The organism is Streptomyces sp. DSM 15324, assembly GCF_001514285.1.
Lineage (GTDB): Bacteria > Actinomycetota > Actinomycetes > Streptomycetales > Streptomycetaceae > Streptomyces.
Genome location: NZ_KQ949023.1, coordinates 627,986 through 685,066 on the forward strand (window position 1 = coordinate 627,986; position 57,081 = coordinate 685,066).

Annotated in this window: 51 protein-coding genes and 1 pseudogene (2 of these 52 only partly in view); 35 read left to right on the forward strand and 17 right to left on the reverse strand. The window is 71.7% G+C overall.

The genetic code is table 11. The features are described from left to right. From AQJ58_RS02675 to AQJ58_RS02690, 4 genes are all read left to right on the forward strand, one after another. Positions 1-2,419, forward strand: partial view of a S41 family peptidase gene (locus tag AQJ58_RS02675; RefSeq protein WP_067244372.1) — the 3' portion only. Its footprint begins 785 nt before the window's first position; only the last 2,419 of its 3,204 coding nucleotides appear in the window; its start codon lies beyond the left edge, outside the window; the stop codon is at positions 2,417-2,419. A gap of 113 nt (positions 2,420-2,532) precedes the next feature. Continuing rightward, positions 2,533-2,886 carry a histidine triad nucleotide-binding protein gene (locus AQJ58_RS02680; protein ID WP_067244374.1) on the forward strand — a complete coding sequence of 118 codons (354 nt, stop codon included), beginning with the start codon at positions 2,533-2,535 and terminating at the stop codon, positions 2,884-2,886. A gap of 6 nt (positions 2,887-2,892) precedes the next feature. Next, a complete protein-coding gene (locus AQJ58_RS02685) occupies positions 2,893-3,798 on the forward strand; it encodes a ribonuclease Z (protein ID WP_067244375.1) in 906 nt (301 codons plus the stop codon). 20 nt (positions 3,799-3,818) lie between these two features. Then, a complete protein-coding gene (locus tag AQJ58_RS02690; protein WP_067244377.1) occupies positions 3,819-4,808 on the forward strand; it encodes an adenosine deaminase in 990 nt (329 codons plus the stop codon). On the opposite strand, the gene AQJ58_RS02695 is transcribed toward AQJ58_RS02690, so the two are convergent. Together AQJ58_RS02695 and AQJ58_RS02700 are read right to left on the reverse strand one after the other, a co-directional pair. Beyond that, entirely contained in the window at positions 4,805-6,040 is a 1,236-nt protein-coding gene (locus AQJ58_RS02695; protein WP_234359937.1) for an MFS transporter, read from the reverse strand. The two genes, AQJ58_RS02690 and AQJ58_RS02695, sit on opposite strands and share 4 nt — an antisense overlap. Positions 6,041-6,223: 183 nt before the next feature. Next, positions 6,224-7,006 (reverse strand): IclR family transcriptional regulator, encoded by a 783-nt coding sequence (locus tag AQJ58_RS02700; protein WP_067244380.1) that lies wholly within the window; start codon positions 7,004-7,006, stop codon positions 6,224-6,226. 95 nt (positions 7,007-7,101) lie between these two features. Between AQJ58_RS02700 and AQJ58_RS02705 the strand changes: the two genes are divergently transcribed. From AQJ58_RS02705 to AQJ58_RS02755, 11 genes are all read left to right on the forward strand, one after another. Beyond that, positions 7,102-8,049, forward strand: coding sequence for a 5-dehydro-4-deoxyglucarate dehydratase (locus AQJ58_RS02705; protein ID WP_199844514.1), 948 nt, complete (start codon positions 7,102-7,104; stop codon positions 8,047-8,049). Then, positions 8,046-9,335 (forward strand): glucarate dehydratase family protein, encoded by a 1,290-nt coding sequence (locus AQJ58_RS02710; protein WP_067244382.1) that lies wholly within the window; start codon positions 8,046-8,048, stop codon positions 9,333-9,335. Before AQJ58_RS02705 ends, AQJ58_RS02710 begins: the two co-directional genes overlap by 4 nt. 161 nt (positions 9,336-9,496) lie before the next feature. Continuing rightward, complete coding sequence (locus AQJ58_RS02715) at positions 9,497-10,645, forward strand: carbohydrate kinase family protein (RefSeq protein WP_067244383.1); 1,149 nt, start codon at positions 9,497-9,499, stop codon at positions 10,643-10,645. A gap of 147 nt (positions 10,646-10,792) precedes the next feature. After that, positions 10,793-12,931 carry a PhoH family protein gene (locus AQJ58_RS02720; protein WP_067244385.1) on the forward strand — a complete coding sequence of 713 codons (2,139 nt, stop codon included), beginning with the start codon at positions 10,793-10,795 and terminating at the stop codon, positions 12,929-12,931. Positions 12,932-12,943: 12 nt separating this feature from the next. Further along, positions 12,944-13,441, forward strand: a complete 498-nt coding sequence (gene ybeY / locus AQJ58_RS02725; protein WP_067244387.1) for an rRNA maturation RNase YbeY — start codon at positions 12,944-12,946, stop codon at positions 13,439-13,441. Then, positions 13,438-14,745 carry a hemolysin family protein gene (locus AQJ58_RS02730; RefSeq protein WP_067244389.1) on the forward strand — a complete coding sequence of 436 codons (1,308 nt, stop codon included), beginning with the start codon at positions 13,438-13,440 and terminating at the stop codon, positions 14,743-14,745. The genes ybeY and AQJ58_RS02730 overlap by 4 nt, the downstream gene beginning before the upstream one ends. Then, complete coding sequence (locus AQJ58_RS02735) at positions 14,742-15,101, forward strand: MmcQ/YjbR family DNA-binding protein (RefSeq protein WP_067244391.1); 360 nt, start codon at positions 14,742-14,744, stop codon at positions 15,099-15,101. The genes AQJ58_RS02730 and AQJ58_RS02735 overlap by 4 nt, the downstream gene beginning before the upstream one ends. A gap of 65 nt (positions 15,102-15,166) precedes the next feature. Next, entirely contained in the window at positions 15,167-15,520 is a 354-nt protein-coding gene (locus AQJ58_RS02740; protein WP_067244393.1) for a cytidine/deoxycytidylate deaminase family protein, read from the forward strand. A gap of 172 nt (positions 15,521-15,692) precedes the next feature. Further along, positions 15,693-16,160, forward strand: a complete 468-nt coding sequence (locus AQJ58_RS02745; RefSeq protein ID WP_067244394.1) for a hypothetical protein — start codon at positions 15,693-15,695, stop codon at positions 16,158-16,160. Between the two features lie 176 nt (positions 16,161-16,336). Then, positions 16,337-17,668 carry a beta-xylosidase gene (locus AQJ58_RS02750; protein WP_079078662.1) on the forward strand — a complete coding sequence of 444 codons (1,332 nt, stop codon included), beginning with the start codon at positions 16,337-16,339 and terminating at the stop codon, positions 17,666-17,668. A 105-nt stretch (positions 17,669-17,773) separates the two neighbouring features. Beyond that, positions 17,774-18,820 (forward strand): WxL protein peptidoglycan domain-containing protein, encoded by a 1,047-nt coding sequence (locus AQJ58_RS02755; RefSeq protein ID WP_067244396.1) that lies wholly within the window; start codon positions 17,774-17,776, stop codon positions 18,818-18,820. On the opposite strand, the gene AQJ58_RS02760 is transcribed toward AQJ58_RS02755, so the two are convergent. Continuing rightward, positions 18,817-19,155 (reverse strand): P-II family nitrogen regulator, encoded by a 339-nt coding sequence (locus tag AQJ58_RS02760; RefSeq protein ID WP_067244397.1) that lies wholly within the window; start codon positions 19,153-19,155, stop codon positions 18,817-18,819. The genes AQJ58_RS02755 and AQJ58_RS02760 overlap by 4 nt on opposite strands. Positions 19,156-19,227: 72 nt before the next feature. On the opposite strand from AQJ58_RS02760, the pseudogene AQJ58_RS02765 reads away from it, so the two are divergent. Then, positions 19,228-20,468: pseudogene (locus tag AQJ58_RS02765) on the forward strand (RNA-guided endonuclease InsQ/TnpB family protein). Here the strand turns inward: AQJ58_RS02765 and AQJ58_RS02770 are convergent. Then, positions 20,452-21,789, reverse strand: coding sequence for an ammonium transporter (locus AQJ58_RS02770; protein ID WP_067244399.1), 1,338 nt, complete (start codon positions 21,787-21,789; stop codon positions 20,452-20,454). The pseudogene AQJ58_RS02765 and the gene AQJ58_RS02770 sit on opposite strands and share 17 nt — an antisense overlap. A gap of 174 nt (positions 21,790-21,963) precedes the next feature. On the opposite strand from AQJ58_RS02770, the gene era reads away from it, so the two are divergent. Then, the gene (gene era, locus AQJ58_RS02775; protein ID WP_067244401.1) at positions 21,964-22,917 is read left to right on the forward strand and encodes a GTPase Era; all 954 of its coding nucleotides are present in this window, start codon (positions 21,964-21,966) and stop codon (positions 22,915-22,917) included. 33 nt (positions 22,918-22,950) lie between these two features. Here era and AQJ58_RS02780 read toward each other — a convergent pair whose 3' ends face one another. Beyond that, complete coding sequence (locus tag AQJ58_RS02780) at positions 22,951-23,814, reverse strand: helix-turn-helix transcriptional regulator (RefSeq protein WP_067244402.1); 864 nt, start codon at positions 23,812-23,814, stop codon at positions 22,951-22,953. A 122-nt stretch (positions 23,815-23,936) separates the two neighbouring features. Here AQJ58_RS02780 and AQJ58_RS02785 point away from each other — a divergent pair, with 122 nt between their 5' ends. Then, the gene (locus tag AQJ58_RS02785; RefSeq protein ID WP_067244404.1) at positions 23,937-24,791 is read left to right on the forward strand and encodes an NAD-dependent epimerase/dehydratase family protein; all 855 of its coding nucleotides are present in this window, start codon (positions 23,937-23,939) and stop codon (positions 24,789-24,791) included. Between the two features lie 31 nt (positions 24,792-24,822). Here AQJ58_RS02785 and AQJ58_RS02790 read toward each other — a convergent pair whose 3' ends face one another. From AQJ58_RS02790 to AQJ58_RS02805, 4 genes are all read right to left on the reverse strand, one after another. Next, positions 24,823-26,106, reverse strand: coding sequence for an MFS transporter (locus AQJ58_RS02790; RefSeq protein WP_067244406.1), 1,284 nt, complete (start codon positions 26,104-26,106; stop codon positions 24,823-24,825). Then, positions 26,103-27,440: a GH1 family beta-glucosidase gene (locus AQJ58_RS02795; protein WP_067244409.1), complete on the reverse strand. Its 1,338-nt coding sequence runs from the start codon at positions 27,438-27,440 to the stop codon at positions 26,103-26,105. The genes AQJ58_RS02790 and AQJ58_RS02795 overlap by 4 nt, the downstream gene beginning before the upstream one ends. 82 nt (positions 27,441-27,522) lie before the next feature. Continuing rightward, positions 27,523-27,789: a protealysin inhibitor emfourin gene (locus AQJ58_RS02800; RefSeq protein ID WP_067244410.1), complete on the reverse strand. Its 267-nt coding sequence runs from the start codon at positions 27,787-27,789 to the stop codon at positions 27,523-27,525. 21 nt (positions 27,790-27,810) lie between these two features. Continuing rightward, positions 27,811-28,887 (reverse strand): M4 family metallopeptidase, encoded by a 1,077-nt coding sequence (locus AQJ58_RS02805; protein WP_067244412.1) that lies wholly within the window; start codon positions 28,885-28,887, stop codon positions 27,811-27,813. 319 nt (positions 28,888-29,206) lie between these two features. Between AQJ58_RS02805 and leuA the strand changes: the two genes are divergently transcribed. From leuA to AQJ58_RS02820, 3 genes are all read left to right on the forward strand, one after another. Next, on the forward strand, positions 29,207-30,928 hold the full coding sequence (gene leuA, locus AQJ58_RS02810; protein WP_067244414.1) for a 2-isopropylmalate synthase: 1,722 nt from the start codon (positions 29,207-29,209) through the stop codon (positions 30,926-30,928). 184 nt (positions 30,929-31,112) lie between these two features. After that, positions 31,113-31,808, forward strand: coding sequence for a TerB family tellurite resistance protein (locus AQJ58_RS02815; RefSeq protein WP_067244416.1), 696 nt, complete (start codon positions 31,113-31,115; stop codon positions 31,806-31,808). A 107-nt stretch (positions 31,809-31,915) separates the two neighbouring features. After that, complete coding sequence (locus tag AQJ58_RS02820; protein WP_067244418.1) at positions 31,916-33,094, forward strand: sialidase family protein; 1,179 nt, start codon at positions 31,916-31,918, stop codon at positions 33,092-33,094. 4 nt (positions 33,095-33,098) lie between these two features. Here AQJ58_RS02820 and AQJ58_RS02825 read toward each other — a convergent pair whose 3' ends face one another. Both AQJ58_RS02825 and AQJ58_RS02830 read right to left on the reverse strand, forming a co-directional pair. After that, positions 33,099-34,019, reverse strand: coding sequence for a hypothetical protein (locus tag AQJ58_RS02825; protein WP_067244420.1), 921 nt, complete (start codon positions 34,017-34,019; stop codon positions 33,099-33,101). Then, positions 34,016-34,543, reverse strand: a complete 528-nt coding sequence (locus AQJ58_RS02830; protein WP_067244422.1) for a SigE family RNA polymerase sigma factor — start codon at positions 34,541-34,543, stop codon at positions 34,016-34,018. Before AQJ58_RS02830 ends, AQJ58_RS02825 begins: the two co-directional genes overlap by 4 nt. A gap of 80 nt (positions 34,544-34,623) precedes the next feature. Between AQJ58_RS02830 and AQJ58_RS02835 the strand changes: the two genes are divergently transcribed. Continuing rightward, complete coding sequence (locus AQJ58_RS02835; RefSeq protein ID WP_067244424.1) at positions 34,624-35,085, forward strand: phosphatase domain-containing protein; 462 nt, start codon at positions 34,624-34,626, stop codon at positions 35,083-35,085. Here the strand turns inward: AQJ58_RS02835 and AQJ58_RS02840 are convergent. Next, entirely contained in the window at positions 35,066-35,620 is a 555-nt protein-coding gene (locus AQJ58_RS02840) for a GNAT family N-acetyltransferase (protein ID WP_079078663.1), read from the reverse strand. The genes AQJ58_RS02835 and AQJ58_RS02840 overlap by 20 nt on opposite strands. 133 nt (positions 35,621-35,753) lie before the next feature. On the opposite strand from AQJ58_RS02840, the gene AQJ58_RS02845 reads away from it, so the two are divergent. The 12 genes from AQJ58_RS02845 to AQJ58_RS02900 all read left to right on the forward strand — a co-directional run bounded on the left by AQJ58_RS02845 (position 35,754) and on the right by AQJ58_RS02900 (position 52,206). Further along, positions 35,754-36,527, forward strand: coding sequence for an SCO2525 family SAM-dependent methyltransferase (locus AQJ58_RS02845; protein WP_067244426.1), 774 nt, complete (start codon positions 35,754-35,756; stop codon positions 36,525-36,527). Positions 36,528-36,579: 52 nt separating this feature from the next. Further along, positions 36,580-38,442 (forward strand): SCO2524 family protein, encoded by a 1,863-nt coding sequence (locus tag AQJ58_RS02850; RefSeq protein ID WP_067245696.1) that lies wholly within the window; start codon positions 36,580-36,582, stop codon positions 38,440-38,442. 3 nt (positions 38,443-38,445) lie between these two features. After that, entirely contained in the window at positions 38,446-39,366 is a 921-nt protein-coding gene (locus tag AQJ58_RS02855; protein WP_067244428.1) for an SCO2523 family variant P-loop protein, read from the forward strand. After that, a complete protein-coding gene (locus tag AQJ58_RS02860) occupies positions 39,363-40,349 on the forward strand; it encodes an SCO2522 family protein (RefSeq protein WP_067244429.1) in 987 nt (328 codons plus the stop codon). The genes AQJ58_RS02855 and AQJ58_RS02860 overlap by 4 nt, the downstream gene beginning before the upstream one ends. Next, complete coding sequence (locus AQJ58_RS02865) at positions 40,349-41,317, forward strand: SCO2521 family protein (protein ID WP_067244431.1); 969 nt, start codon at positions 40,349-40,351, stop codon at positions 41,315-41,317. The genes AQJ58_RS02860 and AQJ58_RS02865 overlap by 1 nt, the downstream gene beginning before the upstream one ends. A gap of 30 nt (positions 41,318-41,347) precedes the next feature. Then, positions 41,348-42,298 (forward strand): DUF6879 family protein, encoded by a 951-nt coding sequence (locus AQJ58_RS02870; protein ID WP_199844515.1) that lies wholly within the window; start codon positions 41,348-41,350, stop codon positions 42,296-42,298. Positions 42,299-42,423: 125 nt separating this feature from the next. Then, the gene (recO, locus tag AQJ58_RS02875) at positions 42,424-43,173 is read left to right on the forward strand and encodes a DNA repair protein RecO (protein WP_067244433.1); all 750 of its coding nucleotides are present in this window, start codon (positions 42,424-42,426) and stop codon (positions 43,171-43,173) included. A gap of 17 nt (positions 43,174-43,190) precedes the next feature. Next, positions 43,191-44,042, forward strand: a complete 852-nt coding sequence (locus AQJ58_RS02880) for an isoprenyl transferase (protein ID WP_067244434.1) — start codon at positions 43,191-43,193, stop codon at positions 44,040-44,042. Between the two features lie 231 nt (positions 44,043-44,273). After that, the gene (locus AQJ58_RS02885) at positions 44,274-45,452 is read left to right on the forward strand and encodes a lipase family protein (RefSeq protein WP_067244436.1); all 1,179 of its coding nucleotides are present in this window, start codon (positions 44,274-44,276) and stop codon (positions 45,450-45,452) included. Continuing rightward, a complete protein-coding gene (locus AQJ58_RS02890) occupies positions 45,440-47,755 on the forward strand; it encodes a VMAP-C domain-containing protein (protein WP_067244438.1) in 2,316 nt (771 codons plus the stop codon). The genes AQJ58_RS02885 and AQJ58_RS02890 overlap by 13 nt, the downstream gene beginning before the upstream one ends. A gap of 44 nt (positions 47,756-47,799) precedes the next feature. Beyond that, positions 47,800-48,768, forward strand: coding sequence for an AAA family ATPase (locus tag AQJ58_RS02895; protein WP_067244439.1), 969 nt, complete (start codon positions 47,800-47,802; stop codon positions 48,766-48,768). A gap of 3 nt (positions 48,769-48,771) precedes the next feature. Next, complete coding sequence (locus AQJ58_RS02900) at positions 48,772-52,206, forward strand: caspase, EACC1-associated type (RefSeq protein WP_067244441.1); 3,435 nt, start codon at positions 48,772-48,774, stop codon at positions 52,204-52,206. A gap of 30 nt (positions 52,207-52,236) precedes the next feature. Here the strand turns inward: AQJ58_RS02900 and AQJ58_RS02905 are convergent, their stop codons facing one another. From AQJ58_RS02905 to AQJ58_RS02920, 4 genes are read right to left on the reverse strand one after another with little or no spacing between them, the layout of a single operon-like run. Next, positions 52,237-52,653, reverse strand: coding sequence for a Fur family transcriptional regulator (locus AQJ58_RS02905; RefSeq protein WP_067244443.1), 417 nt, complete (start codon positions 52,651-52,653; stop codon positions 52,237-52,239). 59 nt (positions 52,654-52,712) lie between these two features. After that, entirely contained in the window at positions 52,713-53,615 is a 903-nt protein-coding gene (locus tag AQJ58_RS02910; protein ID WP_067244445.1) for a metal ABC transporter permease, read from the reverse strand. Further along, positions 53,615-54,382 (reverse strand): metal ABC transporter ATP-binding protein, encoded by a 768-nt coding sequence (locus AQJ58_RS02915; RefSeq protein WP_067244446.1) that lies wholly within the window; start codon positions 54,380-54,382, stop codon positions 53,615-53,617. Before AQJ58_RS02915 ends, AQJ58_RS02910 begins: the two co-directional genes overlap by 1 nt. Before the next feature lie 37 nt (positions 54,383-54,419). Further along, entirely contained in the window at positions 54,420-55,376 is a 957-nt protein-coding gene (locus tag AQJ58_RS02920; protein WP_067244448.1) for a metal ABC transporter substrate-binding protein, read from the reverse strand. Positions 55,377-55,570: 194 nt separating this feature from the next. Here AQJ58_RS02920 and AQJ58_RS02925 point away from each other — a divergent pair, with 194 nt between their 5' ends. Then, a complete protein-coding gene (locus tag AQJ58_RS02925) occupies positions 55,571-56,953 on the forward strand; it encodes a glycine--tRNA ligase (RefSeq protein WP_067244450.1) in 1,383 nt (460 codons plus the stop codon). Positions 56,954-57,010: 57 nt separating this feature from the next. On the opposite strand, the gene AQJ58_RS02930 is transcribed toward AQJ58_RS02925, so the two are convergent. Next, on the reverse strand, positions 57,011-57,081 hold the 3' portion of the coding sequence (locus AQJ58_RS02930; RefSeq protein ID WP_067244452.1) for an endonuclease/exonuclease/phosphatase family protein. It continues 1,042 nt past the right edge of the window; only the last 71 of its 1,113 coding nucleotides appear in the window; its start codon lies beyond the right edge, outside the window — the gene reads right to left on this strand; its stop codon occupies positions 57,011-57,013.

Sequence of the window (57,081 nt, forward strand, 5' to 3'; positions counted from 1 at the left end):
CGGCGCCGAGCCCCGCCGCCTCGACATCCGCCTCGGCGGACAGCGCACCGACCGCCGCCCCCACCCCGTCGCCGCCGCCCGCTGGCTCGGCGGCGCCGCCCCGGACCACACCGCGCGCGGCAGCGCCGTCGAGGTGCGCGGCGCCGTGCACTGGGTGACCCACCGCGCCGGGCCCGCGCGCGCCCTCGCCGCCGAGCCCGGGGTGCGGGCGCGGCTGCCGCGCACCTTCCGCACGGAGGGCGAGGAGTGGGTGGTGTGGGTGACGGACGCCGAGGGCGAGGACGCCCTGGAGTTCGCGCCCGCCACCGGACCCGTCCCCGGCACCACCCCGCGCCGGCTCGCCGCGGGACGCCTCGGCCGGGTCCTGGAGCTCGCCATGGCCCCCGACGGCGGACGGGCCGCCGTCGCCGCGCACGACGGCCGGCTCCTCCTCGTCGAACGGGAGAGCGGCGAGGTCCGCGAGGTCGACCGCAGCACCGACGGAGAAGTCTCCGACCTGGTCTTCTCCCCCGACTCCGGCTGGCTCGCCTGGTCGCACCCAGGCCCGCCCCCGCTCGCCCAGCTCAAGATCGCCAACGTCACCGACCTCTCGGTCACCGAAGCCACCCCCCTGCGCTTCCGCGACTACGCGCCCGCCTTCACGCTGGACGGCAAACACCTCGCGTTCCTCTCCACCCGCGCCTTCGACCCGGTCTACGACGAACACGTCTTCGACCTCGCCTTCCCGGCCGGCGCCCGCCCGCACCTGATCACCCTCGCGGCGACCACCCCGTCGCCCTTCGGCCCCCAGCGCCACGGCCGGCCCTTCGACGCGCCGGACAAGGACGAGACCCCCGACAGCGAGGGCACCCCCGCCACCCGCATCGACCTCGAAGGTCTCGCCGACCGGATAGTGCCCTTCCCGGTCGAGGCCGGCCGCTACTCCTCCCTCGCCGCCGCCAAGGACGGCGTGCTGTGGCTGCGGCACCCGGTGCGCGGGGTGCTCGGCGCCTCCCGGGCCACCCCCGACGACCCCGACCCGCACACCGAGCTGGAGCGCTACGACCTCGTCCACCAGCGCATCGAACACCTCGCCGCCGACGCCGACGGCTTCGAGGTCAGCGGCGACGGCAAACGGCTGCTGCTGCGCACCGACGGCAAGCTCAAGGTCGTCCCCAGCGACCGGCGCGCCTCCGGCGACGAGGACAGCGACACCAACGTCACCGTCGACCTCGGCCGGATCCGGCAGACCGTCGACCCGGCCGCCGAGTGGCGCCAGATGTACGACGAGACCGGCCGCATCATGCGGGACAACTTCTGGCTCGCCGACCTGGGCGGGCTCGACTGGGACGCCGTCCTGGACCGCTACCGGCCGCTCCTGGACCGGGTCGCCACCCACGACGACCTGGTCGACGTGCTGTGGGAGGTGCACGGCGAACTCGGCACCTCCCACGCCTATGTCTCCCCGCGCGGCGGCTACGGCCGCGGCGCCCGCCAGGGGCTGCTCGGCGCCGACATCTCCCGCCACGCCGACGGCAGTTGGCGCGTCGACCGGGTGCTGCCCTCGGAGACCTCCGACCCCGACGCCCGCTCCCCGCTCGCCGCGCCCGGGGTCGCGGTGCGGGCCGGGGACGCGATCCTCGCCGTGGCCGGGCACCCGGTGGACCCCGTGACGGGCCCCGCGCCGCTGCTCGTCGGCACGGCGGGCAAGGTCGTCGAACTGACCGTCTCACCGGCCGGCGGCGGCGAGCCGCGCCACGCGGTCGTGGTGCCCGTCGACGACGAGGAGGCCCTGCGCTACCACGCCTGGGTCGCCGACCGGCGGGCCTACGTCCACGAGGTCTCCGGCGGTCGCCTCGGCTACCTCCACGTCCCCGACATGCAGGCGCCCGGCTGGGCCCAGATCCACCGCGACCTGCGCGTCGAGGTGGCCCGTGAGGGCCTCGTCGTGGACGTCCGGGAGAACCGCGGCGGCCACACCTCCCAACTGGTCGTGGAGAAGCTCGCCCGCCGGATCGTCGGCTGGGACGTACCGCGCGACGCCCGCCCGTTCTCCTACCCGCTGGACGCCCCGCGCGGCCCCGTGGTCGCCGTCGCCAACGAGTTCTCGGGCTCCGACGGCGACATCGTCAACGCCGCCATCAAGGCCCTCGGTATCGGCCCGGTCGTCGGCACCCGCACCTGGGGCGGCACGATCGGCATCGACAGCCGCTACCACCTGGTCGACGGCACCCTCGTCACCCAGCCGAAGTACGCCATCTGGCTGGAGGGCTACGGCTGGGGCGTGGAGAACCACGGAGTCGACCCCGACGTGGAGGTGATCTGCACCCCGCAGGACTACGCGGCGGGCAGGGACGTCCAGTTGGACGAGGCGGTGAGACTGGCTCTTCAGGCGCTGGAGGAGCGTCCGGCCAAAACTCCGCCGAGTCTGCCGGGTTAAGGGGTGCCGGGCCGCATCCCTGTGCGGCTCCGCCGCGGGGCGCGACCAGCCACGACGGCACCCGCCACCGACAACGCTACGATGCCCGATATCAACTACCCCCCGGAGGAAACATGGCGGGCGAGCCGCAGGAAGACTGCCTGTTCTGCAAGATCGCCGAAGGCCACATCCCGGCGACGATCGTCCGCGAGACGGAGACGACCGTCGCCTTCCGGGACATCAACCCCCAGGCGCCCACCCACGTCCTGGTGATCCCCAAGGCGCACTACGAGAACGCCGCGGAACTGGCCGCCGCCGAGCCGGCCGTCGCCGCGGACGTCCTGCGCGAGGCGAAGTCGGTCGCGGACGAGGACAAGCTGGAGAGCTACCGCATCGTCTTCAACACCGGCAGCGGCGCCGGTCAGACCGTCTGGCACGCCCACGCGCACGTCCTCGGCGGCCGCGGCCTGCAGTGGCCCCCCGGATAGTCCGCCATGTCCGTACGCGAACTCGTCGTCCTCGGCACCGCCAGCCAGGTCCCCACCCGGCACCGCAACCACAACGGCTATCTGCTGCGCTGGGACGGCGAGGGCATCCTGTTCGACCCCGGCGAGGGCACCCAGCGCCAGATGCTGCGGGCCGGGGTCGCCGCCCACGACCTGAACCGGATCTGCGTCACGCACTTCCACGGGGACCACTCGCTCGGCCTGGCCGGGGTCATCCAGCGCATCAACCTCGACCAGGTCCCGCACGAGGTCACCGTCCACTACCCGCTCTCCGGCGAGCGCTTCTTCGACCGCCTCCGGTACGCCACCGCCTACCGCGAGACCGTCGCCCTGACGCAGGTCCCGGTGAGCGCGGACGGGGTCCTCGACGCCCGGCCCTCCTACACCCTCGACGCCCGCAGGCTCTCGCACCCGGTCGAGTCCTACGGCTACCGGCTCACCGAGCCCGACGGCCGCCGGATGCTCCCCGACCGCCTCGCCGCGCACGGCCTCAAGGGGCCGGACGTGGGCCGTCTCCTGCGGGAGGGCTCGGTCGGCGGGGTGACGCTCGACGACGTCAGCGAGATCCGGCGCGGACAGCGGTTCGCGTTCGTCATGGACACCCGGCTGTGCGACGGCGTCCACGCGCTCGCGGAGGGCGCCGACATGCTCGTCATCGAGTCGACCTTCCTCGACGAGGACGAGCGGCTCGCCGTCGACCACGGCCATCTGACCGCCGGCCAGGCCGCCGGGGTCGCCGTGGAGGCCGGTGTCCGCCATCTGGTGCTCACCCACTTCAGCCAGCGCTACACCGACCCGGACGAATTCGAGCGGCAGGCACGGGCGGCGGGCTTCGCCGGCGAACTGACCGTGGCGCACGACCTGCTGCGGGTGCCGCTACCGAAACGGCGATAAATCAGCCGTACGATGCGTTGATGCCCCTCCCGAAAGCTGAACTGCACCTGCACATCGAAGGCACCCTGGAGCCGGAGCTGGCCTTCACGCTGGCCGCCCGGAACGGGGTCGCCCTCCCGTACGCCGACACGGAAGAGCTGCGCGAGGCCTACCGGTTCGAGGACCTCCAGTCCTTCCTGAACCTGTACTACGAGCTGATGGCCGTCCTGCGCACCGAGCGGGACTTCGAGGACCTCGCGCACGCCTACCTCGCCCGCGCCGCCGCCCAGGGCGTCCGGCACGCGGAGATCTTCTTCGACCCGCAGGCCCACCTCGCCCGGGGCGTCGGCATGGGCACGGTGGTCGAGGGGCTGTGGCGGGCGCTCGGCAGCAGCGAGACCACCCACGGCGTCTCCACCCGGCTGATCCTCTGCTTCCTGCGCGACGAATCCGCCGAGTCGGCGCTCGAGACGCTGGACGCGGCGAAGCCGTACCTCGACCGGATCACCGGCATCGGCCTGGACTCCGCTGAGGTCGGGCACCCGCCGGTGAAGTTCCGCGAGGTCTACGAGGCCGCCGCCGCGCTCGGGCTGCGGCGCGTGGCGCACGCGGGGGAGGAGGGGCCGCCGGAGTACATCACCGAGGCCCTGGACGTCCTCGGTGTCGAGCGCGTCGACCACGGGCTGCGCTGCATGGAGGACCCGGCGCTGGTGGAGCGGCTGGTGCGGGAGCGGATCCCGCTGACGCTGTGCCCGCTGTCCAACGTCCGGCTGCGCACCGTCGACACCCTCGCCGACCACCCGCTGCCCGCGATGCTCGACGCCGGGCTCGTCTGCACGGTCAACTCCGACGACCCGGCCTACTTCGGCGGGTACGCGGGCGACAACTTCGACGCCGTACGGCAGACCCTCGACCTGACCGAGGAGCGGCTGCGCGAGCTGGCCCGCAACTCCTTCACCGCCTCCTTCCTGGAGGACGACGAGGAGCGGCGGGCACGGTACCTCGCCGAGGTGGACGCCTACCGGTTCTAGGTCGTCGGGTGGACGGCGTCCCCCGTGGCCACGGGGGACGCGGCCGAGTCGTGGGCGCCGGGCGCACCGCCCCGGCGCCGTACGGTCCCCGGCAGCACCGGGTGCCCGCTCGCGTGCAGCGCCACCCCGGTCATCGGTACGGCGACCACGAGCAGCGCGGCGCCCAGCACCAGGCCCATCGCGGGGAACCCGGCCTGCGCGGACAGCACGCTCCCGGTGAGCGGACCGGCCGCGGTGCCGAGCGAGCCCGCCGAGCCGACGAGCACCGCCCAGCGCCCCCGCGGGTCCAGCGAGGCGGCCAGCCCGATGAGGTACGACAGGACGACCGGGTAGAGGACGTTCCAGAGGATCTGGCCGGTCGCGAAGCCCGCCGGGGTGGTGGCCGAGGCGTTGCCCGCGACACAGACCGCGATGAGGACGGTCCCGAGCCCGACCGGCAGCGCCAGGCCCAGACGCGCCCCGAGCGCCCCGGCGGCCAGGACGCCCGTGAGCCCGGCGGCCAGCGCCACCGCGAACACCGCGCCGACGGCCGCCTCGCCGAGGTGCGCCTGCGTCAGCCCGATCCGTCCGCTCACGCCCCACAGGGAGTTCTGCACCAGCGACCAGAACGGCATGGCGGCCGCCAGCACCAGTCCCGCCCGCAGGTTCGGCAGCGGGACGCGGACCGTGCGCAGCGCCGGGTCGGCGGGGGCGCCGCGGCCGGGCAGACGCCCCGTCAGCGGCCATACCGCGAGCGCGGTCAGTGCGATCGCGGCGAGCGGCTGGCCATGGCCCGCGCCGAGGTGCGGAACCGTCAGATAGACGGCCCCCGCGAGCGCGGACACCCCGAGGAGCCCCAGCGTGGAGGCGCGGTGCGGGTCGGGTTCGGCGGCGATCCGGGTGGCGGCGACCGCCGTGGCCGTACCGGAGCCGAACCCGCCGAGGACCGCGCCCGCGACGACGGCCGGGACCGAGCCGGCGAGGGCCGCCCCGCCGTAGCCGAGCACCGCGAGCAGCAGCCCGGCCCGCGCCATGGTCCGGGCGCCGATCCGCTCCACCCGGGAGGCCAGCAGGAAGCCGGCCGAGGACGAGCTGAGCAGCAGCGCGCTGCCGACGGCGCCCGCCTCGGTGGCGGTCAGGGGCAGTCCGGCGTCGAGGCGGCCGACGACGGTCGGCAGCAGGTAGGGCGCGAGATACCCGGCCGTGAAGAGGGCGACGAGGGGCCAGGGGACGGGGGTACGGCGGGCGAACACGGGCGTTCCTGCACAGGCGAGAGGTAAGGGCGCGGGGAGGGGCGCAGGCCGTCGACGGACAGGAGCGCGCGGGCCCATTCATATCAAGCGCGTGCTGCCCGAAAAAGCTCAGGATGCATGATCCGGGTCACATACTGTTTACAGGCGGAAATGGCGGGTAGACGAGCGGCTTTTCGGCGCTCCCTAGCGCCAGTTCACGGTCCCGCCGGCCCCCGGTCCCGTCGCCTCGATCTTGGCGCGTATCTCCCGCATCACCGCCACGATCCGCTCCTCGTGCCCGGCCGTCAGACGGGCCACCGGCACCGAGCAGCTGATGGCGTCCTGTGCCGGATGCTCGTACCGCAGCGCGAACCCGAAGCCGACGATCCCGGTCACGCTCTCCTCGCGGTCCACGGAGTACCCCCGCGCCCGCACCCCGGCCAGGTCCGCCCGGAGTGACTCGCGGTCGGTGTGCGACGTGGGGGTGAGCGCCGCGTAGGGCCCCTCGGGCAGCTCGTCGTCGGGGCGCTCGGCCAGGAGCGCCTTGCCGAGGGCGCCGACGTGTGCGGGGAGGCGGCGGCCGACGCGGCTGATCGTGCGCGGATACGCGTGCGACTCGCGGGTGGCGAGGTAGGCCACGTCCCGCCCGTCCAGCCGGCCCAGGTGGATCGTCTCGCCCAGCGCGTCGGACGCCTCGTCGAGATACGGCCGCACCAGGCGCACGCGCGGGTCGGAGTCGAGGTAGCCGGTGCCGGTCAGCAGCGCGTGGATGCCGATGCCGTACAGGGAGCCGGTGACGTCCGTGCGCACCCAGCCCCGGCCGATCAGGGTCCGGAGCAGCGCGTACATCGAGCTCCGCGGCACCCCCAGCGCGTCCGCCAGCTCCTGGAGCCGCGCCGGGCGGTCTCCGCGCTCGGCGAGCAGTTCCAGCAGCTCGATCGTGCGCGCGGCCGATTTCACCTCGCGGACACCGCCTGTCTCCGACATGTGCCGATCGTAAGCGGGGGCGCGGGCGGCATTGACGGCCGCCGTTCGCCTATCTAACCTCCATCTTCATCCATGGATGACGTCTACATAGGGAGATGAGGAAGGTGGGCCTCGACACCGACACGGTCCGGCGGCTGCGGGAGGGCATGGCGGCGGGCGTGCTGTCCTTCCCGCTGACGAGCTTCCACCAGGACGGCTCCCTCGACCCCGACGGCTTCCGCGCCCATGTCGCGAGCCGGCTCGCCGCCGGCCCCGGCGCCCTCTTCCCCGCCTGCGGCACCGGCGAGTTCTTCTCCCTCGACGAGGACGAGTACCGCACGGTGGTGCGGATCGCCGTCGCGGAGGCCGCGGGGCAGGTCCCCGTCGTCGCCGGCACCGGGTACGGCTGGGCCCAGGCCGCCCGCTTCGCCCGGATCGCCGAGCAGGAGGGTGCCGACGCCCTGCTCGTCCTCCCGCACTACCTCGTCGCCGCCCCGCAGGACGGCCTCGTCGCGCAACTGGAGCAGCTCGCCGCCCGCACCCGGCTCCCGCTCATCGCCTACCAGCGCGGACAGGTCCGCTACGGGGTCGACGCCTTCCGCCGGATTGCCGCGATCCCCTCGGTCGTCGGCCTCAAGGACGGCCACAGCGACCTCGACCGCCTCCAGCGCCTCACCCTCGCCGCCCCCGAGGGCTTCCTGCTCTTCAACGGCGCCGCCACCGCCGAGATCCAGGCCCGCGCCTACGCCGCCGTCGGCGTCCCCGCCTACTCCTCCGCCGTGCACGCCTTCGCCCCCGAGATCGCGGGCGCCTTCTTCACCGCCCTGCGGGACGGCGACGCGAGCACCGTCGAGAAACTGCTGCGCGCGTTCTACGTCCCCCTCGTCGAACTCCGCGACCGGGCACCGGGCTACGCCGTGTCCCTCGTCAAGGCAGCCGCCCGGCTGCGCGGCGCCCCCGTCGGCCCGGTGCGCGCTCCGCTCACCGACCCCTCGGCCGCCGACCTGGCCGACCTCAGGACCCTCCTGACCACCGGACTCGACCTCGTGGGAGCCGCCCTGTGAACCTCGCCATCACGGACGTACGCCTGACGCCGATCCTGGTCGCCGACCCGCCGCTGCTCAACACCCAGGGCGTCCACCAGCCCTACACCCCCCGGCTGATCGTCGAGGTGGAGACCGCCGACGGTGTCGTCGGGGTCGGCGAGACGTACGGCGACACCAAGTACCTGGAGCTGGCCCGCCCCTTCGCCCGGCGGCTGATCGGCCGGCCGGTCAGCGACCTGAACGGGCTGTTCACGATCGCCGACCAGGTGGCGGTGGACTCCTCCCGGATCTCCGGCCAGGTCGACGTGGGCGGCCTGCGCGGCGTCCAGACCGCCGACAAGCTGCGGCTGTCCGTCCTTTCCGGGTTCGAGGTCGCCTGCCTCGACGCCCTCGGCACCTCCCTCGGGCTGCCCGTGCACGCGCTGCTCGGCGGCAAGGTCCGCGACACCGTCGAATACAGCGCCTACCTCTTCTACAAGTGGGCCGCCCACCCCGAGGGCGCGCCCGGCGAGGCGGACGACTGGGGCGCGGCGACCGACCCGGCCGGGGTCGTCGCACAGGCCCGGCGCTTCACCGAGCGCTACGGCTTCACCTCCTTCAAGCTCAAGGGCGGGGTCTTCCCGCCCGACGAGGAGATCGCCGCCGTACGCGCCCTCGCGGCGGCCTTCCCCGGCCACCCGCTGCGGCTCGACCCCAACGGCGCCTGGAGCGTGGCGACCTCGCTGCGGGTCGCCAAGGAACTCGGGGACGTCCTCGAGTACCTGGAGGACCCCGCGCTCGGCACACCGGCCATGGCCGAGGTCGCCGCGGCGACCGGCGTGCCGCTCGCCACCAACATGTGCGTGACGACCTTCGCCGAGATCCAGGAGGCCTTCACCCGCGGCGCCGTGCAGGTCGTCCTCTCCGATCACCACTACTGGGGCGGGCTGCGCAACACCCAGCAGCTCGCCGCCGTCTGCCGGACCTTCGGCGTCGGCGTGTCCATGCACTCCAACACCCACCTCGGCATCTCGCTCGCCGCCATGACCCATGTCGCGTCCACCGTGCCGAACCTCCACCACGCCTGCGACTCCCACTACCCCTGGCAGTCGGAGGACGTCCTGACCGAGCGCCTCACCTTCGACGCCGGAAAGGTCACCGTCTCCGACGCCCCCGGCCTGGGCGTCGAGCTCGACCGCGACCGGCTCGCGTTCCTGCACCGGCGCTGGCTCGACGACGACGGCACCCTCCGCGACCGCGACGACGCGGCGGCGATGCGGGTGGCCGACCCGCACTGGGTCACGCCCTCGGTGCCCCGCTGGTAGGCGCCACCGGCCGCGCCTGGTGACGGCGCGTGCCCGGGGGTCGCGCGACGTGCGGGGGCCGGTGTGCTCCCGTTCGCGGTGTGACGGGAGGGCGACGGGGGGCGGTCCGGTGGCCGGGTGGTGCAGACTGGCCAGATCCGCACCACGTCAGGGAGCGCACCGTGACCGCGTCCACCGCGTCCACCGGAGAGGGACACCACCGACAGAACGACCGGGCCGCCCTGGTCGACCCCCTGGCCGCCCGGCGGGCGCCGGGCGATCCCCCCTGGGACGTCTACCTCACCGGCACCGTCTTCCTCGACATCATCTTCACCGGCCTCGACTCCGCCCCCGTGCGCGGCACCGAGTCCTGGGCACGCGGCATGGGCTCCAGCCCCGGCGGCGTCGCCAACATGGCCACCGCCCTGGCCCGTCTGGGCCTGCGCACCTCCCTCGCCGCCGCCTTCGGCGACGACCACTACGGCGAGTACTGCTGGGACGCCCTGGAACAGGGCGAGGGCATCGACCTCGCCGCCTCCCGCACGGTCCCCGGCTGGCACTCGCCCGTCACCGTCTCCATGGCCTACGAGGGCGAGCGGACCATGGTCTCCCACGGCCACGAACCGCCCCCGCAGACGATGCTCGTCCACAGCGGCGCCCCCGACCGCCCACCGCACTCCCGCGCCGCCGTCGCCTCCCTCACCCCCGGCAGACGCGACCCCTGGATCGCCCGCGCCGCCGCCCGCGGCACCCGGATCTTCGCCGACGTCGGCTGGGACGACACCGGCGCCTGGGACCTGGCCGGCCTCGCCGACCTGGAACACTGCGAGGCCTTCCTGCCGAACGCGGAGGAGGCCATGCGCTACACCCGCGCCGACTGCCCCCGCGCCGCCGCCCGCGCCCTCACCGCGTACGTCCCGCTCGCCGTCGTCACCCTCGGCGCCGAGGGTGCCTACGCGGTCGACGGGCGCACCGGCGAGACCGCCGAGGTGCCCGCCATCGCCGTCGAGGCCCTCGACCCCACCGGCGCCGGGGACGTCTTCGTGGCCGGTTTCGTCACCGGCACCCTCGCCGACTGGCCGCTCGCCGACCGCCTCGCCTTCGCCGGCCTCACCGCGGCGCTCTCCGTCCAGGAGTTCGGCGGCTCGCTGTCCGCCCCCGGCTGGGCCGAGATCGCCGCCTGGTGGCGCAGGGTCCAGTCGGTCGAGGGCCAGGCCCCGGAGGCGCTGCACCGGTACGCGTTCCTGGAGGCCGTACTGCCCAGGGACGACACCCCGCCCTGGCCCCTGCGCCGCGCGGTCCCCACGATCGGCTTCGGCCGCTCCGCGTAGTCACCCGGGTGGCCACCGGGCCTGACCGGGCCCATGACAAAACCGCTCGGCGTTGTCAGCCCCCTGGCGTACGCTTGAACTCGCCAGGCCGCCACTCGTGGCAGGCGCGTCACATCCGGGAGGACGTAGAGGCCTTCGGGCCGGCCTATGACTCAGACACCCACAGCTCACACGCCCGCGCAGGGCAAGGCGAGAGCACAGTTCACGGTTCCCGCCCAGCACCCCATGGTCACCGTGCTGGGGTCCGGCGACTCCCTCCTGCGCGTGATCGAGACGGCTTTCCCGGCGGCCGACATCCACGTCCGGGGCAATGAGATCAGCGCTACCGGCGACCCTCGGGACATCGCCCTCATCCAGCGCCTGTTCGACGAGATGATGCTGGTGCTCCGCACCGGGCAGCCGATGACGGAGGACGGAGTGGAACGCTCGATCGCCATGCTGCGGGCGAGTGAGAACGGGACGAGTGACGGCCAGGAGACCCCGGCCGAGGTACTGACTCAGAACATCCTGTCCTCGCGCGGCCGCACCATCCGGCCCAAGACCCTCAACCAGAAGCGGTACGTCGACGCGATCGACAAGCACACGATCGTCTTCGGCATCGGCCCCGCCGGTACCGGCAAGACGTACCTGGCCATGGCGAAGGCGGTCCAGGCCCTGCAGTCCAAGCAGGTCAACCGGATCATCCTGACCCGCCCGGCGGTCGAGGCCGGCGAGCGCCTCGGCTTCCTGCCCGGCACGCTCTACGAGAAGATCGACCCCTACCTGCGCCCGCTGTACGACGCGCTGCACGACATGCTGGACCCGGACTCGATCCCGAAGCTGATGGCCTCGGGGACGATCGAGGTGGCGCCGCTGGCGTACATGCGTGGAAGGGCGCAACCGATCTTCACGAATGTCCTGACACCGGACGGCTGGCGCCCTATCGGCGACCTTCAGGTCGGGGACCTGGTCATCGGCTCGAACGGTGAGCCGACTCCGGTCCTCGGGGTGTACCCGCAGGGGGAGAAGGACGTCTACCGCGTCACAGCTCAGGACGGTTCCTGGACGCTGTGCTGCGGCGAGCACCTGTGGACGGTCAGGACGCGCGACGACAAGCGCCGTGACAAGCCGTGGCGGGTCCTGGAGACCCAGGAGATGATCGGCAATCTGCGGGCAGCCCACGCTCGCCGGTACGAGCTGCCGATGCTCACGGCACCGGTGTGCTTCCCGGAGCGCGAGGTTCCCATGGACCCGTACGCGCTGGGGCTGCTGCTGGGTGACGGATGCCTCACCGGTTCCACCACCCCGTCCTTCGCGACCGAGGACGCGGAACTGGCAGGTGCGCTGGAGTCCGCGCTGCCCGGTGTCGCGGTGCGGCACAAGGGCGGGCCGGACTACGTGCTCCAGCGCGTGAAGTCCCCGGGCGACGTAGCGACTCTCGAGAACCCTGTCACACGTGTTCTGCGTGAGCTGGACCTGTTCCGGACCCGCTCACACACGAAGTTCGTGCCGGACGACTACCTGTACAACTCCGCCGAAGTACGACTGGCCCTCCTCCAAGGGCTGCTCGACTCGGACGGCGGTCCGGTCACCCAGAAGGACCGTACGTCCCGCATCCAGTACACGACCACGTCGATTCTGCTGCGCGACGACGTCATCGCCCTGGTCCAGTCCCTGGGCGGCGTCGCCTACACCCGCCGCAGACCTGCCGAAGGCCGCAAGCCGGGCTTCGCCAACGGTCGGGAAGTCGAATACCGCCGTGACGCCCACATCGTCGACATCCGCCTCCCCGAAGGCGTCGAGCCCTTCCGCCTCGCCCGCAAGCGCGACAAGTACCACGCGGCAGGAGGCGGCGGACGTCCGATGCGGTTCATCGACTCCATCGAGCCGGCAGGCAGGGAAGAGACCGTCTGCATCCAGGTGGCCGCCGAGGACTCCCTCTACGTCACCACGGACTACCTGCTGACCCACAACACGCTCAACGACGCCTTCATCATCCTGGACGAGGCCCAGAACACGAGCCCCGAGCAGATGAAGATGTTCCTCACCCGCCTCGGCTTCGACTCGAAGATCGTGATCACGGGTGACGTGACCCAGGTGGACCTGCCCAACGGCACCAAGTCCGGTCTGCGCCAGGTCCAGGACATCCTGGAGGGCGTCGAGGACGTCCACTTCTCCCGGCTGTCGTCCCAGGACGTGGTACGGCACAAGCTGGTGGGCCGTATCGTCGACGCGTACGAGAAGTACGACAGCACCAACGGCACGGAGAACGGCACCCACAAGGGCGGCCGGACCACACGGAAGTAGACAAGCCAGCACATGTCGATCGACGTCAACAACGAATCCGGAACCGAGGTCGACGAGCAGGCGATCCTCGACATCGCCCGCTACGCCCTCGCACGGATGCGCATCCACCCGCTCTCCGAACTCTCGGTGATCGTCGTGGACGCCGACGCCATGGAGCAGCTGCACATCCAGTGGATGGACCTGCCGGGGCCGACGGACGTCATGTCTTTCCCGATGGACGAACTGCGTCCGCCGTCGAAGGACGACGACGAGCCCCCGCAGGGCCTCCTCGGCGACATCGTGCTCTGCCCCGAGGTCGCCGCCAAGCAGGGCACCGAGGCGCCCACCCAGCACTCCATGGACGAGGAGCTCCAGCTGCTCACCGTCCACGGAGTGCTGCACCTGCTCGGCTACGACCACGAGGAACCCGACGAGAAGGCCGAGATGTTCGGCCTCCAGGCGGCCATCGTGGACGGCTGGCGCGCGGAGAAGGGCCTGACCGGCCCGTCCCCGGCTCCGACCGTCTCATGAGCCCCACCCTGGTCTCCGGCGCGATCGCCCTGGTCGTCGTCGCCTGGCTCGCCGCCTGCGCGGAGGCGGGCCTCGCGCGCGTCTCCAGCTTCCGTGCCGCGGAGGCCGTACGGTCCGGGCGGCGCGGCAGCGCCAAGCTCGCCCAGATCACCGCCGACCCCACCCGCTACCTCAACGTGGCGCTGCTCGTGCGCGTCGCCTGCGAGATGGCGGCCGCGGCGCTGGTGACGTACGCCTGTCTGCGGGAGATCGACGGCACCGCCCCCGCGCTGCTTGCCGCGATCGGCGTGATGGTCCTCGTCTCCTACGTCGCCGTCGGGGTGTCCCCGCGCACCATCGGCCGTCAGCACCCGCTGAACACGGCGACGGCGGCGGCGTACGTCCTGCTGCCCCTCGCCCGGATCATGGGCCCGATCCCGTCCCTGCTGATCCTCATCGGCAACGCGCTCACCCCCGGCAAGGGCTTCCGCCGCGGACCCTTCGCCTCCGAGGCGGAGCTGCGCGCCCTGGTGGACCTCGCCGAGCAGGAGTCCCTGATCGAGGACGAGGAGCGCCGGATGGTGCACTCCGTCTTCGAGCTCGGCGACACCCTCGTCCGCGAGGTCATGGTCCCGCGCACCGACCTCGTCGTCATCGAGCGGTACAAGACGATCCGCCAGGCCCTCACCCTCGCCCTGCGCTCCGGTTTCTCGCGGATACCCGTGAGCGGGGAGAGCGAGGACGACATCGTCGGGATCGTGTACCTGAAGGACCTGGTCCGCAAGACGCACATCAGCCGGGACGCCGAGTCCGACCTGGTCTCCACCGCGATGCGGCCCGCAGCCTTCGTGCCCGACACCAAGAACGCCGGCGACCTGCTGCGCGAGATGCAGCTCCAGCGCAACCACGTGGCCGTCGTCATCGACGAGTACGGCGGCACGGCCGGCATCGTCACCATCGAGGACATCCTGGAGGAGATCGTCGGCGAGATCACCGACGAGTACGACCGGGAACTCCCGCCCGTCGAGGACCTCGGCGACGACCGCCACCGGGTCACCGCCCGCCTCGACATCACCGACCTCGGTGAGCTGTACGGCCTGGAGGAGTACGACGACGAGGACGTGGAGACCGTCGGCGGACTGCTCGCCAAGGCGCTCGGCCGGGTCCCCATCGCCGGGGCGGCGGCCGTGGTCGACCTCCCGGACGGCCGGGCCCTGCGGCTCACGGCGGAGGCGGCGGCCGGTCGCCGGAACAAGATCGTGACGGTGCTGGTGGAGCCCGTCGAGCGGCCTGCGGAGGGGACCGAGGAGGAGAAGCCGGAGTGACCCCGGAGCAGCTGCGCGCCCTGTGCCTGTCCTTCGAGGCGGCCGAGGAGGACTTCCCCTTCCGCCCCGAGATCTCCGTCTTCAAGGTCCTCGGCAAGATGTTCGCGCTGAGCTGGACCGAGCAGCGCCCCCTGAAGGTCAACCTCAAGTGCGACCCCGAGGACGCGGTCCGGTTGCGTACCGACCACCCCGGCCTGATCGCTCCCGGCTACCACATGAACAAACGCCACTGGAACACGGTGACCGTCGACGGCGACCTGCCCGAACGGCTCGTCCGCGAGCTGGTCGAGGACTCCTACGACCTGGTCGTGGCCGGCCTGCCCCGCGCGGAGCGCCTGCGCCTGGACCGCCCCTGAGGGGTGCGCGCGTACGGGGGTACCCGTGGCGGGGCGCTGTACGGGCCGCTCCGTATGCTCGGACCATGACCGACAGCAACGCGCTCGACCCCGAGGACCGCAAGATCGTCACCCTGGCCCGTTCGGCGCGGGCCCGAGGCGGTGTGCCCGAGGGGGCGGCCGTCCGGGACGACACCGGCCGTACCTATGTCGCAGGGACGGTGGAGCTGCCGTCGCTGAGGCTGAGCGCCCTGCGGACGGCGGTGGCGATGGCGGTGGCGTCGGGAGCGGCGTCACTGGAGGCGGCGGCGGTGGTGAGCGAGGCGGAGGGGCTCGCCGAGGAGGATCTGGCGGCCGTACGGGATCTGGGCGGGCCGGGGACACCGGTGCTGCTGGCCGCGCCGGACGGGTCGGTCCGCAGCACCGTGTCCGCCGGCTGACCCGCCTCTCAACTCGGCCTGAAATCGACCTTGTCGTCTCCCCGTCCCTCCCGGTCAATGGAGCCGTAACGTCCGACGGACCGTCAGATCCACCCCCCACCGGGCCCGGTGACCGCACCCACCGTCCCGCTCCGACGCCCGTCTCCCCACATCCGGGAAGGAGCCGGAACCCATGAGCAAGCGAATCGGATCAGGTGCGGCACTGCTGGCCGGGGCCCTCGCGGTCACCGGGCTGGCTCTCGCGCCCTCGGCCGCCGCCGTCACCCCGGACACGGCGACCATCACCGCGAGCTGCGGCATCTTCGGCGGCGGGGCGGCCACGCTCACCGCCACGCAGTCCGGTACCTCGGCGACCCTCACCCTCACCTCCTCGATCACCACGCCCCTCTCGCTCGGGGCCAACAGCATCAACTCGACGCTCACGATGGCGAACTCGACCGGTCCCGCCCGCGTCTTCAGCGGATCGGTCAACCCGGCCATGGCGGCCGGCAGCACGATCACCGTCGGCCCGCTGCCCGGCACCGTGGCCTCGGGCGACAGCCTCGACTTCAAGGGCGGATCGCTGAAGATGGTGATCTTCGGCATCACCGTCACCTGTACGACGAGCGCGGCGCAGGCGCCGGGTCCGTTCGTCTTCTGACCGGTAGCGGCCGGAAATCCCTTCTACGGGCCGTCGGTTTCCCAGCGGGACCAGGAAGCTGACGGCCCATCAGTTGACCTCTTCCCGGCCATTGACTTCTTTCGCGATCCGGCCGTCAATGCCCCCTGTCGGCGCAGAAGAGCCGCTGCGCCCGCACCCTGGAGGAGGGGGCAAACATGGGTTCAGCCCGAAGTGCCCGAAGTTCCCGAAGACGGCGCTGGGCCTCGCTGCTCGGGGCGAGCGCGCTCGCGGTCACCGCGGGCGGCGCACTCGCGTGCCCGGCCGGCGCCGCGACCAACGTGGACTTCCCGACGCACTGCATCCCGCCGGCGATCGCGGGCATCCCGCCGATCGACGGCACCAGCACCGCGCAGATCACGGTCGACAACACCAGCCCCAAGGTCGGCGACACGGTCACCGTGACCTACACGGTGGTCAAGGCCGCCGCGAGCAACCCCACCGTGATCGATCTGCCGGCCGACATCATGACGCCGACCGGAGTGGTCGCTCTCGGTGGGGCGCAGACCGGCACCGTCACCGTCGCGGGTCCGAAGAAGAACCCCCCGGTGCCCGGCAACGGTGCCTTCCCGTCGTTCTCGATGACCGGCACGTTCACGGTCACCTCGCCCGGCGCGATCACCCTCTCGCCCGGCGCCTACAACATCCACACCAGCTACATCCTGGAACTGGACACCGTCTGCACGGTGACCAACCCGCCCGCCCCGGTGTCGGAGACGGTCACCGCGGCGGACAACCCGCCCGCCAACACCCGTAACCTCGCACTCGGTTCGGCCTCCGGCGGCCCTGGCGACCCCGTCTCCTTCACCGGCGGCGGCTTCACCAAGGGCGCGACGGTCACCGTCGCCGGGCGCTCCGGATCCGACGAGACCGCGGACAGGACCACCGTGACCGCGGACTCCTCGGGACGCATCTCCGGCTCGCTCGCCGTCCACGCCCTCACCACCACCGGGATCGTGGCGTACGAGGGCAGCGCCTGGAGCGCCGACCTGGGCACCTCGACCGCCGCGTACGTCGTCATCGACGACACGCCCGTCCCCGAGGGCAGCCAGAAACTGACGACGACCGTCAAGGCGGGTGACCTGTCCATGGAGCAGTCCGGGGACAGCGTCACGATGTCCGCGGTCGACTTCGGCTCCGGCGCCCCCTCGACCGGCGGTCTCAACGCGGTGACGGTCAAGGACTACCGCGGCGGTCCCGCGGGCTGGTCCCTGACCGGCAAGGTCACCGACTTCAGCGGACCCGGCGCCAAGATCGACGCCGGCAAGCTGAGCTGGACGCCCGTCTGCACCACCAAGGCGGGCAGCCCGAGCACCTGCCGGGCCGGCTCGGCAGGCGTCGTGGGCAGCGCGGGGGCGACCCTCGCCTCCACCCCGGACGGCACGCTCACCGGTGGTGAGTTCACCGCGAAGGCCGGGCTCTCCCTCGACGTACCGGCGTTCACCCCGCCGGGCTCGTACGCCGGTGTCCTGACGCTCACGCTCACCTGAACCACCCGTCCGCACGGTGGCCGGGCGGCCGCCCCACAGGCCCGCACCCGCCCGCCCACCGAGCCCGTCCCATCACTCGTGGAACACCTGTGGGGGTCCGCACCCATGTCGCCGCGCAAACCGTACGCCGCTCTCCTCCCGCTGCTCCTGCCGTTCCTGCTCGGCCTGCTGACCGCCGCGCCCGCCCGGGCCGCCGACAACGGAAGCTGGTCGGTCTACCCCGTCGCCTCGGCCGTCGCCGCACGGCCGTACTTCTACGTCTCTGCCGATCCGGGCCGGAGCGTCCAGGACAAGGTCGTCGTCGCCAACAAGACGGCCGGGCCCCTCACCTTCCGGCTGTACGCCGCCGACGCCTACAACACCGCCCGCGACGGCGGTTTCGCCGTGAAGTCGCTCGGGGAGCGGATGCGGGGCGTGGGCGCGTGGGCCGTCCTGCCGAAGGACCGGATCACCGTGCCCGCGCACAGGACCGTCACCGTGCCGTTCACCGTCAAGGTGCCCGAGGACGCCGAGCCCGGGGACCATCCCGGCGCGATCGTCGCCCTCGACGAACGGATCGACCGGGGCGACGGCTCGGTCGCCCTCGGCGTCCAGCGGGCGGTCGGCGCCCGCGTCTACCTCACGGTCGGCGGTCCCACCCTGCCCGCGCTGGCCGTCGAGAACGTCCGCATCAGCCACCGCCAGCCGCTGATCCCCGGCCTCGGCGACAGCACGGCGACGATCTCCTACACCCTGCACAACACGGGGAACGTCACGCTGAAGCCGAAGGTCGCCCTCAAGGCGGAGGGCCTTTTCGGCCGCACCCTGCTCACCCGCGACCTGAGGAACCTCCCCTCCCAGCTCCTCCCGGGCCAACGCGTCCGCCTCACCGAGACCTGGCGGGGCGCACCCCAGCTGGACTGGGCGGACGTGAAACTGACGGCGACCGCCACGGGGACGAAGGAATCGGCGACGGTCTCGTTCGTGGCGGTGCCGTGGCTGCTGGCCGGGGTGGTGATGGCGGGTACCGCCCTCGGGGGGTGGCTCTTGATCAGACGGCGCCGAACGCGCCCTGAAGGGGCGCGGGGCGTCGACATCATGCGGCTCCCCCGCAGGGCGCGACCGGCCCCCACGGACTCGCACCCGAAAGCCCACACACCAACCGGCGCTTAAAGGGCATCCGGCCCCCGCTCACCCGTCCGTACCCGCACCACCGTCTCCACCGGCACCGCCCACACCTTGCCGTCCCCGATCTTCCCGGTGTGCGCCGCCCGCACGACCGCGTCGATCACCGCCTCGGACTCCGCGTCCTCGACGACGACCTCGATCCGTACCTTCGGCACGAGGTCGACCTGGTACTCGGCCCCCCGGTACACCTCGGTGTGGCCGCGCTGCCGGCCGTACCCGCTGGCCTCGGTCACGGTCAGCCCGTGGACGCCGAGCTCCTGGAGCGCCGTCTTGACCTCGTCGAGGCGGTACGGCTTGACGATCGCGGTGATGAGCTTCATCGGGGTTCCTCAAACGGACGTGTGCGGAGAAGGCAAGCGCTGGCTTACAGGGAAACTGATAGAGTGTGAGACATGGTGCAGCAGGTGAAGCGGGCATTCAAGTACCGCTTCTACCCCACGGACGAGCAGGCGGCTGAGCTGTCGCGCACGTTCGGTTGCGTCCGCCTTGTGTACAACAAGGCGCTTGAGGAGCGCACGCGGGCTTGGTACGGCGAGCAGCGCCGGATCTCCTACGTGCAGTCCTCCGCCGCGCTGACGGACTGGAAGAAGACCGAAGAGCTCTCCTTCCTGACGGAGGTGTCCTCCGTCCCGCTCCAGCAGGCGCTGCGCCACCTGCAGACGGCGTTCGGGAACTTCTTCGCCAAGCGTGCGAAGTACCCGCGCTTCAAGTCGCGGAAGAAGGCCCGCGCATCGGCCGAGTACACCCGCAGTGCCTTCACCTGGCGTGACGGGCGTCTGACGCTGGCGAAGATGGCGGAGCCGCTGGACATCCGCTGGTCGCGTCCTCTGCCCGAAGGTGCCCGGCCGACCACGGCGACCGTCTCGCAGGACGCCTCGGGCCGCTGGTTCGTCTCGCTGCTCGTCGAGGACACCGTCACCGCGGCCCCCGCCACCGGCGCGGCGGTCGGGCTGGACGCCGGGATCACGTCGCTCGTGACCCTGTCCACCGGTGAGAAGGTCGTCAACCCCAAGCACGAACGCCGTGACCGCGTCCGTCTGGCGAAGGCCCAGCGGGAGTTCTCCCGCAAGGTGAAGGGCTCGAACAACGGGGAGAAGGCCCGTGTGAAGGTCGCTCGCGTGCACACGCGGATCGCCGACCGGCGCCGGGACTTCCTTCACAAGCTGACCACTCGACTCGTCCGTGAGAACCAAACGGTCGTGATCGAGGACCTCACCGTCCGTAATCTGCTGAAGAACGGCAGGCTCGCGCGCGCCATCTCGGACGCCTCCTGGACGGAACTCCGGTCGATGCTGGAGTACAAGTGCGCCTGGTATGGGCGTCAACTCGTCGTGATCGACCGCTGGTTCCCCAGCTCGAAGCTGTGCGGGGCCTGCGGCACGGTTCGCGAGAAGCTGCCGTTGAACGTCCGAGAGTGGACGTGCGACGATTGCGGCGCTGTGCATGACCGCGACACGAACGCGGCCCGCAACACTCTGGCCGCCGGGCTGGCGGCAGCAGCCTGTGGAGACGGTGTAAGACCTCAACGGGAGTCCTCCCGGACGGGCCGTCGTCGGTGAAGCAGGAAACCCAGCGGGCAACCGCTGGAATCCCCCGCCGCCAGGCGGGAGATGAAGTCAATCCTGCGGCTTGACCTTCTTCTTCCTCTCCTCCTTCTCCTTCTGGGCGGAGGGGAGGACCGAGTGGCCGACCGGGGCACCGTGGCCCAGGACGCCGTGATCGTATGCGGTCTCGGCGTGCACCGTAAGGTCCAGTCCGGTGTGCTCCTGGTCCTCGTCCGCGCGCAGGCCCAGCGTGCGGTCGAGGAGGGTGCCGATGCCGTACGTGACACCGAAGGCGTACGCCGCCACGACGACCACCGCGACCAGCTGCCTGCCGAGCTGGGTGAACCCGCCGCCGTACAGCAGACCCTCCGTGCCGCCGGTCATGGTGTCGACGGCGAAGACGCCGATGAGGAGGGTGCCGAGCACGCCGCCGACCAGGTGGACGCCCACGACGTCGAGCGAGTCGTCGTAGTTCAGCTTGAACTTCCAGCTCACGGCGTACGAGCAGACGGCGCCCGCGGCGAGACCGACGACGAGCGCGCCGAGCAGGGAGACCGAGCCGCAGGAGGGGGTGATCGCGACCAGACCGGCCACCGCGCCCGAGGCCGCGCCGAGGGTGGTCGGATGGCCGTCGCGCTTCTGCTCGACGAAGAGCCAGCCCAGCAGACCGGTGCAGCCGGCGGCGAGCGTGTTGAGGAAGACCGCGGCGGCGAGACCGTTGGCGCCGAGCGCCGAGCCCGCGTTGAAGCCGAACCAGCCGAACCAGAGCAGACCGGCGCCCAGCACGACCATGGGGAGGTTGTGCGGACGCATCGCGTCCTTCTTGAAGCCCAGGCGGGGGCCGAGGACGAGACAGAGGGCGAGTCCCGAGGCGCCTGAGGTGATCTCGACGGGAAGCCCGCCCGCGAAGTCGAGCGCGCCGAGCCGGGCGACGATCCAGCCGCCGGGGCCCCAGACCCAGTGGGTGACGGGAACGTATACGAGCAGCGCCCAGACGGGGACGAAGACCAGCCAGGCCGCGAATTTCGCCCGGTCCGCGATCGCGCCGCTGATCAGGGCCGCCGTGATGATCGCGAAGGTGAGCTGGAAGGTGGCGAAGAGGAGCGTGGGGACCGTGCCCTGGACGCTGTCCGGGCCGAGACCCGCCATGCCCGCGTGTTCCAGCCCGCCGATGATCCCGCCGCCCACGTCGTCCCCGAAGGCGAGGGAGTAGCCGGCGGCCAGCCACACGATCGTGACCAGCGCGATCGACACAAAGCTCATCATGAGCATGTTGAGCACGCTCTTCGTGCGGACCATGCCGCCGTAGAAGAGGGCCAGACCCGGGGTCATCAGCAGGACGAGCGCGGTGGCGGCGAGCAGCCAGGCGGTGTCGCCGGTGTCGACGTGTGCGGCGGCGAGGGACGTCACGAGGTCTCCAACGGTGGGGTGGGCTCGTCAGAGGGTCACCGGTCCCGGTTTCCGGTCGCGTACAGGTGTGTTTCCGTGACGTTTCGTTGCGGGCGGGTTTCCGGAAGCTCACCGTGGGGGGCGGGGCCGCTCGTGTGTGCGGCGGGGCTTCATGGATCAGGGAGAATGGGGGCCATGAGCGTTCGTAACCAGTCATCCGAGCAGCCGGCCGGGACCCTGCACCGTGCCGGCTTCGCCTGCTTCGTGGGCCGCCCCAACGCGGGCAAGTCCACCCTCACGAACGCTCTGGTCGGGAAGAAGGTGGCGATCACCTCCAACCGGCCGCAGACCACCCGGCACACGGTCCGGGGCATCGTGCACCGCCCCGACGCCCAGCTGATCCTGGTCGACACCCCCGGTCTGCACAAACCGCGCACGCTCCTCGGCGAGCGCCTCAACGACGTGGTCCGCACCACCTGGGCCGAGGTCGACGTGATCGGCTTCTGCCTCCCGGCGAACGAGAAGCTCGGCCCCGGCGACCGGTTCATCGCCAAGGAACTGGCCGGCATCAAGAAGACCCCGAAGGTCGCCGTCGTCACCAAGACCGACCTGGTGGACTCCAAGGTGCTCGCCGAGCAGCTCATCGCGATCGACCAGCTCGGCAAGGAGCTGGGCATCGAGTGGGCGGAGATCATCCCGGTCTCCGCGGTCGGCGACCGTCAGGTGGACCTCCTCGCCGACCTGCTGGTCCCCATGCTCCCCGAGGGCCCCGCCCTCTACCCCGAGGGCGACCTGACCGACGAGCCCGAGCAGGTGATGGTCGCGGAGCTGATCCGCGAGGCCGCCCTGGAGGGCGTCCGCGACGAGCTGCCGCACTCCATCGCCGTCGTCGTCGAGGAGATGCTCCCGCGCGAGGACCGCCCCGCCGACCGGCCGCTCCTCGACATCCACGCGAACATCTACATCGAGCGCACCAGCCAGAAGGGCATCATCATCGGCCCGAAGGGCCGCCGCCTGAAGGACGTGGGCATCAAGTCCCGCCAGCAGATCGAGGCCCTGCTCGGCACGCCCGTCTTCCTCGACCTGCACGTCAAGGTCGCCAAGGACTGGCAGCGGGACCCCAAGCAACTGCGCAAGCTGGGGTTCTAGCCCGCACGGCGGCGGTCGTACGGCCGCGGACCCTCAGTCGCCCCCCGCCCCCACCCCGCCGGGAGCGAAGTCCTGCAACCCCACCACCCGCAGCAGCCGCAGGCGTTCGTGGGTGTCCGTGCCCGGGCGGGCCGTGTGCACGACCAGGAGCTGGTGGTGCTCGTGACTGAGCAGGACCTCGCAGTCCAGGTCCAGCAGGCCGACCAGCGGGTGCAGGAAGCGTTTCGTCGCCTTGTGGCGCAGGGACACCTCGTGGGCGTCCCAGAGGCGGGCGAACTCCTCGCTGCCCGACCGGAGTTCGGCGACCAGCGCGGCCGGTTCCGGGTCGTCGGGGCGGGCGGCGGTCACCGCGCGCAGATTGGCCACCTGGGCGCGGGCGTGGTCCGGGCGGTCCTCCTCCGGGAACAGGGTGCGCGCGGCCGGGTCCAGGAAGTACCTGCGGACGAGGTTGCGCTCGCGCCGGGGCCGGGACATCACGTCGAGGGTCAGCGCCCTGGCCATCGCGTTCTGCGCCAGCACCTCACCGCAGTCGGTCACCACCTGCGCCGGGGTGTCGTCCAGCCGGTCCAGGATCAGCATCAGCCCGGGCGACACATGCGTCGACGCCGTCTCGCGGCGCGGCGGCTCCTCGCCGGCCAGGTGGAAGAGGTGGTCGCGTTCGTCGGCGGTCAGGCGCAGGGCACGCCCCAGCGCCGTCAGCGTCTGGCGGGACGGACGCGGCCCCCGGGACTGCTCCAGGCGGGTGTAGTAGTCCACCGACAGGGCCGCCAGCTGGGCCACCTCCTCGCGGCGCAGGCCGGGGGTGCGACGGCGGGCGCCCAGGGGCAGCCCCACGTCCGAGGGCGCGAGGCGGGCCCGGCCGCGGCGCAGGAAGTCGGCTAGTTCGGCTCGGTTCACCCCTCCAGGCTGCGTCCTCGCGCCCGGCTTATCCAGGGACCGCCGGTCCCCCGATCGACGGGTCCCTCCCGCCCGGCCGGGTCCCGCCCCAGGGTGGGAGCACAGACCGAGAGGGGAAGACCATGCTGACACTCGTGACCGGCGCCACCGGACAGGTCGGCCGGCGGTTCGTGCCGCGGCTGCTGGCCCAGCGGGAGCCCGATGAGCGCGTACGCGTCCTGGTGCGGGAGGCGGCGCGCGGGGAGCGGTTCGCCGCACTGGGCGCCGAGGTGGTGACCGGGGACCTGCGGGACGAGGAGGCGCTCGGCAGGGCCGTCGCCGGCGCGGACGCCGTCGTGAACGTCGCCGCCTCCTTCCGCGGGGTGCCCGACGAGGAGGCGTGGGCCGTCAACCGGGACGCGGCCGTGACCCTGGGACGGGCCGCGCGCAGCGCCGGGGTACGGCGGTTCGTGCAGGTCAGCACGGGGATGGTGTACGGCGTGGGACGGGGCCGGCCGCTCACCGAGGACGACGAGACCCGGCCCGGCGGCATGATGTGGGGCGCGTACAACGAGTCCAAGGCGGCCGCCGAGCGGGAGCTGCTGGCGCTGGAGGGGCTTCAGGTGAGGATCGGCCGGCTGCCCTTCGTCTACGGCGACGGCGACCCCCACCTCGCCCAGGCCCTGGAGTGGGCCGCGAGCTGGGCGTCGGCCCAGCGGCTGCAGATGGCCCACCACGCCGACGTCGCCCAGGGGCTGCTGCGCCTGCTGTACGCGCCCGCGGTGGGCGGGCCGGTCTACAACATCGCCGATGACGCCCCCGTCACGACGGTCGAGCTGTACCGCCTCAACGGGGTCGAGGTGCCGGCCGGCCTCGGGACCGGGACCGGCACCGACCCCTGGTTCGGGATCATGTCCACCCGGCGCATCCGCCGGGATCTCGGCTTCCGCCCGGTCTACCCGTCGGCGTGGACCGCCCGGGACGCCGGAGCCCTGTAGCCCCCGCAGGCCGGAGCCCCGGGCCAGGGGTTCACTCCACCCCCCTGATCCGCCCCACCAGCACCGCGCCCGCCAGGCTCACCACCGCCGCCACCAGGTACAGCATCCGGTAGCCGCCGAGGTAGGTGACGATCGGGGCGGCGAGGACGGGGGCCGCGACCTGGGGCAGGGAGTTGGCGACGTTGATGACGCCGAGGTCCTTGCCCCGGTCCAGGGCCTTGGGCAGGACGTCGGTCATCAGCGCGAAGTCGACGGAGGCGAACACGCCGTAGCCGATGCCCTGCACGGCCGCCGAGACGATCGCCCCCGGCCAGGTCTGCCAGATGACGAGCCACGCCGTCCCCACCGCCATCAGCACACCGGACCAGACCACGAACGGCTTGCGCCGGCCCACCCGGTCCGACCAGACGCCCGCGACGACCACGGTGGCGAGCAGGGTGAGCCCGTTCACCGCCGACAGGATCAGCACGCCCTGGTCGGGGTCGGCGTAGTGCAGGCGGTCGCGCAGGTAGTACAGCAGGTACAGCAGCACCAGCCCGTTGCTCAGGTTCATCAGGAACCGGGTGATCCAGGCCCAGCCCAGGTCGGGGTACTTTCTCGGGCTCAGCCAGAAGCCCTTCAGGAAACCCGGCCAGGACCAGGCCGGCCGGTCGCTCACCGGCAGCCGCAGATCCTCGTAGCGCAGGACGTACGGCAGCACGCCCAGCGCCGTGAACACCGCGCACGCCACATAGCCCGCGCCCACGCCGCCCGCCGCCGTGGCGAGGGCCGTGCCGCCGACCACGCCGAAGACCTGCGCCACCCCCAGCCAGCCGCCCACGGCACCGCGCTGGGACCGGGGCACCCGGTCCGGTACCGCCGCCGTGACCGCCGCGAAGGCCGCGTTCAGGGTGAGCTGCACCAGGCACCAGCCCAGCGCCATCGTCCACACCCCGTCCGCCACCGCGAGCAGCAGCAGGGACAGGGCGCCGCCCACGGCGCCCGCGACGATCCACGGGGTACGGCGGCCGTACCGGGACACCGTCCGGTCAGACAGGGCGCCGAAGAGCGGGTTCGCCCACAGCGACACCAGGGCGCCCACGCCGGTGACCCAGGCCAGCATGGTCTCCTTCGACATGCCGGAGCCGGGCGCGAAGTCCTTGGCCTGGGAGGCCAGCAGGATCTGCAGCGGGCCGTACCAGCCCGCCCAGATCGCCCCGTTGGCGAGGGACAGGGCCGATGTCCAGCCCTTGCCCACCCGCTCGACGGGCTCGGCCAGCGCGGCCCCGGGGGCGGCGGGGGCGCCGCGGTCCGGCGCCCTGTCCTCGGTCGTCATCCCCGCGCCCGCGGTGCCTGCGCCCGCAGCATGTCCCGGTACCAGTGGTAGGAGGCCTTCGGGGTGCGGGTCTGGCTCGCGTAGTCGACGTGGACCAGGCCGAAGCGGCGCGCGTAGCCCTCCGCCCACTCGAAGTTGTCCAGCAGCGACCACACGAAGTAGCCGCGCACGTCCACGCCGGCCTCCAGCGCCCGGTGCAGCGCGCGGACGTGGGTGTCGAGGTAGGTGATGCGGTCCTGGTCGTCGAGGCCGTCGTAGGAGCAGCCGTTCTCGGTGATGACCACCGGCGGGAGGCGGTCTCCGTAGCGGTCCTTGAAGGTGGTGAGCAGTTCGGTGAGGCCCTCGGGGACCACCGGCCAGCCGAAGTCCGTCACCGGGACGCCCTCGATCTCCTGGACGGAGAAGGGGAGTTCGGCGGGCATGGTGATCCCGCCGAACTCGATCTCGGTGCCCTGCGGGGCGCCCACCCTGGTCGGTGCGTAGTAGTTCACGCCGTACCAGTCGAGCGGCTCGCCGATGATCTTCAGGTCGGCGGCGACATCGCCGGGCATCAGCTCGCCGATCCCCTCCGGGTACTCGCCCAGCAGCAGCGGCTCCGCGAACAGGCGGTTGAGCAGGAGGTCGTAGAAGCCGGCCGCCTCCAGGTCGGCCGGCTCCCGGGAGGCGGGCCAGGTCGGGCCGTGGGAGTTGGCGATGCCGATGTCCGTGGCGCCGGCCGCGCGCAGGGCCCGTACCGCGAGACCGTGGGCGAGGAGCTGGTGGTGGGCGACCGGCAGCGCGTCGAAGAGCAGCTGCTTGCCGGGGGCGTGGGTACCGAGGGCGTGACCGAGGAGGGTGTGCTCGGCCGGCTCGTTGAGGGTGATCCACTTGGTCACCCGGTCGCCGAGGCGGTCCACGACCGTCGACGCGTACTCCGCGAAGAGCGAGGCGGTGTCCCGCTCCAGCCAGTCCAGGTGGGCCGGCAGGTCCCAGTGGAAGAGGGTGGGGACGGGACGCACGCCCGCCGCCAGCAGTTCGTCCACCAGGGCGTCGTAGAAGTCCAGACCGCCGGGGGAGTTCACCCGGGGCCAGGATATGGAGAAGCGGTACGCGCCCACCCCGAGGTCCTTCAGGAGGGCCACGTCCTCGGTGTGGCGGTGGTAGTGGTCGCAGGCCACCGCCGCCGTGGAGCCGTCCTTCACCCGTCCGGGCTCGGCGGAGAAGGTGTCCCACACGGACGGCTCGCGCCGGTCCGCGGCGCCCTCGATCTGATGGGCTGAGGTGGAGACGCCCCACAGGAAGTCGGCCGGGAACTGGGGGATCGGGTGCACCGCGTCGCGCGGATCGTTCGCCATGGGCGGGATCATCCTTACCCACCGGTAAGGAAGTCAACGCCCGGGCGGCAACTACCGGTTGCACGCCCCGGCGCACGGCGGCCTAGGCCCCCTCCTTCAGCACCCGTGAGATGAGCTTCCGCTGCTCGGGGGTGAGCCGGGGATCGGCCGCGTACACCGTCGTCCCGTCCACCGTGATCTCGTAGCTGAACCCGTCCGGGACGCCCTGCGGACGGGTGGCGCCGCCGTCCGCCAGCGCCTGCTCGGCCAGGTCCTCCCACTCGCGGGCATCGGGGCGTCCCGAGGTGTCCACCTCGGCGTGCCGCTCGATGCCCGCGAAGCCGCCCGTGCGACTCACTCGAATCCGCATGGGATCGTGTCTAGTACGGATCTACAGGATCCGCACCCCCACCTGTTCCCATGCCTTCTGCACGGCCCGGAGCTCGTCGCCGCCGTCCCCGAACCTCGCCCGCGCCGCCTTCACGGTCAGCTTGGCGAAGTCGGTGAACAGCGCCCGCTGGCCCAGCTTGCCGCCGGTGAGCACGTCGTACCAGATCTGGCCCGCCTTCTCCCAGGCGTGTCCGCCGAGGGCGGTCGCGACCAGGTAGAAGGCGTGGTTGGGGATGCCCGAGTTGATGTGCACACCGCCGTTGTCGCGGCCGGTGCGGACGTAGTCGTCCATGGTCGCGGGCTGCGGGTCCTTGCCGAGGACGTCGTCGTCGTACGCCGTGCCCGGGGCCTTCATGGAGCGCAGGGCCGAACCGGTGACGCCGGGGGCGAGGATGCCCGCGCCGATCAGCCAGTCGGCCTCGGAGGCGGTCTGGCCGAGCGTGTACTGCTTGATGAGCGAGCCGAACACGTCGGACATCGACTCGTTGAGGGCGCCCGGCTGGCCGTAGTAGGTCAGGTTCGCCGTGTACTGCGTGACGCCGTGGGTGAGTTCGTGCCCGATGACGTCGACGGAGTTGGTGAAGTCGACGAAGATCTCGCCGTCGCCGTCGCCGAACACCATCTGCTCGCCGTTCCAGAAGGCGTTGTTGTAGCCCTCGTCGTAGTGGACGCTGGCGTCCAGCGGCAGACCGTCGCCGTCGATGGAGTGACGGGCGTAGGCCGTGAGGTAGAGGTCGAAGGTGGCGCCGAGCCCGGAGTAGGCGCGGTTGACGGTGGCGTCCTGGCCGGGGTCCTGGCCCTCGGAGCGGACCTTGGTGCCGGGCAGGTCGGTGCCGTGCCCGCAGTCGTAGATCGAGCGCAGCGGCTGGTCGGCCGGTGCCTTCGGGATCGCCGTCGGGCCGGCCCACAGACCGTACTCGGTGCCCACCCGGCGGCGGTTGCGCAGCTCGCCGTCGCGCAGCAGGGTGCGCTGGGCGGGCCGGGACAGGGCGGGGTCGTCGTTGCTCGCCAGCTTGTCGAGGACATGCGGCGGTACGACGGTGCAGAAGACGGGCTCGAAGCCCCCGTTCGTCGTCATACGTCGCACCCTTGCACTGTGTGATACGAGTGTCACGAGGTGCAACCATGATCGGTGAAGAACAGTGACAAACGCGGCCGATCTGCGGCGAGGAGTGGTATAGCGCACGTTTCGCCCCTTTGGTTCCCTCGGTCCCGCATACTGATACGGACCCACGCGACGGGAGCGGCTCGGCTAGGCTGCGGAGCACTATGCGTTTCGGGCTGCTTCTCCTTAGCTGCCGCGGCGAGGGCCTGTAAGACAGGTCGACTCCCTCCCCGCGGAGCTTTGCGTTGCATCGTCGGCCGTCCTTCCGGACATCCTGAGGAGCCCCGCCACCATGGCGAACCGCCAGCAGCCCAGCCAGATGCCGATCCACAAGTACGGTCAGTACGACCAGGTCGACATCGCCGACCGCACCTGGCCCGACCAGCGGATCACCGTAGCCCCCCGCTGGCTCTCCACCGACCTGCGGGACGGCAACCAGGCCCTGATCGACCCGATGTCGCCCGAGCGCAAGCGCCGGATGTTCGACCAGCTGGTCAAGATGGGCTACAAGGAGATCGAGGTCGGCTTCCCGGCCTCCGGCCAGACCGACTTCGACTTCGTGCGCTCGATCATCGAGGAAGAGGGCGCGATCCCGGACGACGTCACGATCTCCGTGCTGACCCAGGCCCGCGAGGACCTGATCGAGCGCACGGTGGAGTCGCTGAAGGGCGCCAAGCGCGCGACCGTCCACCTCTACAACGCGACCGCCCCCGTCTTCCGCCGGGTGGTCTTCCGCGGCTCCAAGGACGACATCAAGCAGATCGCGGTGGACGGCACCCGTCTGGTGATGGAGTACGCCGAGAAGCTGCTGGGCCCGGAGACCGAGTTCGGCTACCAGTACAGCCCCGAGATCTTCACCGACACCGAGCTGGACTTCGCGCTGGAGGTCTGCGAGGCGGTGATGGACGTCTACCAGCCCGGTCCGGGCCGCGAGATCATCCTGAACCTGCCGGCCACGGTCGAGCGCTCCACCCCCTCCACCCACGCGGACCGCTTCGAGTGGATGGGCCGCAACCTGTCCCGCCGCGAGTACGTCTGCCTGTCGATCCACCCGCACAACGACCGGGGTACGGCGGTCGCGGCGGCCGAGCTGGCGCTGATGGCCGGCGCCGACCGCGTCGAGGGCTGTCTGTTCGGCCAGGGCGAGCGCACCGGCAACGTCGACCTGGTGACCCTGGGGATGAACCTGTTCTCCCAGGGCGTCGACCCGCAGATCGACTTCTCCGACATCGACGAGATCCGTCGTACGTGGGAGTACTGCAACCAGATGGAGGTCCACCCGCGCCACCCGTACGTGGGCGACCTGGTCTACACGTCCTTCTCCGGCTCCCACCAGGACGCCATCAAGAAGGGCTTCGACGCGATGGAGGCCGACGCGGCCGCGAAGGGCGTCACGGTCGACGACATCGAGTGGGCGGTGCCGTACCTGCCGATCGACCCCAAGGACGTCGGCCGCTCCTACGAGGCCGTCATCCGCGTCAACTCGCAGTCCGGCAAGGGCGGTATCGCGTACGTCCTGAAGAACGACCACAAGCTGGACCTGCCGCGCCGGATGCAGATCGAGTTCTCGAAGATCATCCAGGCGAAGACGGACGCCGAGGGCGGCGAGGTCACCGGCTCCGACATCTGGGCCGTCTTCCAGGACGAGTACCTGCCGAACCCGGAGAACCCCTGGGGCCGCATCCAGGTCCGCACGGGCCAGTCGACCACCGACACCGACGGCGTGGACACCCTCACCGTCGAGGCCACGGTCGACGGCCAGGACACCGTCCTGACCGGTACCGGCAACGGTCCGATCTCGGCCTTCTTCGACGCCCTGCAGTCCATCGGCATCGACGTACGCCTGCTGGACTACCAGGAGCACACGATGAGCGAGGGCGCCTCCGCCCAGGCCGCCTCCTACATCGAATGCGCGATCGACGACAAGGTCCTGTGGGGCATCGGCATCGACGCGAACACGACGCGTGCCTCGCTGAAGGCGGTCGTCTCGGCGGTCAACCGCGCCACCCGCTGACCGGTCTGACCGGCTGTTTCGGGGCCTTGACCGTCGTATACGGCGATCAAGGCCCCGTCGCTTATCGGCCACCGTTCCGTGGAGGTCACGGAAAGGTCTCGTCCTGGGTGCTGACTACGCCTCCCCCCTGTGGCTAACATCACGCAGACGTGGCGATGTTGCCGCGGGGTTACGGAGGTGCGACGTGCTGCCAGGACGGGGACGAGACGGCCAGGTCACCAGGCTTGCCCGCATCCTGGGCACCCGCACCGCGTGGACACCCGTCGGGGACGGCGAGTTCTTCTGCCCCGGCTGCGGCGGCGACCGCAACTACCAGCGGCTGACCGGCCGCCGCAGATTCACCCTCCTCGGCCTGCCCGTCCTTTCGCGCGGCGAGACCGGCCCCGTCGTCGAGTGCGCGGCCTGCCGGTGCCAGTACGGCACCGACGCCCTCGACCACCCCACCACGACCCGCTTCTCCGCGATGCTCCGCGACGCCGTCCACACCGTCGCCCTCGCCGTCCTCTCTGCGGGCGGCACCTGCGCCCGCCCCTCCCTCGACACCGCCGCCGACGCGGTCCGTGCGGCCGGCTTCGCCGACTGCACCCGCGAACAGCTGGCCGCCCTCGTCGACGCCCTCGCCGCCGACACCGGCCGCACCTACGGCGAACCCTGCGGCGCCGGACTCGCCATAGAGCTCCACGAGGCCCTCGACCCCCTCGCCCCCCACCTCGCGCCCACCGGCCGCGAGGCGATCCTCCTCCAGGGCGCGCGCATCGCCCTCGCGGACGGCCCCTACACCCCCGCCGAACGCGAGGTCCTCGCCACGGTGGGCGCGGCCCTGACGATCGGTGCGGAGGAGGTCACCCGCCTGCTGGCGGCGGCGGGGACGCCCTCCTGACCGCCGGGAGGCCGGTCGGGCGCCACCGGGACGGGCCCGCCGTCGTGGCGTACGGGCCGGGGGCGGTGGCGCCGGGGACGATGTGAGGAGCCGTCCAAGGAGCCGCGATGACCCCGCTGAGCCGTGCCCTCCTCGCCGCCGCCGTGGTACTGACCTCCCTCGGCGCCGTCGGCCCGGCCGCCGCGACCGCCGGTCGTTGTACCTCCTCCGTGCCGTACGTCTCCGGCCGGGACGGCTACGCCTCCTACCGGATCCCCGCCGCCGTCAGCACCCGGCGCGGCACCCTCCTGGCCTTCGCCGAGGGGCGCCGGGACGGGCCCGGGGACACCGGGGACATCGACATCGTGCTCCGCCGCTCCACCGACGGCGGCTGCACCTGGGGCCCGCTGTCCGTGGTGGCCGCCGGGGACGGCGACACCCGGGGCAACCCGGCGCCGGTGGTCGACCCGCGCACCGGGACCGTGGTCCTGGTGAGCTGCGCCAACCCGGGCGCGGCGACCGAGGCGCAGATCATGCGCGGCGAGGCGCCGGGCCGCCGGGTGTACGTGCAGCACAGCGCGGACGACGGCCGCCGCTTCACCCCGCCGAGGGACATCACGGACGAGGTCCGGCTGCCGTCCTGGCGCTGGTACGCCACCGGCCCCGGCCATGCCCTCGCCCTCACCCGGGGCCCGCACCGGGGCCGGCTGGTCGTCCCCGCCGACCACTCCGCCGCTCCGCCCGCCGGCTCCGCCGACACCGGCCGGGAGGCCCGCCACTACGGTGGCCACGCCCTGCTCAGCGATGACGGCGGCCGCAGCTGGCGGCTGGGCTTCGTCGACGCCGGCCACGACGGCACCGTCCACCCCAACGAGAGCACGGCCGCCCAACTGCCCGACGGCCGTGTCTACTTCAACGCCCGCAACCAGGGCGGCCGGGCGCCCGGCAACCGGGTGGACGCCGTCTCCGCGGACGGCGGCGAGACCCTGCTGCACCCCTACGCCCCGCAGCTCACCCTCGCCGACACCCCCGTCGTCCAGGGCAGCACGCTCCAGCTCCGGGGCCCCGGTGCCCCTTTGCTGTTCTCCGCCCCCTCCGACCCCACCGCCCGCCGCGCCCTCGCCGTCCGGCGCAGCACGGACGCCGGTTCGTCCTTCACCCGGGCGGTGACCCTCTCGGGGCTCCCCGCCGCCTACTCCGACCTGGTGCCGGTGGACACGCGGACGGTGGGGCTGCTGTACGAGACGGGGAGGGCGGGGCCGTACGAGACGATCGCGTTCCGCCGCCTGGACACGTCCGGCCTCTAGCGCCCTACGGCAGGGCGCGGTCGTACGTCGTGTCGGTGTCGGAGTCGTAGACCCGCTTGCCGGCGGCGTCGTAGCCCATGACGTGCGGGGCGAGTTCGACCTGCTTGTCCAGGGTTCCGTACGCGACGTACCAGCCATGGTCCAGCACGGCCGGGTCGACGGTGCTGTCGCCGTAGGTGACGGTGACCCGGGTGACCGACGCGTCGACGTAGCCGATGGCGGCCCAGCGGAACGGCAGCTTCCACTTCCCCTTGTCGATGACCGACTGCATGTACAGCTTGGCGGCGTTGGGGTCGGGCACGACCGGGCCCGCCTCCGGGGACGCGGAGTCCCCGGTGCTGACATTGATGCCCTCGGACTTGCCGTCCTTGATCGTGCAGATCAGCCGGAACCCGCGGGAGCCGTCCTTGACCGCGACGACATGGAAGCCGTCGCCGGGGGCGTTGGAGTCGCCGGTGGCCTTCGCGGCGAGGATGATCCGCAGGTCCTCGGCCTCGACCGGGGTTCTGATGGCCGACCCCACCCGCTCGGCCTTCAGGCAGTCCTTCAGCCCGGCGGCGGCCTGCGCGAAGGTGATGCCGTCGAGCAGCTGCGCGTCGCTCGCCGGCCGCGCGGGACCGGAGGACGGCTCCGCCGCAATCGGGCCGGCCGGGGCGCTGGCCGAGGTCATCGGCGCCGCCGTGTCGGCGCTCCGGTCCCCGTTCCCGCCGGCCCACGCGTAGGCCCCGACGGGCACGACGGTCAGTGCGACCAGCGCCGCTCCCACCGCCGTCATCCGGCGCCGTCGTTCCGCCAAGCCCTGCCTCCTGATCGCCGGGTAGGGGGCCGGTGCGGGGCGGACGATGTCGGCGTCCCGTACCAGCAGCTCCCGCAACTGCCGCTCGAACACCTCGTCAGCCCCGTCGGTGTGCCGCTCGCCGTTCACCTGGTGCCTCCCTGCCCCGAGACCGCGTGGCTGGGTGCCAGTCCCGGATATGCGCGCAACTTCGCCAGCCCCTTGGACGCCTGGCTCTTGACCGTGCCCGGAGAGCAGCCGAGCACCTCGGCGACCTCTGCCTCCGAGAGGTCCTCCCAGTACCGCAGGACGACCACGGCCCGCTGCCTCTTGGGCAGCTGGGCCAGCCCGGCCATCAGGGAGCCGCGCTCCTCCACCCGCCCGGTGACCTCGTCCCGCCCCGCCCGGTCCGGCGGGGCCGCGGTCAGCGCCTCGGTGACCCGCCGCTTGCGGAACCGGTCGCTGTTGCAGCTGACCAGCATCCGCCGGACGTACGCCTCCGGGTTGTCGGTGCGCGCGATCCGCTTCCACGAGCGGTACGCCTTGGCCAGCGCGGTCTGCGTCAGATCCTCCGCGTGGTGGACGTCCCCCGTGAGCAGATACGCGGTCCGCACCAGCCGGGACCACCGCGCTCTGACGAACTCCTGGAACCGATCCTCTAGTTCGGCCTGCATCAAGCACCCTCCTCGCCCTCCAGACCACCGGCCGGGGGGAATCGGTTGCCTGTGCGGGTGGGGAAGGTTTGGATGGGGGGATGGAGGAATCCTCGGAGCCGGCCGGGGGCTGGCGGGCCGGTGAGCCCGGTGTGCTGGTGCTGCCGTCGGGGCGGACCGTGCGGGGGCGCGGGCTGCGGCGGGAGCTGGATCCGGCGGCGCCGCCGCCGTCGTACGGGATCTATCTGCTCGGCAAGCAGCCGCCGCCGACGCCCTGGGAGGGGCGCTGGGTGCGCTGGCCGGACTTCCGGCTGCCCGCGGACCCCGCCGACGCCCGCGCCGCGTTCGCGCAGGCGTGGCGGCGGGCGGCGCACGAGCGGGTGGAGGTCGCCTGCGGCGGCGGGCGCGGGCGGACCGGGACGGCGCTGGCCTGTCTGGCGGTGCTGGACGGCGTACCGGCGGCGCAGGCCGTGGGGTTCGTGCGCCGGTACTACGACCGGCACGCGGTGGAGACACCGTGGCAGCGGCGTTTCGTACGGCGGTTCACAGCGTCAGCGACATGAGCAGCCGGTCCTCGCCGGGACCGAAGTAGTCCTTGCGGGGACCGCCGGGGTCCGGGGCGAAGCCCAGGGAGAGGTAGAGGGCGACGGCCTTCTCGTTGCCGGGCTCCACGGAGAGCCAGACGGAGTGGGTGCCCTGGACGCGCAGACGGCTGAGGATCCCCGTCATGAGCTGCCGGCCCAGGCCCCGTCCGCGCAGGGCGGGGGCGATGGCGAGGCTGAGGATCCAGCTCTGCGCCTCGTGCGGCGAGGTGGCGAGCACATAGCCGTGCACCTCGCTGTCCTCCTCCACGAGGAGCAGGAAGTCGGGGAACGCGGTGATGAGTTGGCGCAGCACGAAGAACGGGTAGGGACCGTGGGGGAAGGCCTGTTCGTCGAGGCGCGCCAGGTTCGGCAGGTCGTCCTCGGTGGCCCTCCGGATCCGTAACCGCGTTCTCCCCGGCACCTGGCCGATCGTCGGACCGATGGTCGGACCGGTGGCCGGACCGGTGGCGGGACCGGTGGTCGACCGGAAATGATCTCCGGGATGTGGAGTCATGTCGTCCCCTTGTGAATGTCGACATATCGAATTGGGGCCTTGTGTGATTTCCGTACCCGATCTCCATCATTGGCCAGGTGTATCCCCGCCTTCAAGACCCCCGCGCGTTGGTAGACTTACGGTAAGGTGAACCATGACTTCTGGGACCACCGCCGATTCCAAACTGAACGCCGACGTGCGCTGGGACGACTTCGACCCCCAGGCGTACATCGGGCGCAACTACCTCCACATGCAGGCGGTGGACAAGGAGATCGTCTCCCGGGTGCGGGACCACTTCGGTGATCATTTCCGGGGGAGCGGCAGAGTCCCCTCCGGTATTGACGTCGGCGCCGGCCCCAATCTCTATCCCGCGCTCGCCATGCTCCCCTGGTGCGACCGGATCACGCTCCTGGAGCGGTCCGCCCGCAATCTCGCCTACCTCGGCGGCCAGATCGCCGAGTACGACCCGCACTGGGACCAGTTCTGGGACGTCCTGTGCGAGGACCCGGCCTACGCCGAACTCGACGTCACCCCCCGGGTCCGTTTCAAGGAAGCCGTCCAGCAGCCCGAACCCGGCAGCCTCTTCGACCTCTGCTCCGACACCCGCCGCTGGGATCTCGGCACGATGTTCTTCGTCGCCGAGTCCATCACCACCTCGCTCGACGAGTTCCAGCGCGGCGTGGGCTGTTTCATGAGCGCCCTGAATCCGGGCGCGCCCTTCGCCGCCGCATTCATGGAGCATTCCCGGGGATATCGCGTCGGTGAGGTGGATTTCCCGGCCACCCATGAAATCGACGACGAAAAAGTCGAGAGCGCACTCGCTCCTTTCACGCAGGACGCGAAGATGTACCACTTCGACGATCCGGGTCATCTCGTGCGCGACGGATACGAGGGGATGATTCTGGTCTGCGGCCGCCGGAAAGAATGACCACGGGGGCAGCGGAATTCCGTAGGGACCGGCCTGTGCGAGGGGAATGGGCATGCAGATCAAGCCGAGACAGAATCTGCTCGAGGTGTGGCAGGCCATCGCCCGCCATTCCTTCGACGACGGCACCTGGAACTGGGGCGAATGGGGCGGCCTCAGCAGCGTCGCCGACGCCGAGCGACTGCTCTGCCTGCTCTACCCGGCCACCGAGATCGAGCCCTTCCGCCTGGACGACCCCGACACCACCCAGCTCGACGTGGAGCGGTCCCTGCGCCATGCGGGCGACTCCAGCCAGATCCCCGCGAACCTCGTGGAGATCCTCGGCGACTTCATGGAGAAGCACCGCGGCGAGGAGGGCCCCACGTTCGCGGGCGGCTACTACTTCGCACCCGAGGACCCCGGCCTCGAACTCTCCAAGGAACAGCGGGAGGTCGGCGTCGTCGACTCCTACTCCATGTCGATCACGCTGTGCCTGGCCACCCTCGGCTTCCTCAAGGTGTACCGCGGCAAGACCCGCCGCGCCTCCACCCTCGCCCGTATCGACAAGCTCCGCGAGGAGACCAGCACCCGGCTCACCGCCGCCATGGTCAGCCTGCTGCGCTCCTTCACGGTCAACGTCGTCGACATCACCTCCGACCAGGGGCAGGCGCTCGCCCGCCTCCTCGGCCGCGGCCGGCTCTCCGACCGGCAGGTCCTCGCCCGCTTCCAGGACCGCTTCAAGTCCCTGCGCGCCCTCATCACCGAGAGCGTCACCCTCGGCCTCGACGGCGACGTCACCGACGAACTGCGCAACGAGAACCGCCTCTTCGAGTGCGGCTGGGCCTGGACCCTGGTGAAGGGCGCCCCCGAGATCGAGGTCGAACCGGCCACCGCCCAGGGCATCGGCAAACAGCCCGAGGGCGTCGCCCGCGCCGTGCCCTACCTGTACTTCACCGTCGTCGCCCTCGACGGCATCCCCGACCTGTCCTCCGAGCGCACCCTCGTCCTCGGTCTGCTCACCGCCGAACAGCAGAAGCTCGCCGACGCGCTGCGGCTGCGCTGGGAGATCACCCAGCAGTACTGGTCCGCCATCGCCCGCTTCGACGACGCCACCTGGCCGCTGGAGGAGATCCCCTGGCGCACCACGCTCCAGCAGCTGGAGTCCGAGTACTTCTCCCTGTCCGTCGCCTCCATCCTCGTCCACGACCTGGTCCGCCGGCGCGCCACCGACGACGACCTCACCCGCACGGTCGCCGTGATGGAACGGCTCGCCGACCGCGGCCGCATCACCAGCCGCCCCACCCGTGAGGACCCGGCGGTCGGCCTGCACAACCCCGGCGTCACCCTGCCGCTGCTGGGCAGCGAGAAGATCGGCCCCGCCATGAAGTGGACCATGGGCGACTTCTCCGCACAGCTGCTCAAACGGACCCTGCAACTGTGCGCGCTGTCCAGGAACATCGCCTCGCAGGACCGGCTGCTGCGGCTCGCCGAGAGCATCCTCGACCACCTCTGGGCCCGCCGCATCACCGACGGCGACGGCGTCGGCCTCTGGGACAACGTGCACGCCGTGTACCCCGAGTTCCCGGTCCGTGAAGGGCCGTTGTCCTGGAGCATGACCGAGCGCATCACCGAGTGCATGGTCGTCGCGCGCGGCCTCTACACCCAGAACCCGATCCGCAGCAGCGAGATGACCACCCTCGCCCAGGCCGCGATCAGCGAGGCATCCCACCTCTTCGGCAAGGAGCAGCTGGAGCAGCCCGCGCCCGCCCCGAGGAGCCCCCAGGCCGAACAGGTGCGGGCCATCGAGGCCGACCTGCGGCGCGCCCGCGAACTCCTCGACAAACAGCCCGGAACCTCCCACTCCCTGGCTCTCGGCGTCCTCGCCCGGCTCTACGAACTCGACCGGGCCCGGAGCGACTCCGGCCCCGGGGGGGTGTGATCCGTGCTCGTGTTCGCCGCCTCCGACAAGGGAGGCACGGGCCGCTCCGTGACGAGCGCCAACCTCGCCTACCACCTGGCCCTCGGCGGTGACTCCGTCTGCTACCTGGACTTCGACTTCGGCTCCCCGACCGCCGCCGCCGTGTTCGACCTGCCCGACGTGCTCACCGAGGCCGAGGGGCGCGGGCTGCACTCCTACCTCCAGGGCAAGACCGGCACCCCCCTGCGGGTCGACGTCTGGGCCCGCACCGAACACCCCGACCTGCGCAGCAGGCCCGGCGGCTCCGGCCGGCTCGTCCTGCTGCCCGGCGACCGCACCGGCGGCGAATTCGTCACCGACGAGGAGAACCTGCACCGCTGCGTCGATCTGATCCTCGGTCTGAAACGCGAATTCGACGTCATCATCGTCGACCTGAGCGCCGGACGCAGTTATGCGATGGACCTCGCCCTGGTCGCCACCTCCCCCCACGGCGGACTCGGCCGGCTCAAGACCCGCTGGCTCGTGTATCACCGCTGGACCCGACAGCATGTGATGGCCGCCGCCGAACTCGTGTACGGGAAACAGGGAATCGTGCAGGCCGGTATAGCCATGGGGCACCGGCCGGACGCGCTCAACGGCTCGACCCGCTTCGTCCGGGCCGCCGTACCCGATCTCGAGTCGCCCCTGTGGTCACAGGTCTCGCCCGCGCAGTACGCCTGGATGCGCAAGTGCGACAAGGAACTCGAACAACTCGCCGCGGCCCGCGGAATCGGCAAGACCCGGGTCCTGGCCTCCATTCCGCTGGAACCCGTCCTGCAATGGCAGGAACGCCTCATCACCGACGAGGACGTGCACGACCGCAGGATCGCCAACAACGAGACCTGGCAGGCCATGGGAGATCTCGCCCAGCGGGTGAGCGACGACACGTTCTGGGGGGAGTTGTGAACCGGTCCGCGGCCGTCTTCCGGGAGACCAGCGCCGAACCACGCACGGAATCCGTTCCGTTCTCCCATCTCTCCCTGGAATTAGGCCACTTGTACATGGAGGACTTCGTCGAGGGGCCCGCCCGGCTGCGCCGGCACTTCGCCGCCGTACGGCCCTGGGTGGACGCCGCCCGGGCCGGCCTCGGCCCGCTGGGCACCGGGCGGCGCCCCCGGATCAGCACCTGCTTCCTCATCGACGACTACTTCTCCCGGCTCTCCACCCCCGCCGAACTGATCCCGCCCCTGCTGGCGGCCGCCGCCGACGCCGGGCTCACCATCGACTACCTCGCCCGCGAGTCGGGCTGCGCCGTGGCCGACCCCGCCCACCGCGACCGGGCCGAACTCGCCGAGGCCGTCCTGCACCGGCTCGTGGAGTCGCCCCCGCCCGGCAGCAACGGCTTCCGCCCGCCCGTCAGCCGCACCGGCTGGCTCACCAACGGCCGCCGCGCCCCCGCCCGGCGCACCTCCGCCGCACTCGACTCCACCGGCGCCGTCTGGCAGCCGCCCAGCGAGACCGGCGCCCGCGGCCACTCCGTCTTCATGGACGTCGAACTCTGGAGCGGCCAGGGCGACGACCGCACCTGGTCCTGCGCCTTCCTCGCCTCCGTCTGGCAGCTCGTCCGCCTCGGCCTGCTGCGCGACAACGGCCGCGCCGTGCTCACCCCCACCCCCTGGGACGACAAGGAGTTCCCGGCCGAGTGGGACGCGCTGCCGCCCGTGCTGCGCCTCAACCCGCAGGCCGCGCCCTTCACGGCCTACGTCACCTGTAGCGTCCTGCCCGCCCGCTTCCTGCCCGTCGAGCACGCCGTACGCGTCATCCTCGACCAGGTCCACGTCGAGGCCGCGGCGCTCGCCCAGGTCGCCGAACGGTCCGCCGCGGAGGGCTTCGCCGTACCCGCCGGCGTCGTCGACCGCACCTCCTACGTGTTCCCGCCGGGGCTGTGATGGACGGCCTGGGCACCGCCTCGGGTCCCGTCCTCGTCTGCGGCGAGGTGCGCACCTGTCTGCTGCCCACCCGGGACGCGGTCGACGAGCGGGCCGCCGTGGAACTGCTGCGGCTGCGCGCCGACGAACGCGTACGGGTCTCCCGGCACCCCAACCGGCACGCCGTCTCCCCGGACGTCCTCACCGGCGTCGACTGCCGGCTGCCCACCGCCACCGGCGCCCGCAGCCGCGCCGTCGGCACCGTCACCGCGCGGGCGGCGCTCACCGAGGGACGGGTCCTCCAGGCCACCGCGTACTTCTCCGCGCCCGCCGCCGGCCCCGACCGGCGCCGGCCCTGGGGCTACTACCTGGTCCGCCCCGGCACCCTGGTCCCGGTCGGCCGGCTGCCCGTCCAGGCCCTCACCGAAGGCTTCCTGACCGGCCACCAGCCCGGCGAGCTCGACCTCGGGTCCATCGCCGACAGCCTGCTCGCGAGGATCTGCCGGCAGCACCGCATCCTCGACCACGACGCCCCGCTCACCACCGCCGACACCAGCCTGCGCTGGACGGCGGCAGCGGCGGCCGACGGCGAGGAGGCCTCGGTGCGGTTCACCAAGGCCGAGGACGGGCTGCGGATCGTGGAGCTGCGGCTGCCGCCCGGCACCGCGCCCACCGCCGCGGCCGGACTCTGCGAGGACCTCGCGCTGCACGACTGGCTGCTGACCACCGTCGCCGACAGACTCGACGGACTGCGCGTCGGCTCCGAGGACGGCCGCGCCGTCCTCAAGGTGCTGCGTCCCCTCGTCGACCACCTGCTGCACCTGTGGATGCCCCGGGCCCGCGTCGACGGCGCCCTGCACCCCGCCTGGCGGGAACTCGAGGGGACCCCCGGCTACAGCAGGCAGTGGAACGCCCTCGCCCAGCGCATCCGCGACCAGCTCGTCCTGCAGAACCTCGCCGTCCCACGACAAGCAATGCCCACAGCCTGACGCACGATCCCAACGGGGGGAGAAAGAGAGTTGAATGCACGGCATGTAACACAGAAGCTCCTGGTCACGGTGGTGGTGGGCGGAGTCGTCTACCTGCTGACCAACGTGATCTCGTCCGACGACGACGGCCCCTGGCAGCTCGTGCTGTCCGTGCTCTGCGGCGGCATCGTGCTGATCGTGCAGTTCCTGGTGTCGTTCGTGAACCAGATGCACGCCGTGAAGGTCTCCGTCGACCAGCGCTTCGCCGACATCGGCAAGGCCACCAAGCTCTTCAACGAAGTGGAGAAACTCCGCGACGACGGCGTGCCCCGGCTCGCCGAGAACGCCACCAAGGTCGTCTCCGGCGGACCCAGGATCCTCCAGGACTTCGCCAACGAGGAGATCAACCGCCTCGCCGGGGTCATGGAGGACCTCACCAGCCTCAGCGCCGAGACGCCCGGCGAGAACCACGACTGGCTGATGACGCTCACCCGGTGCACCCGGCACAGCATCGACGCCATCAGCACCACCGTCGTCGACGACGGCTTCTGGTCCACCGAACCCGCGAACCGCTACCTCACCGCCCAGCACGAGGCGATCGTCGAGCGCGGCATCACGGTCCGGCGGCTCTTCATCGTCAAGGAACGCGGCGAGCGCGCCGCACTGGCCCCGATCTGCGAGGAACAGCGGGACCTGCGCATCCAGGTGCGGGTGGTGGCCCTGGACCAGCTCCCGGCGCACCACCGGCGCGGCAACATGATCGACTTCATCGTCTTCGACCAGGCCCTGTCCTACGAGATCCACCCCGACCAGCTGGGGCTGAACTCCCGGACCGCCGTGAACGCCCGGCGCGAACTCGTCCAGCCCCTGGTCCGCCGGTTCGAGCAGCTGTGGGACGCCGCCGAGGAACTCCAGCTGCCCGTGAACAACCACCCCGGCGCGGACGGACTGCGGTCCCTGACCAACAGCGGCGGCCCGGGAACCGGCCCGGACGGCGCCTGACCCGAGCGAGCCGGCGCACCACCGGGGGACCGATCCCGGCGCCCCCGGCACACGGCGGGCGCCGCGTGGGCGAGAATGGGCGGCATGAGCCAGTTCCGCTCCCAGCGGTGCCGCGGTGGTGTGCGATGAGTCTCTTCCGGGACGACGGCATCGTCCTGCGGACGCAGAAGCTCGGCGAAGCCGACCGCATCATCACGCTGCTCACCCGCGGACACGGCCGGGTGCGGGCCGTGGCCCGCGGGGTGCGGCGGACGAAGTCCAAGTTCGGCGCCCGCCTGGAACCCTTCTCCCACGTCGACGTGCAGTTCTTCTCCCGGGGCGGCGAGCTCGTCGGACGCGGGCTGCCGCTGTGCACCCAGAGCGAGACCATCGCGCCGTACGGCGGCGCCATCGTGGCCGACTACGCCCGCTACACCGCCGGGACGGCCATGCTGGAGACCGCCGAGCGGTTCACCGACCACGAGGGCGAACCGGCCGTCCAGCAGTACCTGCTGCTCGTGGGGGCGCTCAGGACCCTGGCCCGCGGCGAGCACGCCCCGCACCTCGTCCTCGACGCGTTCCTGCTGCGCTCCCTTGCCGTCAACGGCTACGCGCCCAGCTTCGACGCCTGCGCGCGGTGCGGCATGCCCGGCCCCAACCGGTTCTTCTCGGTCGCCTCGGGCGGCAGCGTCTGCGTCGACTGCCGGGTGCCCGGCAGCGTCGTACCCTCGCCGCAGACCCTGGTACTCCTGGGGGCCCTGCTTACGGGAGACTGGGAGACGGCGGACACGGCACAGGCCCGGTACGTCAGGGAGGGCAGCGGGCTGGTGTCCGCGTACCTCCACTGGCACCTGGAGCGCGGGCTGCGCTCGCTCAGGTATGTCGAGAAGAGCTAGAGGGAGACGAGAGGCACATGGTCGTACGCGGGTTCCTGGGGCGGCAGCGCAAGGAGTACAGGGCGCCGGAGCCGCACCCGTCCGGCGCCCGCGCGCCGAAGCTCCCCGGCGAGCTGGTTCCCGAGCACGTGGCGATCGTCATGGACGGCAACGGCCGCTGGGCCAAGGAACGCGGACTGCCCCGCACCGAGGGCCACAAGGTCGGCGCCGAGCGCGTCCTCGACGTCCTCCAGGGCGGGGTCGAGATCGGCGTGCGGAACATCTCGCTGTACGCCTTCTCCACCGAGAACTGGAAGCGCTCGCCCGACGAGGTCCGCTTCCTGATGAACTTCAACCGCGACTTCATCCGCAAGACCCGCGACCAGCTCGACGCGCTCGGCATCCGGGTGCGCTGGGTGGGCCGGATGCCCCGGATGTGGAGGTCGGTCGCGAAGGAACTCCTGGTTGCCCAGGAGCAGACCAAGGGCAACGACCGCCTCACCCTGTACTTCTGCATGAACTACGGCGGCCGTGCCGAGATCGCCGACGCCGCGCAGGCCCTCGCCGAGGACGTGAAGGCGGGCCGGCTCGACCCCTCCAAGGTCAACGAGAAGACCCTCCAGAAGTACATGTACTACCCCGACATGCCGGACGTGGACCTGTTCCTGCGCCCCAGCGGCGAGCAGCGCACCTCCAACTACCTGATCTGGCAGAGCGCGTACGCCGAGATGGTCTTCCAGGACGTACTGTGGCCGGACTTCGACCGCCGCGACCTGTGGCGTGCGTGCGTGGAGTTCGCCTCCCGTGACCGCCGTTTCGGCGGCGCGATCCCGAACGAGGAACTTCTGGCCATGGAAGGCCGCACCGAAGACCCACAGGCCACTTCGTAGCCGCCGCGCGTTCATCCGCCCGTCGACGCTGCGGGAGATCACCTCCCGATCCCCCGCTCGTCGAAACGGGCCGCCCCCGCATCCGGGTACGAGCACGAGGTGGCGGACAGCGAGGAGACCACAGCGGGACCGAATCCCCCGGATTACCCCCTGCGGCCCGGCACCCCTACTAGCATCGGCGCATGGCCGTGCGGCGAAGCCCGGTCACGTGCGTCCGCGGGGTGGGGGATCGTGCAACGCTCAGTGGTTTTCGTCCATGGCACCGGTGTGCGCGAGAAGGCGTACGACAGGACGTTCGCGACGGTACACGAGGAACTGGCCGGGCTGCGGCCCGCGGTCGGGGTACGGGGCTGCTTCTGGGGGCGGGAGGCCGGCGCCGGACTGGCGCTGGACGGCGCGAGCATCCCGGACTACACGGAGTCCCGCGGCGGCCGGCGCGTGGAGGACGAGGACATCGCCGTATGGGGCGTCCTCTACCGGGATCCCGGCTACGAGTTACGCCTGCTCGGCCTGCGCCCGGCGGTCGTCTCGGGGATGGACCGAAGCCGCAGCGGCGCGCAGAAGCTGCTCGACGAACTCTCCGGATACGCCCCCTCCAGCCAGGTGCGCGACGCCTTCGCGGCACACGGTCTGGGCGACGCCCTGGACCGCGCCCTGCGCAGGGTCACCGAGTCGCCGGAGCTGCGGGACGCTGCGGTCACCGCCGACGAGGACGGCTACGAGCACCGGCACGCCTTCGCGAGGGCCGTCGTGGCAGCGGCACTCGCGGACGCCGTGGACGCCGGAGCCGATGCCCCGGACGGCCTTCGACGGGACGCCCTGCTCACCCTGATCGGCGCCGATCTGCACAGCCAGGGACGCGCACTCGCCGGAGCGGTCGCCAAGGCCGCCGCCGCACCGGCACTCCTTGCCCTGACCCGGCACGCCCGCCGCCGCCGGGGCGCACACAGCGACGGCCTGCTCGTGCCCGCGGTCGGTGACATCCTGCGCTACCAGGCGCGCGGCCTCGCCCTGCGTCGGCTGATCAAGCGCACCATCGAGCACGCCCCCGGCGACGCCGTCACCTTGATCGCCCACAGCCTCGGCGGTGTGGCCTGCGTCGACCTGATGGTGGAGGAGCGGATCGACCGAGTCGACCAGCTGATCACCGTCGGCTCCCAGGCGCCGTTCTTCTACGAGATCGGAGCCCTCGTCTCCCTGGAACACCCCAGGCAGCCTCCCGCCCACTTCCCGCGCCGCTGGCTCAATCTCTACGACCCGCGTGACCTTCTCTCCTTCCGTGCCGCGCAGGTCTTCCCGGCCGTGGCCACCGACCACGAGGTCGACAACCGCCAGCCGTTCCCGTTCGCGCACAGCGCCTACTGGGGCAACCGCGAGGTCTGGGACGCGATCGGCACATGGCTGGGCTGAGAACCGTCGACGACCCCGCGCGCGTGCACGCCGTGGTCGTCGGCGTCGAACGCTACCCCCGGCATTCCGGCTGGGATCTGCCCGGCGCGGTGGACGACGCCCTGCGCTTCCACAGGTGGCTGCGCAAAGGAGGGGTGCCCGAGGCCAACGTCCAGTTGCTGCTGGCACCGGGGGAGGACAGCCGCGTCCGGCTCGACGCGCTGGCCGGGGAACTCACCTGGCGGCAGACCTGGACCCGCGACCAGCTCATGGACGCGTTCACCGAGGGCCTCGACGAGCGGACCGGCGACCTGCTGTACGTCTTCTGGGGCAGCCACGGAGTGCTCGGCCAGGGCGATCACCGGCTGTTGCTGTGCCCGGACGCCTCACCCAACGACAAGCGCTGCGTCGACACGGCCAACCTGATGGAATACCTCCAGCGGGACGACCTCACGGGCTTCGGACAGCAGGTGCTCGTGTTCGACGCGTGTGCGACCTTCCTCGAGCATCACAACCAGTCGACGGGTCCCGCCGTCGCGGGCTTTCCCACGGTACGCCGACGCCGTGTCGAGCAGTTCGCCCTGTGCGCGGCCGCCCCCGGCCAGGTCGCGGAGAACAATCCGGCGTTGCGCAGCGGGGTCTTCTCGAACGCCATGCTCGACTGGCTGGAGACGAACGCCGCCGATCTGCGCCCGGACCTGGCCGCACTCGTCGCCCATGTCCGGGCCGAGACGCCCGAGATGCAGACCCCGGTCAGTATCGAGGTCCGTGGCCTGGACGGTTCCAGGGAACAGCTGTTGTGGCCGGGTCGCGCCCCCCTTCCGCCGTCGACCGACCGGTCCCGGCTGGCCCTCGCCCTGCACGACGCGCTGGGCGACGCGGACCTGCGGGCGCGTTGTGTCGAACACCTCGCCGTGCAGTGCCCGGAAGCCGGCCTGGGGGCGTGCCCCTCCGAGGAGCGGATCGCCCACGCCCTGCTCACGGTCGAGCGGGCCATGGCCGCCCTTGTGGAGCTCGTGCACACCCGGAACCGGCGGGCCGCCGACCAGTTGCTGGCGCTGGGACGCACCCATGGCGTGCCCGGCCTGCTGTCCCCCCTCGAGCACCGCTCGCTGCAGGAGTCGTTCGGCCGGGCACCGCAACTCCCGCCGACGGCACGGGTGATCGCGGCCGTACGAGCAGCCCAGCCATTGGGGAAGGCCTGGCTGCCGCCGCCCACCGCGGCGGAGACGGACGGGCCCTCCGTCGACCAGCTCATGGCCTGCGTGGAGCATTTCGAGGAACTCACCGGCGGACAGAGCGTGGCGCATCCGGGACGACAGCTGGTACCCGCTGTCCTGCGCTTCACCGAACTGCTCGCCGCGCTCGTCCCCGCGCTCCGCAGGGAACTCCACGAATGGGCGGACCAAGTCGCCCACCGGCTCGGCGTCGACGACGGTGGTCTGGCCGAGCGCCGTGCCGAGGCGCTGGCTTGGGCCGACTCACTCGGACCGGCGGCCTGCCGGCCCCGTGTCCTCGCGCAGCTGGACGCGGCGCCACTCGACGCGGCCGATGACGAGGACGACCACTACACGTGCGTGATGTGGGTCGACACCGGTGCGGGGGACCTCGTACAGGCCGCCGAACAGAGCCTCGAGCCCCTTTCCTCCCGGGGCGTGGTGCGCCGGATAAAGCGGACGGTGAAGCTGCTGCGCACGGAGACCGATGAGACCCCGGTTGTGGAGATCCTGCTCCAGCCGGACGCCGTACACCTGCCCGTGGATGCGTGGAACGGCGCCGACGACGGCGATGCGCTGCCCTGCCTGTTGGGTGTGGAGTGGGCGACCGCACTGCGCTGCGCTCCGCTGGCCGACGCCGAGCGGGAGGAACAGCGGCAGGAGGGACTGAAGAACCGTCGGGTGGGGCGGCACAACGACACGGTGGTCTTCCTCGACGACGGGCATGCCAAGGGATACATGGGCTACGGAGCCCTGATGGCGGACGTCCGCGCGGCCCGCGCCGTGGTACGGGCGGGCCCGGATGGCCGGGACCGGCTGGTGCAGGCGGCGCTGCGGCTCGGCTACCCCGTCGTGCTGTGGGACCGGCAGGCGCCGGCTCAGGTCCCGGTCACGCACTTCGACCCGCTCCGCCCGGAGCGAGCCGCGGACGGGCTGCCCTGGCGGATCCGGGACTACCGGGCCCAGGCGTGCATGAACCCGGCGGCCCATCCCGTATGCCCGGCGGTGCTGCTGGAATCCGCCGAACGCCCCCTTCCGCCCGTCCTGTCCCTGACCGGACTCTCCGACCGGGCAACCCGTTCCGATCCCCCAGAGGCGAAACCCTGATGACCTCAGAACCCTCAGAGCCCCCAGAGACCTCAGCATCCGAAATGCAGGACGGCGGCACCACCGCCGCGGACGAGAACTGGCGGCTCTTCCGGGGAGACGGACAGCGCCGCACGGTCGCGATTCCCGTGGCCCCGCCCTGGCGCCGCTTCGCGGCCGCCGCCGGCGGCACCGAAGCGGCCGGAGCCCACTACGTCATCGGCCGAGAGGAGACCGACGTCGTCAACGCCGCCATCCATCTGCGCCGGCCCCTGCTCGTGACCGGCCACCCCGGCACCGGCAAGTCGTCGCTGGCCGCGGCCATCGCGCACGAACTCGATCTGGGTCCCGTGCTGTACTGGCCCGTCAACAGCCGCTCCACACTGCAAGACGCCCTCTACCGCTACGACGCCATCGGCCGACTCCAGGAGAGCAACCTCGCACGGGACCCGGACGGGACCCGGTCCGGCATCGGCTCGTTTCTCCGGCTCGGCCCGGTGGGCACGGCCTTCGTCGCCGTGGACCGCCCCCGGGTGCTGCTCGTGGACGAACTCGACAAGGGCGACATCGATCTGCCGAACGACCTGCTGACCGTGTTCGAGGAAGGCACCTTCGAGATCCCGGAGCTGTCCAGGCTGCCCGAGCACCAGGCGCAGGTCGACGTCCGCACCGTCGACCCGCACATGACGGCGCGGGTGACGCGGGGGATCGTACGCTGCGCCGAGTTCCCGCTCGTCGTCATCACCAGCAACGGTGAGCGCGACTTCCCGCCGGCGTTCCGCCGTCGCTGCCTCCCGCTGCACCTCGGAGACCCGGACGAGGCACGGCTGCGCGGGATCGTCGAGGGCCATCTCGGGCCCGACGCCCTCGCCGACGCCGGTGACCTCGTCATGGCGTTCCTGGCCCAGCGGGCGGTCGGGGAACTGGCCACCGACCAGCTTCTCAACGCCGTGTTCCTGCGCCGGGGCGGGGCCCGGCTGGACGCCGACGGACTGCTGAAGACGGTGTTGCACCGGCTCAACGCGGACGGCTGAGCCATGTTCGAGGAGCTGCGGAGGGTACTCGGACAAGAAGGCCGGCCGTCCCTGGGGCAGGAGGAACTCCTCGACATTCTCTGGCTGGCGGCACGTGTTCCGTCCGGCCCGGCGGCACCACTGGCCGCGCGCATCCCGCCCGGCACCGACCCGGAGTCCCCGGACGCCGAGGTCTCCCCGCTCGGCGGGGAGCCGGACCCGGAAGCGACCGCACCCCCCGGCACCACGGCGGGAAAGGGACGGGGGAGCACCCGGAGAACCGCCCGCCCGGACGACCCCCAATTGCCGGTCGTCTCCGGTCCTCTGACCGCCGAACCGCCGACCGGAGCCCTGTGGACCCCGGGCGCCCGGGCCCTCGGCCCGACCCTTGCCCTGGGCCGGGCCCTGCGTCCGCTGAAACGGCGCGTCCCGAGCCGTCGGCGCAGTGAACTCGACGAAGCGGCCACCGCCGATCTCCAGGCCGACACCCGCACCCCCCAACTGGTACTGCGCGCCCAGCCGGAGCGATGGCTGCGGTTGACCCTGATCATCGACGGCGGCGTGTCCATGCCTCTGTGGCAGCGGCAGTGCGCCGAACTCCAGGGCCTCTTCGAACGCAGCGGCGCCTTCCGCCAGGTGGAGACCTACCAGATCCGCTACGGCACCGAGGGCGCGGAAGTCCGTCTTGGCCGCCCCTGGACCGCCACGACGCCGACCCGGCCGGCCGACACCGTCTCCGACACCGCCGGCCGGACCATGGTGCTGGTCGTCACCGACGGTGCGGCGGCCGCGTGGCGCGACGGACGCCTGCGGCCGGTGCTCGAAGCCTGGGCCCGCTGCGGTCCCACGGCGGTGCTCCACACCCTGCCTCGCCGACTGTGGGCGGGCTCCGGCGTGCGAGCGGACGGCTGGCAGGTCGTCTCCCCTCGTCCGGGCGCGGCGAACACCGCGTGGACGGTGACGGACCAGGTGCTCCCCCCGAGCGTCGCGCCGCCCCCGCCGGTGCCCGTCCCCGTTCTGGAACTGACCCCGGCCGGCTTCTCGACCTGGGCCGCCCTGAACACGGTCGTCGGACGGCCGGTCCCGGCCCGTCTGTGGGCTCCCGAGCCGAGCCAGGTGCCGGCCGCACCGGTCCGCGTCTCAGTCCGGGACTTCGCCCGCGCCGCCTCACCCGAGGCCCTGCGCCTGGCCGCGCATCTGGCGGCCATGGCCCCGGTCACCGTGCCCGTGATGCAGCTCGTCCACTCCTGCCTCGACCAGCGTCAGGACACCGCGCCACTGGCCGAGGTCTTCCTGGGCGGCCTGCTACAGCCCGTGGAGCCTGAGGACACCGGCCGCACCGGACGCCATCGGCTGTTCGACTTCACCCCGGAGGCCAAGGACCTGCTCCTGGACGCCGTCCCCACCGCGGAACTCCTCGACTGCAGCCGCCGTGTGGGGGAGCGCATCGAGAGCTTGACAGGCCGCTCGTCGGACTTCCCGGCCTGGCCGCTGGACCGGGACGAGACGGGAGAGACCGCACCGTTCGCCTACCTCGGACCGGCGATGCGGGCACGGCTGGGGGTGGCGGGCTCGGTCTCCGACGGCGTGGTCCTGTCGCCGCAGGCTGAGGAGACGGCGTCCGTGTGGGTACCGGGGGAGGCTTCTGCCGAGCCTCCTCGCTGGGACCGTCTCATGAGCCAGGCGGCGAGGATCGCCGAGTCACTGGGCGAGCCGCCCGCCGATGTACGGGCCCGGCTGCGCGAGCAGTATGTCGACGCGTTGCTGTCCCGGTGCCCCGAGGAGGTCCAGAGCGCGTTCGCCCGGGTGCGCGGGGTTCCGCGGGACGCCGATGTGCTGCTTCTGCATCTGCTGAGGTACGTCCATGACGAGCCCGGCGCGACGCGCAAGAGCGAGGCGGAGATCGCCGGGGACCTGTTGCGGTATCTCGACGAGCGGGGCCTCTATGTCGTACGCGAGCGTCATTCTTCACGGAAGGGGGTGGGCAGGCACGACTTGGTCTGGCGCGGTGACGGCTGGAGCTGCCCGGTGGTGATCGAGCGGGCGGCCTCACCCTTCGGCTGGCTGATGCCCTGGGACACCTTGACGGTGCCGGTCTTCCTCCTCGCCGTGGACGATGACGAGAAGCCGGATGGACGGGTCCCGTTCGACGAGTGTGCGGTGGCCTGGCCGGACCGGTCGCTCATCGGCCTGCGCTTCCAGAACCGTGCCCCGACCGGCTCACCGGGCTCGCCGGGAACGCCCAGGATCTGTATCGCCGTCGACATCGTCGGCTACGGGAAGATGGACAGCCGTACGGGACTGCGGATGCAGGAAGCCCTGCACGACGTCCTCGACCTCGCGATGAGGATGACGGGGGTTCCCCGCCGCTTGTGGGTCCGCCAGGACCGCGGGGACGGCACACTCGTCCTGCTGCCCCACGGGGTGGACGAGGCGAGAGCGGTCCGCGGCTTCGTGGACGGTCTCGCCGAGGGGCTGCGGCACGTACGCGAGCGGGGAGTCCGGATGCGGGTGCGGGCCGCACTGGCCCTCGGCGCCGCGGGCGTGAGCGAGCGAGGTGCCGAGGGGGACGCCGTACTCCATGCCGCCCGCCTGGCCGACTCGGCCGCCCTGCGCGGGTCACGGGCCGACTGCGCGCTCATCGTGTCCGAGTCGCTCTACGAGAGCGTGCCTGAACTCCACGGCCGCCTCCAGCGGGTACGCGTAGCGGAAAAGGCACTCCGGACCTGGGCGTGGCTGCGGCCCGATCCGCCCCGGCTTCCCGACCCGGATCGCTCCAACGCGGTGCTGATCGGGGTTGGCGCCTACACGGAACTGCCCCGTCTGCCGCAGGTCGGCGTGGGACTGCGAGAGCTGTCGCTGCTGTTCACGGATCCGTCGGAGGGTATCTTCAGCGGAGCACGTACCACGGTGCTGCCGGACCCGGACGACGGAGCGGCGGTCCTCGGCGTCGTCGCCCACGCGGCAACCTCAGCCGTGGACACCCTGCTGGTGTACTTCGCGGGACACGGCCTGTACGACTCGGTCTCCGGCGAGCTGAGCCTGGCTCTTCGCCGCAGTCGTCCGTACGCGCCCGTCACGGGCGTGCCGTTCGACGACATCCGGAGAGTGGTCCGCAGCAGTGCGGCTCGGCACAAGATCGTCATCCTGGACTGCTGCTACAGCGGGTCCCCGGGGGCCGACGGTTTGCCCGGGGTCTTCAACGCCGTGCCGTCGGACGATGTGACCGTCCTGGCGGTGTCGGCTCCGCCCGGGGACGGGTGCATGGCGCTCACCGGAGAACTCGTCGACGTCCTGGCCGCAGGTCTGGACGACGGGTCGGAGGTCGTCTCGCTGAGGGTGCTGCATCAGGAGTTGCGGCAACGGCTCAGGGCGGCCGGACTTCCTGAGCCGACGCTCAAAGTCCCTGACGACAACGGTGAGATCGCGTTCGCCCGAAACCGGAGCCGTCACCGGTAGGAGTGCGCCGGTTCGGGCGAGCGGCCGCTCCTAGGAAACCGCTCCCGCGCACTCCGCGCAGGTCCCGAAGATCTCCACCGTGTGCGCCACGTTCACATACCCGTGCTCCGCGGCGATCGTCTCCGCCCACTTCTCCACCGCCGGGCCCTCCACCTCGACCGCCTTGCCGCAGGTGCGGCAGACGAGGTGATGGTGGTGGTCGCCGGTGGAGCAGCGGCGGTACACGGACTCGCCGTCGGAGGTGCGCAGGACGTCCACCTCGCCGGCGTCGGCGAGGGACTGGAGGGTGCGGTACACGGTGGTCAGGCCGACGGAGTCGCCCTTGTGCTTGAGCATGTCGTGGAGTTCCTGCGCGCTGCGGAACTCGTCGACCTCGTCCAGTGCCGCCGCGACGGCGGCGCGCTGCCGGGTGGCACGGCCCTTCACGGGCGGTCCAGCGGTCGTCACCGTTGCCTCCTCACGTCTGCGGCTTGCCGGGCCATTGTGCCAGCCCGCCCCGAGCCGAGTCAGACACCGGCCGCGCCGCCCGCCCCCCGAGTGGCCGGAATCGTGCACTCCGCCGGGTCCCCGGCGGGGTGGGCGGCGGCGGCCGCGCGGGCGCGGCGGCGGGCCAGGGGAGCGGCCAGCGCGCCGAGCGCGAGGAACGCGGCGATGGTCAGCAGCACGATCGTCGCCCCGGGCGGGACGTCCTGGTAGTACGAGGTGACGGTGCCGCCGACGGTCACGCTCACGCCGATCGCCACGGCGATCGCGAAGGTCGCGGCGAAGCTGCGGCTGAGCTGCTGGGCGGCGGCGACCGGGACCACCATCAGGGCGGACACCAGCAGCAGGCCGACGACCCGCATGGCGACCGTCACGGTCACCGCCGCCGTGACCGCGGTCAGCAGGTTCAGGGCGCGCACGGGGAGGCCGGTGACGCGGGCGAACTCCTCGTCCTGGCTGACCGCGAACAGCTGGCGGCGCAGGCCCACGGTGACCAGGACGACGAACGCGGCCAGCAGGCAGATCGACGTGACGTCGGAGGCCGACACCGTCGACAGGGAGCCGAAGAGGTACGAGGTGAGGTTCGCGTTGGAGCCGCCCGGCGCGAGGTTGATGAACATGACGCCGCCGGCCATACCGCCGTAGAAGAGCATGGCGAGGGCGATGTCGCCGCGGGTGCGGCCGTACCAGCGGATGAGTTCCATCAGCACCGCGCCGAGGACGGAGACCGCGGTCGCCATCCAGACCGGGGACGCGGAGAGCAGGAAGCCGAGGCCGACGCCGGTCATGGCGACATGGCCGATGCCGTCGCCCATCAGGGCCTGGCGGCGCTGGACGAGGTAGATGCCGACGGCGGGGGCGGTGATGCCGACCAGGACGGCGGCGAGCAGCGCCCGCTGCATGAAGGCGTAGTCGAGGAAGTCCATCAGCTCAGCAGTCCTGTGCGCATCGGTTCGGCACCCGCCGGGGCGTGCGGGTGGACGTGGTCGTGGCCGGGCAGGGCATGCTGGCCGACGGCCTTCGGCGGCGGGCCGTCGTGCTGCACGCAGCCGTCGCGCAGGACGACCGCCCGGTCGATCAGGGGTTCCAGGGGGCCCAGTTCGTGCAGGACGAGCAGGACCGTCGTACCGGCCGCGACCTGGCTCTTCAGGGTCTGGGCCAGGACCTCTTGGCTGGCCAGGTCCACGCCCGCCATCGGCTCGTCCATGATGAGCAGTTCGGGCTCGGAGGCGAGGGCGCGGGCGATCAGGACGCGCTGGTGCTGGCCGCCGGAGAGCGCGTCGACGTTGTCCCTGGCCCGGTCCGCCATGCCGACGAGGTCCAGGGCGTGCCGTACGGCCTCCCGGTCGCCCTTGCGGAAGACGCCGAAGCGGGTGCGGGAGAGGCGGCCGGAGGAGACGACCTCGGTGACGGTGGCGGGGACGCCGCCGGCGGCCGTGGTGCGCTGGGGCACGTAACCGATGCGCGCCCAGTCCCGGAACCGGCGGCGGGGCGTGCCGAACAGCTCGATCTCGCCGGAGCCGATCGGTACCTGGCCGATGACGGTCCGCACGGCGGTGGACTTGCCGGAGCCGTTGGCGCCGAGCAGCGCGACGACCTCACCGCGGTGCACGGTGAGGTCGATGCCCCGCAGGACCGGGCGCGCGCCCAGGTCGGCGCGGACTCCGCGCAGGGAGATGACGGGCTCCGTCATACCGCTTCCGGTCATGCCGCTTTCTCCGATCGGCTGGTCACTTGGCTCCCAGGGCCTTCTGGAGCGCCTTGAGGTTCGCCTGCTGAACCGAGAAGTAGTCCTTGCCGCGGGACTTGTCCGTGATGCCCTCGATCGGGTCGAGGACGTCCGTCTTCAGCCCGGCGTCGGAGGCGATGGTCTTCGCGGTCTTGTCGCTGACGAGCGTCTCGTAGAACACGGTGGTGACGCCGTCGGCCTTCGCCATCTTCTCAAGCTCCTTCACGCGCGCGGCGCTGGGCTCCGACTCGGGGTCGAGGCCGTTGATGGCCTCCTCGGTCAGGCCGTAGCGCTCGGCGAGGTAGCCGAAGGCGGCGTGGGTGGTGACGAACACCTTGGACCTGGTGTCCGCCAGGCCGTCCTTGAACTCGGTGTTCAGGGCGTCGAGCTGCTTCACCAGGGCCGCGGTGTTGGCCTTGTAGTCGGCCGCGTGGTCCGGGTCGGCCTTCTCGAAGGCCTTGCCGACGCCCTCGGCGACCTGGGCGTAGCGCACCGGGTCGAGCCAGATGTGGGGGTCGAGGCCGGACAGCTCCTCGTTCTCGTGGTCGTCGTGCTCGGCCGCGTGGCCGCCGACCTCGTTGCCGTGCTTCTCCAGGGAGGTCAGGGAGGCGGCGTCGATCTTGGTCTTGACCTCGGACTGGGCCACCGCGTCGTCGACGGAGGGCTGGAGGTTCTTGACGTAGAGCACCGCGTCGGACTCCTGGAGCTGCGCGGTCTGCCGGGCGCTGATCTCCAGGTCGTGCGGTTCCTGGCCGGGCTGGGTGAGACTGGTGACGTGGACGTGGTCGCCGCCTATCCGCTCGGCGAGGAAGGCCATCGGGTAGAACGACGCGACGACGTCGAACCTGTCGGTGTTGCCGGCGGCACTGGCCCCCGAGCAGGCGGTGAGGGTGCCGAGCCCGAGGGCGGCGGTAGCCGCCATGGCTATGCCGGATATGCGCTGACGCCGTACGTTCATGACAGTCATTTTCAACAAATATGGAAACCGTTGTCAACAAGCCCGTCCCAGGTCCGGTGCAGGAGTGGGTAAGGGCTGGGCAAAGGGCCGGGTAAGGGAACCGATTTGATTCAGGGGGAGCCCCCGCCGGTACCCTGAACCATTCGCTGGAAGCATCTCGCTTCGTCGCCCGTCGTCGTTATGAAGAGAGCACCGTGGCCGCCGACAAGATCGACACCATCGTCAGCCTGAGCAAGCGCCGTGGCTTTGTATTCCCCTGTAGTGAGATCTACGGCGGCCAGCGTGCCGCCTGGGACTACGGACCGCTGGGTGTCGAGCTCAAGGAGAACCTGAAGCGCCAGTGGTGGCGCTACATGGTGACGTCGCGCGAGGACGTGGTCGGTATCGACTCGTCCGTCATCCTGGCCCCCGAGGTCTGGGTCGCCTCCGGTCACGTCGCCACCTTCTCCGACCCGCTGACCGAGTGCACCTCCTGCCACAAGCGGTTCCGCGCGGACCACCTGGAGGAGGCCTACGAGGCCAAGCACGGCCGTCCCCCGGCGAACGGCCTGGCCGACATCAACTGCACCCACTGCGGCACGAAGGGCCAGTTCACCGAGCCCAAGCAGTTCTCGGGTCTGCTCTCGACCCACCTCGGCCCGACGCAGGACACCGGCTCCGTCGCCTACCTGCGCCCCGAGACCGCCCAGGGCATCTTCACCAACTTCTCCCTCGTGCAGACCACCTCGCGCCGCAAGCCGCCGTTCGGCATCGCGCAGATGGGCAAGTCCTTCCGCAACGAGATCACGCCCGGCAACTTCATCTTCCGCACCCGCGAGTTCGAGCAGATGGAGATGGAGTTCTTCGTCAAGCCGGGCGAGGACGAGACGTGGCAGGAGTACTGGATGGAGCAGCGCTGGAACTGGTACACCGGCCTGGGCCTGCGCGAGGAGAACATGCGGTGGTACGAGCACCCGAAGGAGAAGCTCTCCCACTACTCCAAGCGCACCGCTGACATCGAGTACCGCTTCCAGTTCGGCGGCAACGAGTGGGGCGAGCTGGAGGGCGTCGCCAACCGCACCGACTACGACCTCTCCGCCCACTCCAAGGCCTCCGGCCAGGACCTCGCGTTCTACGACCAGGAGGCCCAGGAGCGCTGGACGCCGTACGTCATCGAGCCCGCGGCCGGTGTCGGCCGCGCGATGCTGGCGTTCCTCCTCGACGCCTACGTCGAGGACGAGGCCCCCAACGCCAAGGGCAAGCTGGAGAAGCGCACGGTCCTGCGCCTCGACCACCGCCTGGCCCCGGTGAAGGTCGCGGTCCTGCCGCTGTCCCGCAACCCGGAGCTGTCCCCGAAGGCCAAGGGCCTCGCCGCCGCGCTGCGCCAGCACTGGAACATCGAGTTCGACGACGCGGGCGCGATCGGCCGCCGCTACCGCCGCCAGGACGAGATCGGCACGCCGTACTGCGTCACCGTCGACTTCGACACCCTCGACGACAACGCCGTCACCGTGCGCGAGCGTGACTCCATGAAGCAGGAGCGCGTCTCCCTCGACCAGATCGAGGGCTACCTGGCGGGCCGCCTGCTCGGCGCCTGACCCAGGATCCTCACCGGTGCCGGGTCCCTGTTCCCAGGGGCCCGGCACCGTGCTGTCTCAGAGGTCCAGGTCCACGTACAGGGCCGCGTGGTCCGACGCCGATTCGAGCTTCGACTTCACCGTGTCGA

What these genes read in the sequence shown, in the direction of transcription:
- AQJ58_RS02680 (WP_067244374.1), top strand. Translation starts at nt 2,533, where the DNA reads ATGGCGGGCGAGCCGCAGGAAGACTGCCTGTTCTGCAAGATCGCCGAA.
- AQJ58_RS02685 (WP_067244375.1), top strand. Translation starts at nt 2,893, where the DNA reads ATGTCCGTACGCGAACTCGTCGTCCTCGGCACCGCCAGCCAGGTCCCC.
- AQJ58_RS02690 (WP_067244377.1), top strand. Translation starts at nt 3,819, where the DNA reads ATGCCCCTCCCGAAAGCTGAACTGCACCTGCACATCGAAGGCACCCTG.
- AQJ58_RS02700 (WP_067244380.1), bottom strand. Translation starts at nt 7,006, where the DNA reads ATGTCGGAGACAGGCGGTGTCCGCGAGGTGAAATCGGCCGCGCGCACG.
- AQJ58_RS02705 (WP_199844514.1), top strand. Translation starts at nt 7,102, where the DNA reads ATGAGGAAGGTGGGCCTCGACACCGACACGGTCCGGCGGCTGCGGGAG.
- AQJ58_RS02720 (WP_067244385.1), top strand. Translation starts at nt 10,793, where the DNA reads ATGACTCAGACACCCACAGCTCACACGCCCGCGCAGGGCAAGGCGAGA.
- ybeY (WP_067244387.1), top strand. Translation starts at nt 12,944, where the DNA reads ATGTCGATCGACGTCAACAACGAATCCGGAACCGAGGTCGACGAGCAG.
- AQJ58_RS02730 (WP_067244389.1), top strand. Translation starts at nt 13,438, where the DNA reads ATGAGCCCCACCCTGGTCTCCGGCGCGATCGCCCTGGTCGTCGTCGCC.
- AQJ58_RS02740 (WP_067244393.1), top strand. Translation starts at nt 15,167, where the DNA reads ATGACCGACAGCAACGCGCTCGACCCCGAGGACCGCAAGATCGTCACC.
- AQJ58_RS02745 (WP_067244394.1), top strand. Translation starts at nt 15,693, where the DNA reads ATGAGCAAGCGAATCGGATCAGGTGCGGCACTGCTGGCCGGGGCCCTC.
- AQJ58_RS02750 (WP_079078662.1), top strand. Translation starts at nt 16,337, where the DNA reads ATGGGTTCAGCCCGAAGTGCCCGAAGTTCCCGAAGACGGCGCTGGGCC.
- AQJ58_RS02755 (WP_067244396.1), top strand. Translation starts at nt 17,774, where the DNA reads ATGTCGCCGCGCAAACCGTACGCCGCTCTCCTCCCGCTGCTCCTGCCG.
- AQJ58_RS02760 (WP_067244397.1), bottom strand. Translation starts at nt 19,155, where the DNA reads ATGAAGCTCATCACCGCGATCGTCAAGCCGTACCGCCTCGACGAGGTC.
- era (WP_067244401.1), top strand. Translation starts at nt 21,964, where the DNA reads ATGAGCGTTCGTAACCAGTCATCCGAGCAGCCGGCCGGGACCCTGCAC.
- AQJ58_RS02785 (WP_067244404.1), top strand. Translation starts at nt 23,937, where the DNA reads ATGCTGACACTCGTGACCGGCGCCACCGGACAGGTCGGCCGGCGGTTC.
- AQJ58_RS02790 (WP_067244406.1), bottom strand. Translation starts at nt 26,106, where the DNA reads ATGACGACCGAGGACAGGGCGCCGGACCGCGGCGCCCCCGCCGCCCCC.
- AQJ58_RS02795 (WP_067244409.1), bottom strand. Translation starts at nt 27,440, where the DNA reads ATGGCGAACGATCCGCGCGACGCGGTGCACCCGATCCCCCAGTTCCCG.
- AQJ58_RS02800 (WP_067244410.1), bottom strand. Translation starts at nt 27,789, where the DNA reads ATGCGGATTCGAGTGAGTCGCACGGGCGGCTTCGCGGGCATCGAGCGG.
- AQJ58_RS02805 (WP_067244412.1), bottom strand. Translation starts at nt 28,887, where the DNA reads ATGACGACGAACGGGGGCTTCGAGCCCGTCTTCTGCACCGTCGTACCG.
- leuA (WP_067244414.1), top strand. Translation starts at nt 29,207, where the DNA reads ATGGCGAACCGCCAGCAGCCCAGCCAGATGCCGATCCACAAGTACGGT.
- AQJ58_RS02820 (WP_067244418.1), top strand. Translation starts at nt 31,916, where the DNA reads ATGACCCCGCTGAGCCGTGCCCTCCTCGCCGCCGCCGTGGTACTGACC.
- AQJ58_RS02830 (WP_067244422.1), bottom strand. Translation starts at nt 34,543, where the DNA reads ATGCAGGCCGAACTAGAGGATCGGTTCCAGGAGTTCGTCAGAGCGCGG.
- AQJ58_RS02835 (WP_067244424.1), top strand. Translation starts at nt 34,624, where the DNA reads ATGGAGGAATCCTCGGAGCCGGCCGGGGGCTGGCGGGCCGGTGAGCCC.
- AQJ58_RS02840 (WP_079078663.1), bottom strand. Translation starts at nt 35,620, where the DNA reads ATGACTCCACATCCCGGAGATCATTTCCGGTCGACCACCGGTCCCGCC.
- AQJ58_RS02845 (WP_067244426.1), top strand. Translation starts at nt 35,754, where the DNA reads ATGACTTCTGGGACCACCGCCGATTCCAAACTGAACGCCGACGTGCGC.
- AQJ58_RS02850 (WP_067245696.1), top strand. Translation starts at nt 36,580, where the DNA reads ATGCAGATCAAGCCGAGACAGAATCTGCTCGAGGTGTGGCAGGCCATC.
- AQJ58_RS02865 (WP_067244431.1), top strand. Translation starts at nt 40,349, where the DNA reads ATGGACGGCCTGGGCACCGCCTCGGGTCCCGTCCTCGTCTGCGGCGAG.
- recO (WP_067244433.1), top strand. Translation starts at nt 42,424, where the DNA reads ATGAGTCTCTTCCGGGACGACGGCATCGTCCTGCGGACGCAGAAGCTC.
- AQJ58_RS02880 (WP_067244434.1), top strand. Translation starts at nt 43,191, where the DNA reads ATGGTCGTACGCGGGTTCCTGGGGCGGCAGCGCAAGGAGTACAGGGCG.
- AQJ58_RS02890 (WP_067244438.1), top strand. Translation starts at nt 45,440, where the DNA reads ATGGCTGGGCTGAGAACCGTCGACGACCCCGCGCGCGTGCACGCCGTG.
- AQJ58_RS02895 (WP_067244439.1), top strand. Translation starts at nt 47,800, where the DNA reads ATGCAGGACGGCGGCACCACCGCCGCGGACGAGAACTGGCGGCTCTTC.
- AQJ58_RS02900 (WP_067244441.1), top strand. Translation starts at nt 48,772, where the DNA reads ATGTTCGAGGAGCTGCGGAGGGTACTCGGACAAGAAGGCCGGCCGTCC.
- AQJ58_RS02910 (WP_067244445.1), bottom strand. Translation starts at nt 53,615, where the DNA reads ATGGACTTCCTCGACTACGCCTTCATGCAGCGGGCGCTGCTCGCCGCC.
- AQJ58_RS02915 (WP_067244446.1), bottom strand. Translation starts at nt 54,382, where the DNA reads ATGACGGAGCCCGTCATCTCCCTGCGCGGAGTCCGCGCCGACCTGGGC.
- AQJ58_RS02920 (WP_067244448.1), bottom strand. Translation starts at nt 55,376, where the DNA reads ATGAACGTACGGCGTCAGCGCATATCCGGCATAGCCATGGCGGCTACC.